Origin of the sequence: Billgrantia zhangzhouensis, assembly GCF_021404465.1 — a bacterium.
GTDB classification, from domain to species: domain Bacteria; phylum Pseudomonadota; class Gammaproteobacteria; order Pseudomonadales; family Halomonadaceae; genus Halomonas; species Halomonas zhangzhouensis.
Genome location: NZ_JABFTT010000007.1, coordinates 113,377 through 170,665, shown reverse-complemented (window position 1 = coordinate 170,665; position 57,289 = coordinate 113,377). Strand labels below are relative to the sequence as shown.

Annotated in this window: 51 protein-coding genes and 1 pseudogene (1 of these 52 cut by a window edge); 21 read left to right on the top strand and 31 right to left on the bottom strand. The window is 63.3% G+C overall.

Annotation, left to right across the window (positions count from 1 at the left end; all coding sequences use genetic code 11):
• On the bottom strand, positions 1–324 hold the start of the coding sequence (locus HOP51_RS10935) for a M48 family metallopeptidase (protein ID WP_234273938.1). 1,584 nt of this gene lie to the left of the window's left edge; the window shows 324 of its 1,908 coding nt (coding positions 1–324); the start codon lies at positions 322–324; its stop codon lies off the left edge, out of view.
• Positions 325–336: 12 nt separating this feature from the next.
• Positions 337–933, bottom strand: coding sequence for a LemA family protein (locus HOP51_RS10930; protein WP_234273937.1), 597 nt, complete (start codon positions 931–933; stop codon positions 337–339).
• A gap of 190 nt (positions 934–1,123) precedes the next feature.
• Between HOP51_RS10930 and HOP51_RS21005 the strand changes: the two genes are divergently transcribed.
• Genes HOP51_RS21005 through HOP51_RS10905 form a run of 4 tightly spaced genes read left to right on the top strand, consistent with a single transcriptional unit; the run spans position 1,124 to position 3,685 of the window.
• The gene (locus HOP51_RS21005; protein ID WP_338073043.1) at positions 1,124–2,620 is read left to right on the top strand and encodes a DUF1538 domain-containing protein; all 1,497 of its coding nucleotides are present in this window, start codon (positions 1,124–1,126) and stop codon (positions 2,618–2,620) included.
• Positions 2,617–2,967: a P-II family nitrogen regulator gene (locus HOP51_RS10915; protein WP_159553479.1), complete on the top strand. Its 351-nt coding sequence runs from the start codon at positions 2,617–2,619 to the stop codon at positions 2,965–2,967. The genes HOP51_RS21005 and HOP51_RS10915 overlap by 4 nt, the downstream gene beginning before the upstream one ends.
• 26 nt (positions 2,968–2,993) lie before the next feature.
• Positions 2,994–3,380 carry a CBS domain-containing protein gene (locus HOP51_RS10910; RefSeq protein WP_010627336.1) on the top strand — a complete coding sequence of 129 codons (387 nt, stop codon included), beginning with the start codon at positions 2,994–2,996 and terminating at the stop codon, positions 3,378–3,380.
• A gap of 17 nt (positions 3,381–3,397) precedes the next feature.
• Positions 3,398–3,685 carry a hypothetical protein gene (locus tag HOP51_RS10905; RefSeq protein WP_234273936.1) on the top strand — a complete coding sequence of 96 codons (288 nt, stop codon included), beginning with the start codon at positions 3,398–3,400 and terminating at the stop codon, positions 3,683–3,685.
• Positions 3,686–3,763: 78 nt separating this feature from the next.
• Here the strand turns inward: HOP51_RS10905 and pepN are convergent, their stop codons facing one another.
• The 4 genes from pepN to HOP51_RS10885 all read right to left on the bottom strand — a co-directional run bounded on the left by pepN (position 3,764) and on the right by HOP51_RS10885 (position 8,044).
• A complete protein-coding gene (pepN, locus tag HOP51_RS10900; protein ID WP_234273935.1) occupies positions 3,764–6,397 on the bottom strand; it encodes an aminopeptidase N in 2,634 nt (877 codons plus the stop codon).
• Positions 6,398–6,469: 72 nt separating this feature from the next.
• Complete coding sequence (locus HOP51_RS10895; RefSeq protein ID WP_234273934.1) at positions 6,470–6,865, bottom strand: YbaN family protein; 396 nt, start codon at positions 6,863–6,865, stop codon at positions 6,470–6,472.
• Positions 6,866–7,021: 156 nt separating this feature from the next.
• Entirely contained in the window at positions 7,022–7,507 is a 486-nt protein-coding gene (locus tag HOP51_RS10890) for a YajQ family cyclic di-GMP-binding protein (RefSeq protein WP_234273933.1), read from the bottom strand.
• Between the two features lie 63 nt (positions 7,508–7,570).
• Positions 7,571–8,044, bottom strand: coding sequence for a GNAT family N-acetyltransferase (locus tag HOP51_RS10885; protein WP_234273932.1), 474 nt, complete (start codon positions 8,042–8,044; stop codon positions 7,571–7,573).
• Between the two features lie 183 nt (positions 8,045–8,227).
• Between HOP51_RS10885 and HOP51_RS10880 the strand changes: the two genes are divergently transcribed.
• The 7 genes from HOP51_RS10880 to HOP51_RS10850 all read left to right on the top strand — a co-directional run bounded on the left by HOP51_RS10880 (position 8,228) and on the right by HOP51_RS10850 (position 19,801).
• Positions 8,228–9,736, top strand: coding sequence for a RimK family protein (locus HOP51_RS10880; RefSeq protein WP_234273931.1), 1,509 nt, complete (start codon positions 8,228–8,230; stop codon positions 9,734–9,736).
• A 359-nt stretch (positions 9,737–10,095) separates the two neighbouring features.
• Complete coding sequence (locus HOP51_RS10875; RefSeq protein ID WP_234273930.1) at positions 10,096–11,442, top strand: UDP-glucose dehydrogenase family protein; 1,347 nt, start codon at positions 10,096–10,098, stop codon at positions 11,440–11,442.
• Positions 11,443–11,451: 9 nt separating this feature from the next.
• Entirely contained in the window at positions 11,452–13,380 is a 1,929-nt protein-coding gene (locus tag HOP51_RS10870) for a glycosyltransferase (RefSeq protein WP_234273929.1), read from the top strand.
• Positions 13,381–13,400: 20 nt separating this feature from the next.
• The gene (locus HOP51_RS10865; RefSeq protein WP_234273928.1) at positions 13,401–14,960 is read left to right on the top strand and encodes a PilZ domain-containing protein; all 1,560 of its coding nucleotides are present in this window, start codon (positions 13,401–13,403) and stop codon (positions 14,958–14,960) included.
• On the top strand, positions 14,935–15,834 hold the full coding sequence (locus tag HOP51_RS10860) for a polysaccharide lyase (protein ID WP_234273927.1): 900 nt from the start codon (positions 14,935–14,937) through the stop codon (positions 15,832–15,834). The genes HOP51_RS10865 and HOP51_RS10860 overlap by 26 nt, the downstream gene beginning before the upstream one ends.
• Before the next feature lie 38 nt (positions 15,835–15,872).
• A complete protein-coding gene (locus HOP51_RS10855) occupies positions 15,873–17,117 on the top strand; it encodes an alginate lyase family protein (RefSeq protein ID WP_234273926.1) in 1,245 nt (414 codons plus the stop codon).
• A 44-nt stretch (positions 17,118–17,161) separates the two neighbouring features.
• On the top strand, positions 17,162–19,801 hold the full coding sequence (locus tag HOP51_RS10850) for a tetratricopeptide repeat protein (RefSeq protein WP_234273925.1): 2,640 nt from the start codon (positions 17,162–17,164) through the stop codon (positions 19,799–19,801).
• 112 nt (positions 19,802–19,913) lie between these two features.
• Here the strand turns inward: HOP51_RS10850 and HOP51_RS10845 are convergent, their stop codons facing one another.
• From HOP51_RS10845 to HOP51_RS10795, 11 genes are all read right to left on the bottom strand, one after another.
• Positions 19,914–21,209: an adenylosuccinate synthase gene (locus tag HOP51_RS10845; RefSeq protein ID WP_159553499.1), complete on the bottom strand. Its 1,296-nt coding sequence runs from the start codon at positions 21,207–21,209 to the stop codon at positions 19,914–19,916.
• A gap of 124 nt (positions 21,210–21,333) precedes the next feature.
• Positions 21,334–22,509, bottom strand: coding sequence for an ATP phosphoribosyltransferase regulatory subunit (locus HOP51_RS10840; protein ID WP_234273924.1), 1,176 nt, complete (start codon positions 22,507–22,509; stop codon positions 21,334–21,336).
• Positions 22,510–22,700: 191 nt separating this feature from the next.
• Complete coding sequence (gene hflC / locus HOP51_RS10835; RefSeq protein WP_234273923.1) at positions 22,701–23,591, bottom strand: protease modulator HflC; 891 nt, start codon at positions 23,589–23,591, stop codon at positions 22,701–22,703.
• Positions 23,592–24,815: an FtsH protease activity modulator HflK gene (gene hflK / locus HOP51_RS10830; protein WP_234273922.1), complete on the bottom strand. Its 1,224-nt coding sequence runs from the start codon at positions 24,813–24,815 to the stop codon at positions 23,592–23,594.
• A 148-nt stretch (positions 24,816–24,963) separates the two neighbouring features.
• Entirely contained in the window at positions 24,964–26,280 is a 1,317-nt protein-coding gene (gene hflX, locus HOP51_RS10825; protein WP_234273921.1) for a ribosome rescue GTPase HflX, read from the bottom strand.
• An 8-nt stretch (positions 26,281–26,288) separates the two neighbouring features.
• Positions 26,289–26,540 (bottom strand): RNA chaperone Hfq, encoded by a 252-nt coding sequence (gene hfq / locus HOP51_RS10820; RefSeq protein WP_103968388.1) that lies wholly within the window; start codon positions 26,538–26,540, stop codon positions 26,289–26,291.
• An 89-nt stretch (positions 26,541–26,629) separates the two neighbouring features.
• On the bottom strand, positions 26,630–27,568 hold the full coding sequence (miaA, locus tag HOP51_RS10815; protein WP_234273920.1) for a tRNA (adenosine(37)-N6)-dimethylallyltransferase MiaA: 939 nt from the start codon (positions 27,566–27,568) through the stop codon (positions 26,630–26,632).
• 14 nt (positions 27,569–27,582) lie between these two features.
• A complete protein-coding gene (gene mutL / locus HOP51_RS10810; RefSeq protein ID WP_234273919.1) occupies positions 27,583–29,514 on the bottom strand; it encodes a DNA mismatch repair endonuclease MutL in 1,932 nt (643 codons plus the stop codon).
• Entirely contained in the window at positions 29,511–30,932 is a 1,422-nt protein-coding gene (locus tag HOP51_RS10805) for an N-acetylmuramoyl-L-alanine amidase (protein WP_234274002.1), read from the bottom strand. The genes mutL and HOP51_RS10805 overlap by 4 nt, the downstream gene beginning before the upstream one ends.
• A 62-nt stretch (positions 30,933–30,994) precedes the next feature.
• Positions 30,995–31,495: a tRNA (adenosine(37)-N6)-threonylcarbamoyltransferase complex ATPase subunit type 1 TsaE gene (gene tsaE, locus HOP51_RS10800; protein ID WP_234273918.1), complete on the bottom strand. Its 501-nt coding sequence runs from the start codon at positions 31,493–31,495 to the stop codon at positions 30,995–30,997.
• Positions 31,495–33,039, bottom strand: coding sequence for an NAD(P)H-hydrate dehydratase (locus HOP51_RS10795; RefSeq protein WP_234273917.1), 1,545 nt, complete (start codon positions 33,037–33,039; stop codon positions 31,495–31,497). Before HOP51_RS10795 ends, tsaE begins: the two co-directional genes overlap by 1 nt.
• Before the next feature lie 99 nt (positions 33,040–33,138).
• Between HOP51_RS10795 and queG the strand changes: the two genes are divergently transcribed.
• The gene (gene queG, locus HOP51_RS10790) at positions 33,139–34,239 is read left to right on the top strand and encodes a tRNA epoxyqueuosine(34) reductase QueG (RefSeq protein ID WP_234273916.1); all 1,101 of its coding nucleotides are present in this window, start codon (positions 33,139–33,141) and stop codon (positions 34,237–34,239) included.
• Positions 34,240–34,395: 156 nt separating this feature from the next.
• Here queG and orn read toward each other — a convergent pair whose 3' ends face one another.
• Complete coding sequence (gene orn, locus HOP51_RS10785; protein ID WP_234273915.1) at positions 34,396–34,980, bottom strand: oligoribonuclease; 585 nt, start codon at positions 34,978–34,980, stop codon at positions 34,396–34,398.
• Positions 34,981–35,068: 88 nt separating this feature from the next.
• Between orn and rsgA the strand changes: the two genes are divergently transcribed.
• The 3 genes from rsgA to asd all read left to right on the top strand — a co-directional run bounded on the left by rsgA (position 35,069) and on the right by asd (position 38,055).
• Complete coding sequence (gene rsgA, locus HOP51_RS10780) at positions 35,069–36,103, top strand: small ribosomal subunit biogenesis GTPase RsgA (RefSeq protein ID WP_234273914.1); 1,035 nt, start codon at positions 35,069–35,071, stop codon at positions 36,101–36,103.
• A gap of 30 nt (positions 36,104–36,133) precedes the next feature.
• Entirely contained in the window at positions 36,134–36,964 is an 831-nt protein-coding gene (locus tag HOP51_RS10775) for a sulfurtransferase (protein WP_234273913.1), read from the top strand.
• Positions 36,965–37,188: 224 nt separating this feature from the next.
• Positions 37,189–38,055: an archaetidylserine decarboxylase gene (gene asd / locus HOP51_RS10770; protein ID WP_234274001.1), complete on the top strand. Its 867-nt coding sequence runs from the start codon at positions 37,189–37,191 to the stop codon at positions 38,053–38,055.
• A gap of 12 nt (positions 38,056–38,067) precedes the next feature.
• Here the strand turns inward: asd and epmA are convergent, their stop codons facing one another.
• Positions 38,068–39,054, bottom strand: a complete 987-nt coding sequence (epmA, locus tag HOP51_RS10765) for an EF-P lysine aminoacylase EpmA (RefSeq protein WP_234273912.1) — start codon at positions 39,052–39,054, stop codon at positions 38,068–38,070.
• 273 nt (positions 39,055–39,327) lie between these two features.
• A complete protein-coding gene (gene efp / locus HOP51_RS10760) occupies positions 39,328–39,894 on the bottom strand; it encodes an elongation factor P (protein ID WP_234273911.1) in 567 nt (188 codons plus the stop codon).
• Positions 39,895–39,996: 102 nt separating this feature from the next.
• Here efp and epmB point away from each other — a divergent pair, with 102 nt between their 5' ends.
• Positions 39,997–41,043 (top strand): EF-P beta-lysylation protein EpmB, encoded by a 1,047-nt coding sequence (gene epmB, locus HOP51_RS10755; protein ID WP_234273910.1) that lies wholly within the window; start codon positions 39,997–39,999, stop codon positions 41,041–41,043.
• 75 nt (positions 41,044–41,118) lie between these two features.
• Positions 41,119–41,634, top strand: a pseudogene (locus HOP51_RS21065) (LysR substrate-binding domain-containing protein); the annotation flags it as partial.
• A 234-nt stretch (positions 41,635–41,868) separates the two neighbouring features.
• On the opposite strand, the gene HOP51_RS10745 reads toward HOP51_RS21065, so the two are convergent.
• Genes HOP51_RS10745 through dapA form a run of 6 tightly spaced genes read right to left on the bottom strand, consistent with a single transcriptional unit; the run spans position 41,869 to position 47,486 of the window.
• Positions 41,869–42,540: an SDR family oxidoreductase gene (locus tag HOP51_RS10745; protein ID WP_234273908.1), complete on the bottom strand. Its 672-nt coding sequence runs from the start codon at positions 42,538–42,540 to the stop codon at positions 41,869–41,871.
• Positions 42,541–42,551: 11 nt separating this feature from the next.
• Positions 42,552–43,343 carry a DeoR/GlpR family DNA-binding transcription regulator gene (locus HOP51_RS10740; protein WP_234273907.1) on the bottom strand — a complete coding sequence of 264 codons (792 nt, stop codon included), beginning with the start codon at positions 43,341–43,343 and terminating at the stop codon, positions 42,552–42,554.
• Positions 43,344–43,374: 31 nt separating this feature from the next.
• Positions 43,375–44,268, bottom strand: coding sequence for an NAD(P)-dependent oxidoreductase (locus HOP51_RS10735; protein ID WP_234273906.1), 894 nt, complete (start codon positions 44,266–44,268; stop codon positions 43,375–43,377).
• Positions 44,268–45,302 carry a 4-hydroxythreonine-4-phosphate dehydrogenase PdxA gene (gene pdxA / locus HOP51_RS10730; protein WP_234273905.1) on the bottom strand — a complete coding sequence of 345 codons (1,035 nt, stop codon included), beginning with the start codon at positions 45,300–45,302 and terminating at the stop codon, positions 44,268–44,270. The genes HOP51_RS10735 and pdxA overlap by 1 nt, the downstream gene beginning before the upstream one ends.
• A gap of 46 nt (positions 45,303–45,348) precedes the next feature.
• On the bottom strand, positions 45,349–46,611 hold the full coding sequence (locus tag HOP51_RS10725) for a four-carbon acid sugar kinase family protein (RefSeq protein ID WP_267957700.1): 1,263 nt from the start codon (positions 46,609–46,611) through the stop codon (positions 45,349–45,351).
• Positions 46,611–47,486, bottom strand: a complete 876-nt coding sequence (gene dapA, locus HOP51_RS10720; RefSeq protein ID WP_234273903.1) for a 4-hydroxy-tetrahydrodipicolinate synthase — start codon at positions 47,484–47,486, stop codon at positions 46,611–46,613. Before dapA ends, HOP51_RS10725 begins: the two co-directional genes overlap by 1 nt.
• A 315-nt stretch (positions 47,487–47,801) precedes the next feature.
• Here dapA and HOP51_RS10715 point away from each other — a divergent pair, with 315 nt between their 5' ends.
• From HOP51_RS10715 to HOP51_RS10705, 3 genes are all read left to right on the top strand, one after another.
• Positions 47,802–48,803, top strand: a complete 1,002-nt coding sequence (locus tag HOP51_RS10715; RefSeq protein ID WP_234273902.1) for a TAXI family TRAP transporter solute-binding subunit — start codon at positions 47,802–47,804, stop codon at positions 48,801–48,803.
• Between the two features lie 70 nt (positions 48,804–48,873).
• Complete coding sequence (locus HOP51_RS10710) at positions 48,874–50,793, top strand: TRAP transporter permease (RefSeq protein ID WP_234273901.1); 1,920 nt, start codon at positions 48,874–48,876, stop codon at positions 50,791–50,793.
• A 154-nt stretch (positions 50,794–50,947) separates the two neighbouring features.
• Positions 50,948–51,721, top strand: a complete 774-nt coding sequence (locus HOP51_RS10705) for an HpcH/HpaI aldolase family protein (RefSeq protein WP_234273900.1) — start codon at positions 50,948–50,950, stop codon at positions 51,719–51,721.
• A gap of 129 nt (positions 51,722–51,850) precedes the next feature.
• Here HOP51_RS10705 and leuA read toward each other — a convergent pair whose 3' ends face one another.
• The 5 genes from leuA to HOP51_RS10685 all read right to left on the bottom strand — a co-directional run bounded on the left by leuA (position 51,851) and on the right by HOP51_RS10685 (position 56,167).
• Complete coding sequence (gene leuA, locus HOP51_RS10700) at positions 51,851–53,557, bottom strand: 2-isopropylmalate synthase (protein ID WP_234273899.1); 1,707 nt, start codon at positions 53,555–53,557, stop codon at positions 51,851–51,853.
• Positions 53,558–53,604: 47 nt separating this feature from the next.
• Positions 53,605–53,736, bottom strand: a complete 132-nt coding sequence (locus tag HOP51_RS20910) for a hypothetical protein (RefSeq protein ID WP_267957699.1) — start codon at positions 53,734–53,736, stop codon at positions 53,605–53,607.
• A gap of 145 nt (positions 53,737–53,881) precedes the next feature.
• Positions 53,882–54,223 carry a protealysin inhibitor emfourin gene (locus HOP51_RS10695; protein WP_234273898.1) on the bottom strand — a complete coding sequence of 114 codons (342 nt, stop codon included), beginning with the start codon at positions 54,221–54,223 and terminating at the stop codon, positions 53,882–53,884.
• Entirely contained in the window at positions 54,220–55,263 is a 1,044-nt protein-coding gene (locus HOP51_RS10690) for a M4 family metallopeptidase (RefSeq protein WP_234273897.1), read from the bottom strand. Before HOP51_RS10690 ends, HOP51_RS10695 begins: the two co-directional genes overlap by 4 nt.
• Positions 55,264–55,333: 70 nt before the next feature.
• A complete protein-coding gene (locus HOP51_RS10685) occupies positions 55,334–56,167 on the bottom strand; it encodes an ion transporter (RefSeq protein WP_234273896.1) in 834 nt (277 codons plus the stop codon).
• Between the two features lie 243 nt (positions 56,168–56,410).
• Here HOP51_RS10685 and HOP51_RS10680 point away from each other — a divergent pair, with 243 nt between their 5' ends.
• Positions 56,411–57,265 (top strand): SDR family oxidoreductase, encoded by an 855-nt coding sequence (locus HOP51_RS10680; RefSeq protein WP_234273895.1) that lies wholly within the window; start codon positions 56,411–56,413, stop codon positions 57,263–57,265.
• Positions 57,266–57,289: the final 24 nt, after the last annotated feature.

The window sequence follows — 57,289 nt, the reverse complement described above, 5'->3', positions numbered from 1 at the left end:
GTCGGGATCGCGTGTGGCGGCGTTGATCACTCGGCCGCCCAACGCCTCGGCCACCGCTGAACCGCCGGAGCGCAGTTGTAGGTGTCGCGCCAGGCTTCCCGCCCCGACCACTAACAGCACGCCAAAGGCGACACCGCAGATCAGCAACGGATCGAGCGCACGGGCCAACGGATCGCCCCCCGGCTGGCCGCCGTCGATCAGCACCATGGCAAGCGCGATCACCGCAACGGCGGCGGCGATCATACCGAGTACTGCCACGATCAGCAGCACGACCAACCAGGCGGTGAGTCGCCTTGCGCGCTCCTGGGCACCGAAGAAGTCCATCGCCGCGTACCGTTAGAAGTTGATGCGCGGCGCCGCCTGGATCTCGGCACTGTCGTCGAATTCCAGCAACGCCGCATCCTCGCGATGGCCCAGCGGCCCTGCCAGCAGCACCGGCGGAAAGCTCTGCTTGTAGGTGTTGTATTGCATGACCGCATCGTTGAAGGCCTGGCGAGCGAAGGCAACACGGTTCTCAGTGCTGGTGAGTGTCTCGGAGAGTTGGCGCATGTTGTCCGAGGCCTTCAGATCGGGGTAGGCCTCCATCACTACATTGAGCCGCCCCAAGGCAGCCCCGAGAGCCCCCTCGGCACCTGCCAGCTCGGCCATGGCGCCAGGCTCGCCCGGCCGGGCAGCCGCCGCCTGCAAACCGGCCAGGGCGGCATTACGCGCCTCGGTCACGGCGGTGAGCGTATCGCGTTCGTGAGCCATGTAGGCCTTGGCGGTCTCGACCAGGTTGGGGATCAGGTCGTAGCGGCGCTTGAGCTGCACCTCGATCTGGGCAAAGGCGTTCTGGTAGCGATTCCGGAGTGCCACCAGGCGGTTGTAGATACTGGCCCCGTAGATCACCAACAGCGCTACCACCACCAGTACGACGATCAGTGTCACGTTCATTCGCTTTCTCCCTTTCGCTGCCATCGGCCCACGCTTGATGTGAGTCAATGCCGGAGCCTGCATTAGCGCCTGCTCAACGTCATAGGCCGATGGTATAGTGTGACGCTCGCCCGGGCCAGCCAACCCGATAGTCATGCTTGTGCTCGCTGCGGTACGCCTTGCCCAACCGATCATTGCCAGGGAGTCGGTCTTGGTAGCACAACTCAGGGATTTCCTACACGCACTGGCCCATGCCCTACGCAACCTGCTACCCATCATCGTCGTGGTGGTGGCCTTTCAGGCACTGCTGCTGCGCGAGTGGCCGGAGGGCGGGTTGGGCATGGCAGCGGGACTGCTGGTCGTCGCCGTTGGCGTCGCCCTGTTCCTGCAAGGGCTCGAGTTGAGCATCTTTCCGGTGGGCAAGCGGCTCGCCAACCAGTTTGCCCGCCGCGGCTCGATGCCACTGCTGATGCTGTTCGGATTCGCCATCGGCTTCTCCGCCGTGGTCGCCGAACCGGCACTGATCGCCGTGGCCGAACAGGCCGCCATGATCAGCGAAGGGCGCATCGACGCCTTCACCCTGCGCCTGATCGTGGCAAGCTCGGTAGGGCTGGTGATGGCACTGGGCGTGTTCCGCGTGATTCTCGGCCACCCCCTGCACTGGTACATGATCGTCGGCTATGTGACGGTGGTGCTGGTGACTTTCTTCGCCCCCGAGGAAATCGTGGGGCTGGCCTACGATTCCGGCGGCGTAACCACCAATATCGTGACCGTGCCACTGATCGCCGCGCTGGGTATCGGCCTTGCCGCTTCGATCCGCGGACGCAATCCGCTCACCGACGGCTTCGGCCTGGTAGCACTGGCGGTGATGGTGCCGATGATCAGCGTGCAGCTCTACGGCATCCTGGTCTATGCCGAGCCGGGCCCCCTGGCCGGCGGTGCCCAGTTGATGCTCGCCGAGAGCGACGCCATGCCTCCCGCCGGCTGGATGACGATGATCCTCGATCTCCTCGGCATGCTGCGCGACGTGCTGCCGATCATTCTGGTGATTCTCTTCTTTCAATACGCCGTGCTGCGCCACCCTCTGGCCAGCCCGCTCAAGGTTGGCGTGGGCTTCGCCCTGGTGATCGTGGGCCTGTATGCCTTCGTGGTTGGCCTCAAGCTCGGCCTGTTTCCGATCGGTCAGAGCATGGCCGCCCAGTTGATCGGCTTCGATACCTGGTTGTGGGTCTACCTGTTCGCCTTCTGCATCGGCTTTGCCACCACCATGGCCGAACCGGCACTGATCGCCGTGGGTCAGCAGGCCGAGGAAGCCGCCGCCGGCAAGATCCAGGGCAACGTCATTCGCCTGCTGGTCGCCCTGGGGGTGGCCATCGGCATCACCATCGGCGTGCACCGTATCATCGTCGGCGATTCCATCCACTATTACATCATCGGCGGCTACCTGCTGGTGCTACTGCTCACCGCCCTGGCGCCGCGCTACATCGTAGCGCTGGCTTTCGATCTCGGTGGCGTCACCACGTCCGAGGTGACGGTGCCACTGGTCACCGCGCTGGGGATCGGCCTGGCCAGCCAGATCGAGGGGCGCAACGTCCTGATCGACGGCTTCGGGCTGATCGCCTTCGCCTCGATCTTTCCTATCGTGACTGTAATGAGCTATGCCATTCTGATGGAAAGAATGGCACAGCCGGGAGGCAAGACGAGATGAAGTTTTCGCTGTTGGTCGCCATCGTGCCGGAAGATCTCGAGCAGGAATGCATCGACGCCGCGACCGAGGCCGGGGCAGTCGGCATGACTCTGATGACCGGCCGTGGCATTGGTGGCGAACGCAAGAAGACTTTTTTCGGGCTGACCTACGAGGGCAGCCAGAGCATCATGCTGCTGACGCTGGAGAAGAGTCTCTCGCTGAGAGTGCTCAAGGCAATACGCCAGGTGCTCAACCCGACCGGCGAGGACTCGCGGGGGCTGGTGATGACGTTGCCGGTGGAGCACCTAGGAGGCATCGACATGGCGCAGGTCAAGCGCTTCGAAGAGCGACTCAGACAAGATGTTTGAACGAGTGGATTGACGGAGAGAACCAGATGCTGGTCAAGGACATCATGAACCGCGACGTGGTAACGGTTTCGCCTTTTGCCACCCTGCGCGATGCGCTGAGCCTGATGAAGCGCCACAACCTCAAGAGCCTGGTGGTGGAGCAGCAGGATCCCCATGACGCCTGGGGGCTGATCACCTACACCAATATCCTCAAGACCATCGTCGCGGAAAACGGCGACATCGACCTGATCAACGTCTACGACGTCTGCGCCAAACCCGCCATCGGCGTAGGTGAGTCGCTCGACGTACGCCATGTGGCCAGCCTGATGACCGACAGCGTGGTCAAGCGGGTGCTGGTGCTCGACGACAACAAGCTGCTGGGCTTGGTCACCATGGATGATATCGTAGGCACCGTTCTCGACATGATCGAGTAAGCCGACCGGACCCGCTTATGCAAGATTTCTTTTCCTGGCTGGGCCAGACCCTGGGCGAGATCATTCGCTTCGTGGTCGACCTGCTGATTCTGTTCTTCTACAACCTGGGAGCTTCCGCCCGGGGCTTTTTCGATGGCCTGGCCAACGCGCTGGGCATCCCCCCCACGCTGGTCAGCCTGGCGGTGCTGCTGCTCGGCCTGTGGCTGCTCTATCTCGCCCTACGCGCCCTGCTGCGTCGACGCATCGTCGCCACCCTGATCTGGGCGGTGCTGGGGGTGATGGTGTTGAGCTGGCTCATCTATTAAGCCCAGCCAAAAAAAGCGCCGCTCCAAGGGCGGCACTTTTTATTATCAGGAAAGGCGAAATTTCCGATTGCCCTTTCCTCAGGCAAGGGCTTTTTCGATCACCTCATACACATTCGGCGAGAGTTTCTCGGCGCGGATGCGTTCGAGTTCGCCCTTCATCAGTTCCTGACGCGATTCATCGAAGCGCTGCCAGCGAGTGAGCGGCGTGACCAGGCGCGCGGCGATCTCGGGGTTGAGCCGGTTGAGTTCGATCACCACGTCGGCCAGCAGGCGGTAACCCTCGCCATCGGCGCGGTGGAAGTTGATCCGGTTCTGGTTGGCGAAGGTACCGATCAGGGCACGGACCTTGTTGGGATTCTTCAGCGAGAACGCCGGGTGGGCCATCAGGTGCTTGACCCGCTCCAGCGCATCCGGCTGAGGCCGGGTAACCTGAATGGCGAACCACTGGTCCATCACCAGCGTATCGTGAGCCCACTTCTCGCCGAAGGCACGCAGGGCCGGTGCCGCCAGGTCGTCGCGGCTGCTGTGGGTCAGCAGCGTGAGCGCATGGCGTACGTCGGTCATGTTGTGGTCGGCCTCGAACTGCCGGCGAGCGATGTCGATACCCTGCTCGTCCTCGATCGCCATCAGGTAGGAGAGCGCCACGTTCTTCAGGCTGCGACGAGCAATCTGCTCGGGCTCGGGGGCATAGGGTTCATCGCTCACGTTCTGCTCATAGACACGCAGGAAGTCATCGCGCAGCGTCGCCGCCAGCGACTGCTTGACGAAGTTGCGTGCCGCGTGGATCGCCTCGACGTCGACCAGCGGCTGCTGCTCGGCGATATAGGCCTCGGAAGGCAGCGTCAGCATCTCGGCCAACACCGCCTTGTCGTCGCTGCCGCGCTCGAGCAGGGCGCGGAACGCCTCGACCACGCGCGGGTCCATGACCTTCTCGACGCCATTGCGATGGGCGGCGATCAGGTCGTCCAGCGCCAGCATTGCCAGGCGTTGGCCGGCGTCCCAGCGATTGAAGCCATCCGAATCGTTGGCCAGCAGGAAGGCCAGCTCCTCGCGACTATAGGGGAAGCGCAGCTGAACCGGTGCCGAGAAGCCGCGCAGCAGCGAGGGTACCGGCGCTTCGGGCACGTCGGTGAAGACGAAGGTCTGCTCCGCCTCGCGCAGGTGGATCACGCCATCGCCGTCGAGCGACTCCCCCTCCAGCGTCAGGGCAAGGTCGCGCCCCGTCTTGGTACCCACCAACCCCATGCGAATGGGAATGTGCAGCGGGCTTTTCTCGGGCTGGCCGGGAGTAGCCGGTGTACGCTGGCGCAAGGTCAGGTGATACGCCGCGTTGGTGTAGTCGTACTCGCCGTAGGCATCGATCTCTGGCGTGCCGGCCTGGGAGTACCACAGCATGAACTGGGAGAGGTCCTGGCCTGAGGCTTCTGCCATGCAGTCGACGAAGTCCTCGATGGTCACCGCCTGGCCGTCGAAACGCTCGAAGTAGAGGTCGCTGCCACGGCGGAAGGCCTCCCAGCCCACCAGGTTGCTCAGCATGCGTACCACCTCGGCACCCTTCTCGTAGATGGTGAGGGTATAGAAGTTGCCGATCTCGATGTAGTGGTCGGGGCGCACCGGATGGGCGGTGGGGCCGGCATCCTCGGCGAACTGGGCGGTGCGGAAGAAGGCAACGTCCTCGATGCGCTTGACCGCCGCCGAATTGACGTCGGCGGAGAAGCACTGATCGCGAAAGACGGTGAACCCCTCCTTCAGCGACAGCTGGAACCAGTCGCGGCAGGTGACGCGGTTGCCCGACCAGTTGTGGAAATACTCGTGGGCGACGATGCCCTCGACCCGCTGGAACGTCGCATCGGTGGCGGTATGCGGATGGGTCAACACCGCCGCCGAGTTGAAGATGTTGAGCCCCTTGTTCTCCATGGCACCCATGTTGAAGTCGTTGACCGCCACGATCATGAACAGGTCGAGGTCATACTCGCGGCCGTAAGTCTCTTCATCCCACTGCATGGAACGCTTGAGCGAGGCCATGGCGTGGTCGGTCTTGCCCAGGTTCTCCTCCTCGACCCAGATCTGCAGCGTGACCTCGCGTCCGCTCATGGTGACGAAGCGATCCTCCACCTTCTGCAGATCGCCACCCACCAGGGCGAACAGGTAGCTGGGCTTGGGAAAGGGATCGTTCCAGGTGACGAAGTGGCGCCCCCCGGGCAGCTCGCCCCGCTCTACCGGGTTGCCATTGGAAAGTAGCACCGGCAGGCTCGCCCGATCGCCGATCACCGTGGTGGAAAAGGTCGCCATCACGTCCGGACGATCGGGGTAGTAGGTGATGCGGCGGAATCCTTCGGCCTCGCACTGGGTGCAGTACATGCCGTTGGAGAGATAGAGCCCTTCCAGCGCCGTGTTCTCCTGCGGCGCGATCTCCACCTCAGTGTCCAGGCGGAACCGACCGGGCAGGTTATGCACGGTCAGTCCGGTATCGCTCAAGGTGTATTCGTCGTCGGCCAGTGCCTGGCCATCGATGGCGATGCGCTTGAGTATCAGTTGCTCGCCATCGAGCTGCAGTGGCGCGCCGTCTTCGCTTTGCGGGTGGCGATCAATTTGCAGACTCGCCTTGACGCTGGTCGCGGCGGGGTCCAGTTCGAAGGTCAGCTCGACATGAGACACACGATAGGCGGGCGGCCGGTAGTCGTGGCGATGGGTCGGCTTGGGTTCAGACATCGGGATGGCTCCTGTCCATGGTCGATGCCCATTGTACGGTTGCCGGCTCCCCAACCTCAAAGGCGCTTGCCCTCAACGCCGTATCAGGCGCACCGCTGCGCTGCCGGGCTCTGGCCGCGTCACGATCCACAACCCCAGCAAGGCCAGACCAGACACCAACAGCAGCTTCAGCCATACCACGCTGAGCGTCACCACCAGCACCAGAATCGAGAAGGCCAGCATCACGCCGGCAATCCATTTGGCATGGCGGGGTATGGCGCGCTCCCCCTCCCAAGCCACCACGGTGGGGCCGAAACGTGGATGTTCACGTATCCATGAGGCAAAACGCGGCGAGCCACGGGAGGCCGCCCATACCGCCAGCAGCATGAAGCAGGTCGTCGGCATCAGCGGCACGAAGACGCCTACCACACCGAACGCGAAGCTGGTCCAGGCCAGGGCGATATAAAGGGCGCGACGAAGCGAATGCATGCATGAACTCCAGGTTCGGCATCTTTGCTGCTGCTTCCATTGAAGCCCATCTCCTCCGGGTAGGCCAATCGGCTAAGGCTATGGACCTCTTCATAAAAAAGCACTGTGTAAAAAGAAAGCCCGCCCGAAGGCGAGCTGACGCAATGCTCGAAAGGCTCAGTCACGGAAATTATCGAACTGAAGGGCCAGGTCGGGACCGCCTTCGCCGCGCAGCATGGCAATGACCTCCTGCAGATCGTCGCGCTTCTTGCCGGTAACACGCACCTTCTCGCCCTGGATCTGGGCCTGGACCTTGAGCTTGCTGTCCTTGATACGCTTGACGATGTCCTTGGCCTCCGGCTGCTCGAGCCCCTGCTTGAGCTTGACCTCCTGACGGGCCCTGACACCGGAGAGCTCGGGCTCCTGCACATCCATGCAGCGGGCATCAATGCCGCGAGCGATGAGCCGGTTGCGCAGCACGTCGAGCATCTGCTTGAGCTGGAAGTCGACCTCGGCTTCCAGCAGCACCGTATCGCCATTCAGTTCGAAGCTTGCCTTGACGCCCTTGAAATCGAAGCGCCCCTGAATCTCACGGTTGGCCTGATCGACGGCGTTGCTGGCTTCATGCTTGTCATATTCGGAAACGATATCGAAAGAAGGCATGGCGATGTCCCTGTTTGCCCAAACATGCCGGAAGTTTACCAGTCCCGATCGATCCCTGCGCGCCTAGGCCAGGGTTTCGGCGGGCAAGGCCTCGAGCGGCTTGTTCATTTGCCAGCCGGCGCAGCCATCCTCGTAGTAATCGTCGAGCCAGCGCTCAAGGCGAAAGCCCATGCGCCGGTAGAGCCCCAAGGCAGCACGGTTATCTACCCGGACCTCCAGGCCCAGCGCGGTGCAATCGTAGCGAATGGCGACCCGCTCCAAGGCTTCGAGCAGTTGGCGCCCCAACCCGCTGCCACGCGCTTGCGGATGCACGCAGAACGAATAGAGCCGGGCACGGCGGCTACCACGCCGGAACAACAGGGTGCCGTATCCCATCAGTCGCTCCTCGTCATCGGCGACGAGAGTCTCGGCATGAGCGCGATTCAACAGGTGCCATAGCTGTCGACGACTGAAGCGATCGCTGCTGAAGGCCACCTGCTCCAGGCGATAGAGTGCGCCCAGATCCTGCGGATGGGCCTGGCGCAGGGTGACGTTCATTGAATTCTCCGGGGCTGACTGCAGCGATGTGGCAACGGGGCGATGACCATACCAACGACGATTGGGTCGCCCGTCATGAAATCATTTCACCTGTCGAGGCGCTTGTCGACTGCGAGATGCAGCGGCATGCTGGCCGCATCCAACGGCACCAAGCCGCCTCTCACACTCGAACGGAACTCGCCCATGTGCCCTTTGCGCATCGTCATCGATCGGCAGGAAGACTGGCAGCCCTACTACCCTTCCGAAGACCTGATCAGCGCGAATGATTTCCTGGCCCTGGACCGGCGTCATCGCGCGGCCGCCGACCAGGATCGCAGCACCCACGTGATCAACCTGTGCGGCGAACTCGATTACCTGGGTACCGGCTATTATGTCTCGCTGCTCGCCCAGGCCCGCGGTCAGCGCGTGCTGCCGAGCGTCGAAACGCTCAACGAGCTATCGCGCAAGGTCCTGGTCGATCTGCAGTTGGATACGCTGGCACCGCTGCTTGGCGAACTGGCACGCCAGGGACGCCTGGCCGGCGACAGCGTGACGCTGCGCGTGTTGTTCGGCGAGTGTCGAGAACCCGAACTTGCCCGGTTGGCGCGCAAGCTCTTCGAACGCTTGCCGTGTCCCCTGCTGGAAGCACGCCTGGTGCGGCGCCACGATCTGTGGCGGCTGGCCCGACTCAAGCTAATCCACCTTCGTGACCTCAACGCCGAGGAACAGGATCTCTTCGCCTCTGCCCTCAATCGCCACTCGCGCAAGGTATGGCGCACGCCCAAGGCACGCCGTCGCTACCGCTTCGACCTGGCCATTCTGATCGACCCCAAGGAGGCCATGCCGCCGAGCAACAAGAGCGCGCTCAAGGCCTTCATCCGTGCCGGCCGCAAGCTGGGTATCGACGTCTCGCTGATCACTCGACGCGATGCGGGGCGGCTGGCCGAGTTCGATGGGCTCTTCATCCGCGAGACCACGGCGCTGGACCATCACACCTACCGTATGGCCCGCCTGGCCGAGCATGAGGGGGTGATGGTGATCGATACGCCACGCGACATCCTGCGTTGCACCAACAAGGTATACCTGCATGCACTGCTGCGCGCCCGCGGCGTACCGGCGCCGGAAGGCGTACTGCTCAAGCGCCGCGATCGTCGCCCGCTCGCCGAGCGCATCGCCGGCCTGAGCTTCCCTCTGGTATTGAAGATTCCCGACGGTTCCTTCTCCCGCGGCGTGGTCAAGGTCGAATCGCTGGAGCAGCTAGAGCGTGAGGCCCGGCGCCTGTTCGAGGACTCCGCTCTGCTGCTGCTGCAGGAGTGGCTGCCAACCGAGTACGACTGGCGTATCGGTGTTCTGGATGGGCAGGTGCTGTTCGCCAGCCGCTACTACATGGCTCGCGGGCATTGGCAAATCTATGACCATTCAGGCGCACGGGTGAAGAGCGGCGACTTCACTACCCACGATCCCGCCGAGGTGCCACCTGTCGTCATCCGGGCGGCACTCAAGGCCACTCGCCTGATCGGCCGCGGGCTCTATGGTGTGGATCTCAAACAGACCAAGGATCGCGTCGTCGTCATCGAGGTGAACGACAACCCCAATGTCGACGCCGGCATCGAGGACAGCGTGCTCGGGCGCCAGCTCTACGAGCGCATCATGGCGGTCTTTTTGACTCGCATGGAAGCGCGGGTCGCGGCCAGGACGGAGGGAGCCCGCTAAACCAACGACACCCATCCTCACTCACCAAAACAAATCAATTCGTTAATTTACTTCTTGGCTAACCATGTTGTCTCCATTAAGAGACAGTACAACCCTTTGATCTGAAAGGCTCAGAGAACTTCGGGTCCGATATGTCACTTATTGGCGACAGAATGATGCCGTAGCGAACTTCAGCAATCCCTCCAATCCTCTCTAACTCACTGACTGAAAAGTGTCTTTTTCAGTTGGCGTGGATGTTGCGTACCGTATGGCACGCTAACGAAGCCAACTGGCCCTACTCGCCATCAGCGTCGGTTACTACCGGCGCAGAGGCGTTGATTGGATGAACAGGGCCCAATCAGCAAGGAGCGACGACGACCATGAAGATCACCATCTTCGGATCTGGCTATGTGGGACTGGTAACCGGCGCTTGTCTGGCCGATGTCGGCCATCGGGTCATGTGCGTGGACGTCGATGAGGCGAAGGTGGCTCGCCTCAACGCTGGCGAAGTCCCCATCTACGAGCCTGGCCTGGAGCAATTAATCGCAAAGAACAAGGCCGCCGGCCGCATCGAGTTCACCACCAACGCTGCCAAGGCGGTCGACTTCGGCTTGCTCCAGTTCATCGCCGTGGGCACGCCATCCGATGAGGATGGCAGCGCAGACCTCAAGTATGTGCTCAAGGTTGCCGAGACCATCGGTCAGCACATGCACGATGACAAGATCGTCGTCGATAAATCCACCGTACCGGTGGGAACCGCCAGCAAGGTGGAACGTACCGTTGCCGCTGAACTGGAAAAGCGCGGCCTGAACCTAGAGTTCGATGTCTGTTCGAACCCCGAATTCCTCAAGGAGGGGGCCGCTATCGAGGACTTTTCGCGCGGTTCGCGCATCGTCGTCGGCACCGACTCGGAGCGCGTCAAGAAAGCCATGCTGGAATGCTACGGGCCCTACAACCGCCAGCGAGACAAGATGATGTTCATGGGCGTACGCAGCGCCGAGCTGACCAAGTACGCCGCCAACGCCATGCTGGCAACCAAGATCAGCTTCATCAATGAAGTCGCCAATCTGGCCGAGCGTCTCGGTGCCGATGTCGAGGAGGTGCGCCATGGCATTGGCTCCGACCCGCGTATCGGCTACAGCTTCATCTACCCCGGCTGCGGCTATGGCGGTTCCTGCTTCCCCAAGGATGTGAAGGCCCTGGCCCATACCGCCGAGGAGATCGGGCACCCCGCCGAGATGATCAAGGCAGTGGAGCGCGTCAATGCCCGGCAGAAGAACAAGCTGTTCGAGAAGCTCTGCCAGGCCTTCGACGGCCAGCTCGCGGGCAAGACCATCGCTATTTGGGGGCTTGCCTTCAAGCCCAACACCGACGACATGCGCGAAGCACCCAGCCGCACCTTGATCGAAGCGCTGTGGGAGGCCGGGGCGCGGGTTCAGGCCTACGACCCGGAGGCTTCGGACGAGTGCCGCCGCATCTACGGCGAGCGCGATGATCTGGTGCTGGCCGAGCAGCGTGACGACGCCTTGGAAGGCGCCCATGCGCTGGTCATCTGCACCGAGTGGAAGGCCTTCCGCACCATCGACTTCCCCGAACTCTACGAAAAGCTCGAGGAGCCGGTGCTGGTCGATGGCCGTAATTTGTTCCAACCCGATACCGTCAAGGCCGCCGGGCTCGCCTACTACGGCATCGGACGAGGTGACTCCGTGCGGCCCGTACTGGCCTGAGGAGTGATCATGTCCGCAACTCCCCGAGACCATACCACAGCCAGCCGGATCACCGAGCTGACGACGTTTCTGCTCGGCCTGTCGCTGCTGATCGTCATCATCAGCGAGCTGCCCGCAGATGTGTTTTCCCCCAAGTCGCAGAGTTTCTTCTTCGTCATCGGGGCAATTGCCATGTGGCGCTACTCGTGGTGGGCCGTGCAGGCGGCGCGCTCGACCTGGTACAACCGGGTGATCTTCCCACGCCTGCGAGCGGAGGCCGATGCGGCGGGCGAGCTGGAACGGCCACCGGAGCTCTTCGTGCTCTGCACCTCCTTTCGCATCGAAGCCAGGGTCAACTTCCAGGTCTATGACGCTCTGATCCGGGAAGCGCGCGACTATGGCGTGCCAACGACCATCTTCGCCTCCGTATCGGACCGTACCGACGTGGATGTCATCACTCATGTGATGGACGAGAACGACTGGCCGCGGAACGTCGAAGTCCGCTACATGTTCCAGAAGGGGGACGGCAAGCGCTCGGCCATGGCCGAGGTTCTGCGTGCGATCTCCCGGCGCTTGCCGGCGCCGGGAGCGCTGCTGATCTCGATGGATGGGGATATCCGGCTGGAGCCGGGCACCCTTTCACGCTCGCTCTCCTTCTTCCAGGCCCAGGACGATCTCGGTGCGCTGACCACTAACAATCGGGCCGAGGTGACCGGCAACGATGCCACCTGCGAGTGGTATGACCTGCGCTACGCACAGCGGCACCTGATGATGAGTTCAATGTCGGTATCGCGTCGCCTGCTGGTACTGACAGGGCGCTACAGTGTGTTCCGCGCCGATCTGGCAACACAGCCGGATTTCATAGAACTGATCGAGAACGACCATGTCGAGCACTGGCGCTTCGGCAACTTCAAGTTCCTCTCGGGCGACGACAAGTCCTCTTGGTACTGGTTGCTGAAGAATGGCTGGCGCATGCTCTACATCCCCGATGTCTTCGTGACCGGATTCGAGGAGTTGCCCAACCGGCGGCGCTTCTTCACCTCAACCACCGACCTGATGCGCCGCTGGTACGGCAACATGCTGCGTACCAGCAACCGCGCCATCGCCCTGGGACCACGGCCAATGGGTGTGTTCACTTGGTGGAGCCTGATCGATCAACGCCTCTCGATGTGGACGACCCTGGTCGGCCCCACGGTAGTCACGCTGGTGTCGCTATTCATTAGACCCTCCTTCTTCTTCGCCTACGTATTGTGGATTCTCTTCACCCGCGGTATCGCAACCTCGATTCTGGCCTGGCAACGTGGACGCTTCAGCCTGCTGTGGATCCCGCTGATCTACTACAACCAGGTCTGGGGCGCGATGCTGAAGACCTACGTCAGCTTCCGCTTCAACCGCCAGAAGTGGTCCCGCCAGGGCATCTCGGCGGGCGAACCGAACGACCCTGTCGCCGCGCGCCAGCAGCGCCGCATGGGCCATGTTCTGCATGGCTTCGCCTACGGCGTGCTGCTGTTCGTACTGATCCTCTCGACCGGTGTCATGTCCCCTCCGGACCGGGTATCGCTGCACATCGCCCGCGACCAGACCTGGGAGCGCAATCAGCAGCCCGAGCGGCTCGACCGCTGGCTCAGCGCAACTCTTGTCCACAACATTCGTGACGCGGTGCAACTCCCCCCGGGGCGCTTCCGACTGGGCGGCGAGCTGATCGAGACCCTGCAGCGGAACACCCTGGCTGAAAGCAAGCAAATCGAGGGCAACCCAGGAGCCACGATCCTCGCTATTTCTCCGTCCGTGGCGGAACTGATGCAAGGACCGAGTGGCGAGCCCATCCAGGATGCCGTCCAGTGCACCGTGGATGCCAACTGCCAGTTGGCTCTCGACGAACATAACCTGACCCTTGTCAACGTACGACTCAGGGTCGAGCCCGAAGCCCCCGCCGACGTGGCAACGGCTCACCCCTGAATGCAAGGAGCGACCAACGGATGGCTGATCATTATTCCCACGACGACCCCAAGCGGTATGAGCCTACCCTGGGAGAAGCACGCTCGAGGCGACGCCCTGCCTCTTCTGCCGAGCCTGACAACGCGGACCATGACAGCATGCGCCTGAGCCAGGGAGACCGACTCCAGCATGAGCGTCGCGACGAACGAGGCTACATACGCGTCACGCTCCCGTTTCGGGTCGATCTCGACGACAGCGACACTGAGCTGAACGGCAATGATGTCTCGCTGGGAGGCTTTTCCACCCAGAGTCAGCATAGATTCGAACCCGGCGATCGCATCTCGGCCTCACTGTTGATGATGGCGGGCGCCACCGAACTGATCGTTCCGCTGAAGGCCGAGTGCCTGCGCGCCACCCGCGCGGCGAGCGGCAATGGCTACGAAGTCAGCTTCGAGATCACCGAGATCGAGCCGCAGCATCGCGAGCTGCTGCGCCAGATCATCCGCAGCGCGCTGAGCGGCCGCTCGCCCAATGTCGAGGGGTTGATCGGTGGCGAAGATCCACAGACGCCGCGCAAGCGTCAGGCGACCAAGCCGCTGCCACCCGCGCGCCCGCCCAAGCCGATGGGACGCTATATCCTGCTATTCATCGCCATCGGCCTGCTGGCACTGGTAGGGGCGGCTACCGCTTACCGCAACTTCATGCTGATCGAGCCGAGCTTCGCCGCCGTGACGGCGCCGCGTATCGACATCCGGGCACCCGGCCCCGGGATTCTCGGCGAGCACGACCTAATGGCCGGTGATCGGGTCGAGCGCGATCAGTTGCTGACCAATGTAGTCAACAGCGAGCTGGAATCGGACCTGATCCTTGCCGAGGCAGCGATCGACTACAACAACCGCCTACTCGAGAACCTCCGCGAGCACCTCGAAAACGGCATGCAGGAGGTCAGCCTGGCCAATTCGGCACAACCCGCCAGCGGCGACACCATGACCTTCGAGTCGGTCTCGCCCGAGATTGCCCAGGCCCGAATCGAGCAGTTCGAGACTGTGCGCGACTACGAGAGTTCACGCATCGCCGCGCTCGATGCGCGCATGGCAAGCAACGACATATACAGTCCCTGCAACTGCCTGGTGGCCTGGGCTCTGAGCAGCGCCGATGGGGTTTACATCAACGAAAGCGAGCGGATCATGACCCTGATTCGCACTGACGAGGACGACGTGCTGGTCGAGGCATTGGTGCACATGAACGACATCAGCCGCATCGAGCCCAACCAGCAAGCCTATGTGACATTGGCCAACGCCAACCAACCGATCCGCGCCCGGGTGCGCAACGTTGCGCTCGACGTCGAGCGCCAGCCGCGTGCCGGCTTCCCCAGTTGGGTGCGCCAGCAGCAGAACGTGGCCAGCGTACTGCTGGTACCCGAGGAGCCGCTGCCCGCAGAGAGCGTCGGCCAACCCGTGGACGTACGCTTTACCGAAGCCCCACTACTGGGTGCCGCCTCGGAGCGGATTTGGCAGGGCGTACGCTCGGTCATTCAATTCGGCGACGACATTTATCGCGCCGCCACGGAGGACAATGATGAAGTTACCGATGAAGGCTAATGCTGCTGCCCGCATACCGTACGGCAATTGCCGATTGCTGCTATTGAGTGGCCTGATGCTGTTGCCGGTATCTGCCGCCCATGCCGACGAGGCCGAGAATGCTCTCGTCGGCATTCCCCAAGAGGAAGCCTGTTCGCAGCGTTACGTGCAGGCCGAAACGCCCCGCCCGCAGCACGCTGCGAACGGCCATGCCGCCATTCGGCAGAACTTCCATACCAGTCGCCACTGGGGCACCGAGGAGAACGTGGAGCGCCTGGACGCAGCACAGACCGGCATCGGCGAACCCGGACTGCGCGTGCATTACCCCGCCGGCACCTCTTCGCCGGGAGACGAGCCCCGTGGCGGTGCCGGATTCTATAGCGATCCACCGTCGCTGCGCGGCGCCGAACGGGCCTGCCTCAGCTACATGGTGCGCTTTCCGGCGGACTTCGACTTCGTGCGCGGCGGCAAGCTGCCGGGACTTTACGGCGGCGAAGCACCATCGGGCGGCGAGGACGTCGACGGCAAGAACGGTTTCTCCATGCGCCTGATGTGGCGCGAAGAGGGGGAGGGTGAGCTCTATCCCTACGTCGTCGGCTTCGAGGGCGACTCGGTGGGCCGCGGCTTCTGGCATTTCCCGGTCGGCCGCTGGGTTACCGTCGAACAGGAGATCGTGCTCAACGATCCCGACCTCGACGACGGCATCGCCCGTCTCTGGGTCGATGGTCGGCCGGTGCTTGAACAGCAAAACGTCGTATTCCGCACCACACCGGAAATCACCATCGACGGCCTGATGTTTTCCACCTTCTTCGGCGGTACCGGCGAAGGATGGCGCACGCCACGCGATCAGTACGTGGACTTCGCTGCCTTCCGTTTCTATACGCCGCAGCCTTGATCAATTTGCATTCGAGCGCCAATGGAGCGACGCCGATCATGTCCCTTGCCGCAGTAAAAGGATTTATCGCACGACGGCCCGTGATGCTCGCCTGCGTTTTACTGGCAGGCAGCGTTACCGCGACGGCCAACGATACTCTCTCGCGAGAGGAGCGCATGGAACTCGACCTCTCGGAGTATCGGGTCACCGATACGGACGCCAGCTACTTCGATGTGGAAGCGCGTATGGAGTTGCTGCGCAAGACAGACAATCCCATTCTGCTGCAACTGAAGGACGAACTTTCACTGGGCCCCAGCTGCCGCCAGAAGCTCAACTTCACTCCCATCACCACGCGAGGCGGGATTCCCGGTTTCTACCCCAACCCGGAGGAGTGGGAACTGGCCACAGAGCCTCTGTTCGCCTTCGAAGATAGTGCGTCGGTGCTGGCCGGGGCCTTCGTCGCCAGCGGCGACACCTTCTATGCCAACTGCCTGGTACGCTTTCTGCACGGTTGGGCCGAAGCCAAGGCACTGACCACTTTCGTCTTCGACTCCCAGGAGCCCCAAGCCTGGTTCGCCTCCGAATCGATGCTGTTCGCCGCAGCCATGGCCTACTCCATCGTGCGCCCCCACGTGGATGGCCTCGAGGAGGAACGTGCCGAAGTCGAGCAGTGGCTGCATGGCCTCGCCCTGCAACATTCGGCATTCCCCGGCGAGCCGGAAGAGAGCTGCTGCAATAACCACTTCTACCGGCGTGCACTCTACGCCACCATGATCGGCGTACTGGTAGAGGACGACGACCTGTTTCGCTTCGGCGTCAGCGCCGTTTATTCGGCACTACACGACATGACCGAGAACGGCGCCCTACCGCTGGAGGTCGGACGCGGCCGACGTGCCACGCACTACCAGAACTATGCGCTGAATTACCTGATTACCAACATGCAGATCATTCATCGCCAAGGCTACGACATCTTCAATCTGGAATACGAAGGCAACGACATTCATGAGGGCATCGACTTTCTCTTCCAGATTCTCGACAACCCGGCGGCGCTGGGCGACTACGCGCCGCAGGAACAATTTACTGGCTTCCTGCGGGATCCCCAGTATTTCACCTGGATGGATATCTACCTCACCCACTTCGACCATCCGCAGACGGCCGATTTCGTCGCCCGGGTGCGCCCCACCTACAACCGCAGCGCCGGAGGTTTCATTACGCTCTACTTCATGGATCCCGAGGCCCAGCAGCACGTCTATCTCGACGAGGAGCGCCGGAGTACCGAGGCCTTCCGCGGCCTAGGCAATTGAAGACGAAAGGACTTCCTGGAACCACACAGAAAAGAGGGGACAACATGGAACGCTTGACGAACAGGACTCGACGCCTCCCCTCGCTGCGACTGACCGCAGCGATTACCTTGTCGGCATGGTTGGCCGGCTGTGCAGTGACCTCGGACGAACCGCCAGGCGGCGAGCATGCACGGGCCGTTCCCGAGCAGTATGCCGCCTGGTTCGCCAGCGGGCTCGAGGCCGACATCGACTCGTCGGACTGGAACCGCGTCAACCGCGCACAGGAGTTCATCGATGAGGGGCGCTACAACGAAGCCATCGACTACCTGCAGCCTCTGGTCAATCGCGATGTGCCGCCCGCCTACTACGAAATGGCTAAGCTCTACGATCAGGGCCTGGGCATCGAGGAGAACCCCGCCGAAGCGGCGCGCCTCTATGGCCTGGCCATCGAGCGGCCATCCTCGGTACGCGGCCACGCCTCGCTCAATCTCGCCCGGCTCTATCTTGAGGGTCGTGGCGTGGAACGCAACGATGTGCTGGCCTACCATCTGCTCTGGCAGGCCAAGGAGGCCGACCTCGAGCGCACCGCCGAAGTGCTGCTCGCCGATCTGCTGGCCGAAGGCAGTGAAGGGGTCGAGGCAGATCCGGAACTGGCCCGTGAACTCTACGAGCAGGCGGCCTCCCAAGGCCAGCAGCAGGCCCTGCAAGCCCTGGCCGAAGCGCACGCACCCGGCGGCTGGCTCGAGGAGGACCCAGCGCAAGCCATGGATTATGCCCAGCGTCACGCCGAGGTGCTCCAGCAGCAAGCCAGTGCAGGCGACGTCAACGCCATGCTTCAGTTGGCCTCGCTCTATTCGGCTGACGGTCTGCTGGGCGATCAACCCAGCCAGCGCATCCATTGGTTGCAGCAGGCAGCCCAGGCCGGCGACCTGGATGCGCTGGCCAGGGCAGGACGCGACATGATCGAGGTTGGCGAATACCGGCAGGGTATCGAGCTGCTGGCGGATGCCGCCCGCCAAGGGCATGTCGATGCCATGACCTACCTTGGCCAGGCACTGCTCGAGCCCGAGTCCGGCCAGCCGCAGCCAGTACAAGCCGAGCGCTGGCTGCGCGAAGCGATCAATGCCGGCTCGATCGATGCCCAGGTGGTCCTCGGCCGCGCCCTGGTCGAAGGCCAGGGTGGTCTCAACGATCTGCCTCGCGGCATGGGCCTGCTCGAGCAAGCCGCCGAGCATGACCACCCCCTGGCGCTGGCGCAGTTGGGCTCGCTCTATCTGGACGACGAGCGAATCGCCGGTCAGCCCTATATTGCCGTCGACTATCTCGAGCGAGGCCATGAGCTCGGCCACCCTTGGGCAACACAGCAGTTGGGGGCAGCCTACCTCAAGGGACGCGGTGTGCCGCAAGACCCCGTCCGGGGCGAGGAGCTATTGCGTCAGGCCGCCGGGCATGGGCAATCGGGCGCGATGCGGTTGCTCGGCGAAGCCTACCTGGACGAGGGGAACCCCAACTTCCAGCCCAGCCGCGGCGAGGAGCTGCTACGCCAGGCTGCACAGGCCGGCGACACCACGGCCATGACCCAACTCGGCGAGGCCTACCTGGAAGGGCCACTGCAGGAAGATCCCACGCAGGGCGTCGCCCTGCTGACCCAGGCCGCCCAGCAGGGCGACGCCTATGCCATGGTGGTACTGGGCCGGGCCTATCGCAATGGCAGCGGCGTGGAACGCGACCTGAACGAGGCCAACCGCTGGCTGACGCTAGCCCAGCAGGCGGGGCACGAATCCGCAGACGATGCGCTCACCTACGTACAGCGCGATCTGGGTGCCCAGGGCAATATCGAGGCACTCGTCGCCGCTGCCGAGGATGGGCATCCCGGCGCCATGGCCGATCTTGGCCGCGCCTTCCTCGACGGCGAAGGCGTTCAGCGCGACCAGCAGCAAGCCGAATACTGGCTGGACCGGGCCCACCAGGCGGGTCATGCCGGCGCTGCGGCAAGCCTTGGCCGGATGTATGTGGAGCGGGGCGACAGCGAGCGCGGTATCGACTATTTGGAAGCCGCAGTGGCACGCGGACACGCTGGCGCCCGCAGCGACCTGGGCGAAGCCTACCTGACCGGTAACCACGTGGAGCTTGATACCGAGCGTGGCATCGAGTTGCTGACGGCAGCGGCGGAATCAGGGGCAACCCATGCGGCCTTTGTGCTGGGCGAGGCTTACCAGCACGGCAACGGCGTGGAACAGGACGCCGAACAGGCCGAACGCTGGTACCGTCAGGCCAGCGACGCCGGCGCCGACTATGCGCGTGCCGCCCTGGGGCTCGCCCTGATACGCGGCGAAGGCGCCATCGACCAGGATGTCGAGCAGGGTCATGAGCTGCTGCTCGACGCCGCCGAGCAGGGACATCCAGGCGCCCAGGCCTCGCTCGGACGTGAATACCTGCGTGGCGAAAACATCGAGGCCGACCCGGAGCGCGGGGCGGATTACCTCTACCAGGCGGCTAGCCAGGGGCATGGCAGCGCACGCCTCGCCCTGGCCGAAGCCTACCTTTCATCCCGCGGCCTGGAGCAGGCCAACCAGCAGCAGGCCCTGCTGTGGCTGGATGATGTCTTCGAGAGCGAGGGTCAACTCGCCATCGAAACCCTGCGTCAACTGCTCACCGATGAAGAGGCCATTGCCGCCGCCAGTGAGGTAGAAGTAGATGAATGACGGTCAGATCGCAGGTCGGCTCGATGACGTTCCGTACACCGGCTCGTTACGTTCCGACGCAACGAGGCCGGCACCCTGTGCCGGCCTCGTGGTCGATTCGCGCTTCGTACCGTCAGCCTTCGAACGGATTGCGTAGCACGATGGTCTCGTTGCGGTCCGGGCCGGTCGAGACGATGTCGATCGAAGTGCCCACCTTCTCCTCGAGGAAGCTGATGTAGGAGCGTGCATTGGCTGGCAGGTCCTCGATGCGCTTGGCACCCAGGGTCGACTCGCTCCAACCCGGCAGATCCTCGTAGACCGGCTCCACCGCTTCGTAACCCTCCGAATCGACCGGGTTCTCCATTACCTCGCCATCCTTGCTGCGATAGCCCACGCAGACGCGGATGTTCTCCAGCCCATCGAGAACGTCGAGCTTGGTCAAGCACAACCCGGACACCGAGTTGATCTGCACCGCATGGCGTAGGGCCACGGCATCGAACCAGCCACAGCGGCGTGGTCGACCAGTGGTCGCGCCGAACTCGTGGCCGCGCTCGGCCAGGTGACGGCCGTGCTCGTCGAACAGCTCGGTGGGGAACGGGCCGGAGCCGACACGGGTGGTGTAAGCCTTGGTGATACCCAGCACGTAGTCCAGGTAGAGCGGCCCGACACCAGAACCGGTAGCGGTGCCGCCAGCGGTGGTGTTGGAGCTGGTGACGAACGGATAGGTACCGTGATCGATATCGAGCAGAGAGCCCTGGGCCCCCTCGAACAGAATGTTCTCGCCGGCGCGGCGCAGTTCGTGCACCAGGGTAACGGTATCGCAGACCATCGGCCGCAGCTCCTCGGCCATGGCCATGGCGCTGTCCAGCACTTCCTGGAAGTCGACCGCCTTCTCGCCGTGGTAGTTGACCAGCACGAAGTTGTGGTAGTCGAGCACCTCGCCGAGCTTGGAGGCAAAGCGCTCGCGATGCAGCATGTCGCCCAAGCGCAGGCCACGGCGCGCCACCTTGTCCTCGTAGGCCGGGCCGATGCCGCGGCCGGTGGTGCCGATCTTGGCCACGCCGCGGGCCTTCTCGCGGGCCAGGTCGAGGCGCACGTGGTACGGCAGGATCAGCGGACAGGCCGGCGAGAGACGCAGTCGCTCGCGCACCGGCACGCCCTTCTCCTCGAGTTCGCGGATCTCCTTGATCAGCGCCTCGGGAGACAGCACCACACCATTGCCGATGATACAGGTCTTGCCCTGACGCAGGATGCCGGAGGGAATCAGGTGCAGCACGGTCTTCTCGCCGTCGATGACCAGCGTATGCCCGGCGTTGTGTCCACCCTGGAAACGTACCACCGCCGCAGCGGATTCGGTCAGCAGGTCGACCACCTTGCCCTTGCCTTCGTCACCCCACTGTGTGCCCAGTACGACTACGTTCTTGCCCATTGTGTCTCATCTCTCGTGTCAGCGCCGCGTATGTGCGCGTCGATCATCCGGCCCGCTGGCCGCGCTCGTCTTCCGGCCCGCTTGCCGGTATCGTCTAATCAGGCTTCGGCCAGTTCGCCAACGCCTAGAGTGCCTCCGCTTGCCAGCGGCCATCGACCATTACCAGTTGCTGGCTGCAGCGATGCGCCTCGGGAGGCGTCTGCTGGCCCGGCAGCGCCTGCACCACCCGGTGCCCGCTGTCGCGCAGCGATGCAATCGCTTCGGCTACGCCCTCGCCGGAAGCCGGCGCCCAGATGCCGTCGCAGGCCGGCTCGCTCTGCACCAGCGTGGCAAGCAGCTTCAGGTCCATCGAAAAGCCAGTGGCGGGACGCGCACGGCCGAAGGCTCGCCCCGTATCGTCATAGCGTCCGCCCTTGGCCAGGGCCTGGCCGTAGCCCGGCACGAAGGCCGCAAACATCATTCCAGTGTGGTACTGATAACCACGTAGCTCGGCCAGATCGAAATAGAGCGCCACTTCGGGGTGCTCCCTGGCCACGCCCCGGTGCAGCGCACCGAGCTGCGCCAAGGCCTCGCCTACCGCAGCGGGAGCACCGGCGAGCGCTTCGCGCGCGCTGTCCAACACCTCGGGGCCACCGTTCAGGCGGCCCAGCGCACGGAACATTTCCGCCAGGGCGGGATCGGCCACATTGGCCTCGACCTGCTGGGCCAAGGCCCCCGGCGACTTGAGCTCCAGCGCTTCGAACAGCGCCCGCTCCTGATCGCGATCCAACTCGGCTGCCTGTACCAGGCTACGATAGATGCCGATATGGCCCAACGCCAAATGCAGTTCACTGGCCCCGGCAGCCTCGAGACTCAACAGTGCCAGGCGCAGGATCTCGAGGTCCGCTTCCAGGCCGGCATGGCCGAACAGTTCGACACCGACCTGGACCGGGCTTCGCCCTCCCTGGTGCTGGTCGGCCTTGGCCCGCAGCACGTTGGTGCAATAGCACAGCCTGGCCGGCCCCTGGTGGTGCATGGAGTGGGCGTCCATGCGCGCCACCTGGGGCGTCACATCAGCGCTCACTCCCATCAGGCGGCCGGTCAGTTGATCGGTCAGCTTGAAGGTCTGCAGATCCAGGTCAGTGCCGGTGCCGGTCAATAGGGAGTCGAGGAACTCCACCGGCGGTGGCATTACCTGGTCGTAACCCCAGCGATAGTAGAGGTCGAGCAGCGTTCGCCGCAGCTCCTCCATACGGCTTGCCTGGGGCGGCAGCACTTCATCCATGCCGTCGGGCAACAGCCAGCGGTCAGCAATGGTCATGTCGTCAATCCTGCAAGGCGTTGGGGCGGGCAAAAAAAGGATTCGATGGCAAAAAAGGCCCACAAAAAAACCGGGCCACGCCCGGTTGACGGATTCTATCACGTTTGGCGACGGGTTGAACCCCGCGATGCCGGGACAAGCCCAGCGACATGCCTGGAAAGCGACAGCCGCTGGGCCCGGTCCGGTGCCTCTTACTCGTCGCTACCGTTCTGCACTGCCGGGCTGCGCAGATAGCGGAAGAAATCGCTGGACGGGTCAAGCACCAGCATGTCCCGCTCACCGTCGAAGCTCTCACGATAGGCGTTGATACTGCGCCAGAAGGTGAAGAACTCCGGGTTCTGGCCGTATGCCTCCGAGAAGATCGCTGCCGCTTCGGCATCACCCTCACCGCGCAGGGTCTCGGCCCGCTCGGTAGCCTGAGCCAGCAGCACCTGGCGGCGGCGGTCGGCATTGGCGCGGATGCGCTCGGCCTCCTCCTGGCCCTGGGCACGCCATTCACGTGCTTCACGCTCACGCTCGGAGCGCATACGGTCGAAGACCGCAGCAGAGACGTCCTCGGGCAGATCGATACGCTTGACGCGGATGTCGAGGATCGACACCCCCAGCTCCTCGCGCATCAACGAGTCGAGTTCCTGGGTCGGGCGAATCATCAGGTCGTCGCGGCGCTCGGCGATAATCTGCTGCAGGTCCAGGCGGCCAAACTCGTTACGCAGGCTCTCATCGACCCGCGGCTGGATCAGGCGGATCGCCATCATCTCGTCGCCGGCGGTGGCCTCGTAGTAGCGGGTGGGATTGATCACCTGCCACTTGACGTAGGAGTCCACGATGACCGCCTTCTGCTCGAGCGTCAGATAGCGGCTGGTATCGGTATCCAGCGTCAGCACCCGGGTATCGAACTTACGAACCGTCTGAGTGATCGGCACCTTAAAGTGCAGGCCGGGCTGAATGTTCTCTTCGATGACCTCACCAAAGCGCAGCTTGACGGCACGCTCGGTCTCGTCGACCACGTAGAGGCTGTTGCTGGCAAGCCAGGCCGCGGCAGCGAGGCCACCCACGATGATCAAGGAACGGTTGTTCACCATTTAGCGGCCCTCCCTGCGGATACTACCGGTATTGCCACCCTGCGCCGAACTCGTCGTGCGCAGGCGCTCGAGCACACGCGGGTCGAGTTCGCCGCTTTCGCCGCGAGCCGCCTCGCCGTTGCCTTCACCATCGCCACCCCTTCCGGGGCGCTGGTCGAGCGGCAGATACATCAGCGGTGCGTCCTCACGCACGTCGACCAGTACCTTCGGCGTACGCGCAAAGACATCGGCCATGGCATCGATGTAGAGACGTTCGCGCATGATCTCCGGTGCGTTGCGGTACTGGGCCAGCAGCGCGTTGAAGCGGTTGACCTGACCCTGGGCTTCGGCCACCACCGATTCGCGATAGCCCTGGCCTTGCTCGACCAGACGCTGCGCCTGACCCTGAGCGGCCGGGATAATGGCATTGGCGTAGGCCATGCCCTCGTTGATGGTCCGCTGGCGATCCTCGCGGGCGCGGATTACGTCGTCGAAGGCATCGATAACGGGTGCAGGGGCCGTGGTCGACTCGATGTTGATGGTTTGCAGGCGAATGCCGGTGCCGTAGCTATCCAGATAGGTCTGCAGGCGGCTCGCCACCGAGCTACCGAGAATCTCACGCCCGGAGGTCAGGATCTCGATCATGTCGGTACCGCCAACCACGTGGCGCAGCGCGGAATCCAGCGCGTTCTCGATGGAGAGCTGGGGATTGCGCACGTTGAGCACGAAGTCACGCGGATCGTTGACCTGATACTGGGCCGAGATCTCGACCTCGACGATGTTCTCGTCGCGGGTCAGCATCGACTGGGTCTGGGTCAGCGAACGCACGCGAGTCACATTGACCATGCGCACATCGTCGATCAGCGGCGGATTCCAGTGCAAGCCTGGCCCCACCACCGTCTGGAACTCACCAAAACGCAGCACCACGCCACGCTCGGCCTGGTCAACCAGATAGAAGCCCATTGCCCCCCAGATACCCAGGGCGATGACCAGCAGCAGCCCTGGCAAGGCGAACGTATTGCGCGGGCGACCGCCACCCTTGCCGCCACGACCGCCACCGCCTTTGCCACCACGACCGCCAAGCATGCTGTTGAGCTTGTCCTGGAACTTCTTCAGGGCCTCGTCAAGGTCGGGTGGCCCCTGGTTGCCCCCACGGTTGCCACCGCCGCCGCCGTTGCCACCGCGTCGGCCCCCACCGCTCCAGGGGTCATGCTGGTTGCCACCACCCGGCTCATTCCAAGCCATACGTCGTCTCCACTCTGCGTTGCCTCCCGACCGCTCGCCTGTGCCTGTGCGACCGGGAAGTTCGGTTGCTGTCCTGTAGAACGCCCTTCGGCGCCCGGTCCCGTTAGTTGTTGGAGAATCAATCCGTCGAGCCGAACGACCGCAGCCGTCACGCCTCCCATACCGGTCGTTCGTGCAACTCGGACGGAAGGTAATTCTCCGCCCGCTCTCCCAATCGGGCCATCAACTGCAGGAAATCGCGGCGTGGCAGGCGCACCTCGAGATGCACCTGACCACCCTCTTCGTAACGTTCTTCGCGTACGGCGCCAAGCTCATGCAAGCCCGCCCTCAGGCGGCCCTGTCGCGGAGAAAGGAGCATGCCAAAGGCGATCACATCCTCCGCCAGGCATTCCGAGAGAGCTTGCTCGAGCAGTTCGAGTCCGAGTCCCTCACGGGCCGACAGCCAAACCACCTCGGGCCGGCCCTGCCCGTCGCGCTCGATACGCGGCGCACTGTCGAGCAGGTCGATCTTGTTCATTACCTTGAGCATGGGCACGTCAAGCGCACCGATCTCGTCGAGCACCCCTTCGACCTGAGCTACGTTGAGCTCACGGTCGGAATCGGCGGCATCGATCACATGCACCAGCAGCGAGGCCTCGGCCGCTTCCTGAAGAGTGGCCTGGAAGGCTTCCACCAGCTTGTGGGGCAGATGACGGATGAATCCCACGGTATCCGCCAGCACCACCGAACCGACATCGCCGATCTCCAACCGGCGCAGGGTCGGATCGAGCGTAGCGAACAACTGGTCGGCCGCATAGACCCTGGCAGAGGTCAGGGCATTGAACAGCGTCGACTTGCCGGCGTTGGTATAGCCGACCAACGAGATGCTGGGAATCTCCGCCCTGGCCCGAGCACGCCGGTTCTGGCTGCGCTGGCTACGCACCTTGTCGAGCCGCTTGTGGATCGCCTTGATGCGTGCACGCAGCAGTCGGCGGTCGGTTTCCAACTGTGTCTCACCGGGGCCGCGCAGGCCGATACCGCCCTTCTGACGCTCCAGGTGAGTCCAGCCACGCACCAGGCGGGTAGACATGTACTCCAACTGGGCCAGTTCGACCTGCAGCTTGCCCTCGTGGGTACGCGCACGCTGGGCGAAGATATCGAGTATCAGCCCCGTGCGATCGAGTACCCGACACTTGAGTTCTCGTTCCAGGTTACGTTCCTGAGAAGGACTCAAGCCATGGTTGAAGATGACGAGTTCAGCGCCATGCACCTGCAGTGCCTCGCGCAGCTCCTCTACCTTGCCGCTACCGATGAAGGTGCGTGAATCGGGCCGATGCCGGCTGCCGCTGAGCAGCATGGCCGGCTCGGCGCCGGCGGAACGGACCAGTTCCAAGAACTCGCCGGGATCTTCGCGCTCACGCTCGTCCTGGAAGTCGACATGAACCAGTACTGCCGTTTCGCCGGCATCGGGTCGTTCAAAAAACAATCAATACCTCACGCGTTGCTGTCCGGCTGGGCCGCGGGATCCTGCGGCGGCAGCCGCACGTTGCGCGAAGGCACCACAGTGGAGATGGCGTGCTTGTAGACCATCTGACTGACGGTGTTACGCAGCAGAATCACGAACTGATCGAACGACTCGATCTGTCCCTGCAGCTTGATGCCGTTGACCAGGAAGATAGAAACCGGAATGCGCTCCTTGCGCAGGATGTTCAGGTACGGGTCTTGAAGGGACTGCCCTTTGGACATGTTACCTCTCCCTAAAACGTTCTCTTGAGGGGTGGAAGTTGTGTTCTTTCTCGGCTGGTCGCCCGGCCACTCGAAGCCAATATCTTACGCTAAGAGCCCGATTCACGCACGAAATTCAGGACTTCGCTCAGTGCATTTCGCCCTTGGCTATCGACCCAGTGTAGCTCCGGCCAGCTTCGCAGCCAGGTCAGTTGGCGCTTGGCCAACTGTCGGGTCGCCACCACGGTGCGCTGCCGCAACTGCTCCAGACCGCCCTGCCCGTCGAGAAACTCCCAAGCCTGGCGGTAGCCCACGCTCTTCATTGACGGCAAGCCCGGATGTAAGTCGCCGCGCGCTCTCAATGCCTCGACTTCCCCGATGAAACCGGCATCCAGCATGACCTCGAAGCGAGCCGCGATTCGCTCGTGCAGGATACGACGATCAAAGGGCGTGAATCCTATCGACAGCACATTCCATGGGAAGGTTTCAGGACGCTGCCGACGCCACAGTTCGGTAAGCGTCGTGCCGCTGGCCCGATAGACCTCCAATGCTCGCATCAACCGTTGCGGATCGTTGGGATGAATGCGCCGGGCAGACTCGGGGTCGACCCGGGCGAGCTCGGCGTGCAGCCCCGCCAAGCCAAGGCGTTCCGCCTCACGGGCCAGCTCGGCACGTATCGATGGATCGGCCGCCGGCAGATTGGCCACGCCATTGAGCAGGCGCTTGGCGTACATCATGGTGCCGCCAACCAGTAGTGGGATGCGCCCGGCTGCGGTAATTCGTCGCATCTCGCGGTGAGCGTCCTCGCGAAAATCCGCCGCCGAGTAGGGCTCGGCGGGATCGCGGATGTCGATCAACCGGTGCGGCGCGCGAGCCAGCTCTTCGGCGGAGGGCTTGGCACTGCCGATGTCCATGCCACGATAGACCATGGCCGAGTCCATGCTGATCAGCTCGCAGTCGAGCCGCTCATGCAGCGTGATGGCCAGATCGGTCTTGCCGGCGGCGGTAGGTCCCATCAGCAGGATGGCGAGGGGGCGTCTTTCGGGCATGGTAGGAACGTACCTCACTGCCCCCGCAGGAACAGCCGATCGAGCTGCTTGAGCGACATTTCAGTCCAGGTCGGCCTGCCATGGTTGCACTGGCCGCTCCGCTCGGTGCGCTCCATGTCGCGCAGCAACGCATCCATCTCGGCCACGGTCAGGCGCCGGTTGGCACGCACGCTGCCGTGACAGGCCATGGTCGCCAGCAGCTCGTTGATATGAGCTTCCAGGCGGTCGGAGCGGCCATAGCGCTCCAGGTCGCCGAGCATATCACGGATCAGCGGCTCGACGTCGGCATCGACCAGTAGCGTCGGTACCTGCCGCACCAGCAGGGTCTCGGGACCCGCCACGTCGAGTTCCACCCCCAACCGGGCGAAGGCCTCCCGCTCGGCTTCGGCGGTCGCTACCTCGGCGTGACTGGCCGCCATCGACACCGGCACCAGCAACGGCTGCGCCTCGAGCGCGCCGCCATGCACCTGGGCCTTCATGCGCTCGTAGACGATGCGCTCATGAGCGGCGTGCATATCGACGATGATCATGCCCTGCGCGGTCTGGGAAATAATGTAGATGCCGTGCAACTGGGCGATGGCGAAGCCCAGCGGCGGGATACCGCTGCCTTCCTCCGCGGCGGGCAGCGCCGGCGACTCCACCCTGGCCGGGAACGCCGATGATGGAGGTGGCGCCACGGTGTCAGTTGCCTCGTCGCCAGCCGCCTGCGGTGTCAGCAGACGTTCTTCATGCTCGGGATGCAGCGCACGATAGCCACTCATGAAGGCGCGCACGCGATCGGCCGTGACCCGCTCGGACGAGTCGCCGGACGGATGCAGGGCGATGGGCTGCTGCTGCCAGCGCGCCTCGGGCTCCCGCACTTCGCTGCTGTCGGAATTCTCCTCCTCGGCCATGTCACCGGCTTGCGCTTCGCGCTCGGCCGGACGCGCCTCGGCCAGCGCACGATGCAGGCTGGAAAAGAGGAAATCGTGCACCAGGCGGCCGTCGCGAAAGCGCACCTCGTGCTTGGTGGGATGAACGTTGACGTCCACCACCATGGGATCGACCTCGAGGTAGAGCACGAACACCGGATGCCGGCCGTGGAACAGCACGTCGCGGTAGGCCTGACGGATGGCATGCGCCACCAGCCGGTCGCGAACCACGCGACCGTTGACGAAAAAGTACTGCTGGTCGGCCTGGGCCCGGGAGTGGGTGGGCAAGCCTACCCAGCCCCATAGGCGCAAACCGCCGACGGCGAGATCGAGATGCAGGGCATTGTCGAGGAAACCCTTGCCCAGCAGCGCCGCAATGCGCCGCTCGCGGCGAGCCGGATCGTCGCCCGCCGGCAGCTGTTGCACGGTCTTCTGGTTGTGGCGCAGCACCCAGGCGATATCGAAGCGTGACAGCGCCAGGCGGCGAAAGGTCTCCTCCACATGGCCATACTCGGTCTTCTCGGTACGCAGGAACTTGCGCCGTGCCGGCGTATTGAAGAACAGGTCGCGCACCGTGACCGAGGTGCCGCGAGGATGCGGCGCCGGGCTGACGCGAGGCTCCATCTGGCGACCTTCGGCCACCACCCGCCAGCCGCTGCGCGGATCGTCGTCGACGTTGGCGATGAGTTCTAGGCGCGACACCGAGCTGATCGAGGCCAAGGCCTCGCCGCGGAAACCGAGACTCGCCACGCCCTCCAGATCCTCCAGCGAAGCGATCTTGCTGGTGGCATGGCGCGACAGCGCCAGCGGCAGATCGTCCTCAGCGATGCCGCTACCGTCGTCGCGCACGCGGATCAGCCGGGCACCACCCGCCTCGAGTTCCACCTCGATGCGGGAACTGCCCGCATCGATGGCATTCTCGACCAGTTCCTTGACCACCGAGGCCGGCCGCTCCACCACCTCGCCGGCTGCGATCTGGTTGGCCAGACGGGGATCGAGGACGCGGATGCGGCGGGCTTCTTCGACGACTGTCATGAGCGGGGAATCCGTAGTACCTGTCCGACGCGTATCACGTCGCCATTGAGTTCATTGGCCTGCTTGAGCTGCGCCACCGGCACGCCATGCCTGGCGGCGATCTGCGACAGGGTGTCGCCCGGCTGGATACGGTACTCGTTGCCGGAGGGCGTACGCTGGTTGTCGCGCTGCCAGGCCAGCAGGCTGGCCGGCGGCGGGTTGGTGTGGAAGTGGGCGCGTATCCCCGAGAAGATCGATTCCGCCAACCGCTGCTGATGACCCGAGTCGCGCAGGCGACGCTCCTCGTCGGGGTTGGAGATGAACCCCGTCTCGATCAGCAGCGAGGGAATGTCGGGCGACTTCAAGACCATGAAGCCGGCCTGCTCCACCCGCGACTTGTGCAGGCGGTTGACCCGCCCCAACTGGTCGAGCACCTGCCCTCCGATGGCCAGGGAATCGTTGAGGGTGGCGGTCATGGTCAGGTCGAGCAATACGCCACGCAGCACCTCGTCCTTGTCATTGAGCGAGAGGTTGCCGTCCACGCCGCCGATCAGGTCGGCCTGATTCTCGCTGGCCGCTAGCCACTGGGCGGTCTCCGACGTGGCACCACGCTGAGACAGCGCATAAACGGAGCTGCCGTTGGGGCGCGGGCTGGTGAAGGCATCGGCATGGATGGAGACAAAGAAGTCGGCCTTCTGCTCCCGAGCAATACGGGTACGCTGGCGCAACCCGATATAATAATCGCCATCACGGATCATCACCGCGCGGAAGCCTTCGGTATTGTCGACCAGGCGCTGCAGGCGACGACTGATCTCCATCACCACATCCTTCTCCCGGGTACCACCGGGGCCGATGGCGCCGGGATCTTCGCCACCATGGCCGGGGTCAATGGCAATGATGATGTCGCGGCGCGGATGCGGTGCCGCCGGCTGCTGCGCTACCACCTCGGGATCGATGTGCGGTGCATCCGCCTCGGCGGCTCCGCTGCTGCGGTGCCGATTGGCGGCGATCTCCTGCTCGCGGATCATCGCTTCGATCGGATCGATGGGGTTCTGCACCGCGCTCTCGCCGGGATACTCCATGTCGACCACCAGGCGGTGGCCATACTGGTCGTTGGGCGGCAGGGTGAAATGGCGCGGCTCAACCTCGCGCGAGAGTTCCAGCACCACCCGTAACCCGCTGCCATCACGCACGCCACTGCGCACGGCGGTGATGGCGCTGCCATCCAGATTGAGACTCGCCAGGTCGGTATTTAGGCGACTCTGGTCGAGATCGATCACCAGGCGCCTCGGGCCGTCCAGGGTGAAGACGTTGGCCTCGGCGTGGGTGGAGAGGTCAAACACCAGGCGCGCATGGTCCGGCGCCGCCCACAGGCGAATGTTATCGACCTCGGCCGCCTGGGCAGGCAGGGTAAAACAGAGCGACAACAGCAATACCATGCAGTTGCGCCAACGGTCAGCCAGCCCACCGCAACGGTACCTGGACAGGAAGCGGGATATCATCACGGCGTTTCACGCTCTTCATTACTGATCATGTCGGCCATATCGGCATCCCGAGCCAGCGTATTCAGTACCAATCGGCCATGCTCGGTATGTGTCTCGAGCAGCGCCTCGCGGCCGCTCTCGCACAGCGACAGGACGACGGCCACATCAGGTGGTGGCAGCCAGCCTTCGCCCCGGCTCGGCCATTCGACGATACACAGGGCGTCGGCGGCGAAGAGGTCCCGGCCACCGATGAACTCCAGTTCCTCCGGGTCGCCCAGGCGGTAGAGGTCGAAATGGTAGACCTGCCGCTCACCGAGCTCGTAGGGCTCGACCAGCGTATAGGTCGGGCTCTTGACCGCGCCGGCATGTCCCAGGGCGCGCAGGATGCCACGGGTCAAGGTGGTCTTGCCCGCTCCCAGCTCTCCTTCGAGATAAATGCGCCCTCGCCCCTCGAGAGCCTTGCCCAGGCGCTGCCCGAAGACGACCTGGCGTTCTTCGTCGACGAGTCGTATGCGCATCAATGGCCCCCTGCCAGCGGATGAAGTCCCGGCTCGAAACCGGGGTTGACAATGACTCGGGCATAGGATGCCAGATCGGCAGCCAGCAGGCCACGCTCGCCCGCGTCGCGCACCGCCATGTCCGCCGCCATGGCGTGCACCATGACACCCAGCCGGGCCGCCGTCTCGAGAGGCAACCCTTGGGCCAGCAGCGCCCCGAGAATGCCCGACAGCACATCGCCCATACCGCCGGACGCCATGCCCGGGTTGCCGTAGGGACACACCGCCATATCCGCCGGCCCCGCCACCAGGCTGCCGGCGCCCTTCAGCACGACCACGCCGCCGCGGCTTTGCTGCAGTTCGCGTGCCGCCGCGGGCCGGTCGGCCTCCACCTCCGCCGTGCTGCAGCCCAGCAGCCGTCCCGCCTCACCGGGATGCGGCGTGAGGACCCAGTCGTCGCGCCGCAGCCCCGGGAAGCGCGTCGCCAGCAGATTGAGACCATCGGCGTCCACCACCAGCGGCTTCGGCTCGGCCAGTGCCGCCTGCAGCATGCCCTGCCCCCAGGCGCCCAGCCCCAGTCCGGGGCCGACCACCAGCACATCGGCCCTGCTGGGAAGCTCGCCAAGCTCGGCGGCCCCGCGCAAGCCGTGCACCATCACCTCGGGCCGGTAGGTGAGGCAGGCCGTGACATGTTCCGGCGCCGTGGCCAAGCTGATCTTGCCGGCGCCCAGGCGCGCCGCTGTCTCGCTGGCGAGCAACGCCGCACCGCCGAAGCCCGGCGCCCCACCCAGTACCAGCACGTGCCCCATGCCACCCTTGTGGGCATCACGCGAGCGGGGCGGCAACCACACCTCGAGCAAGATCTTGTCCAGCAGCTCGGCAACCGGCGCCAGATCGGCATGGCGCCGCGCATCGACGCCCAGGGGACGAAAGTGGACCTCGCCGGTACATGCGGGAGCGCGCCCGGTGTGCAGGCCGACCTTGTCGCCGATGAAGGTCACCGTACGTGTCGCACGTACCGCCACGCCGAGCTCCGCCCCGGTATCGGCGGCCAGTCCCGACGGGATGTCGATGGCCAGCACCGGCAGGCCGCTGGCATTGACGGCCTCGATGGCCTCGCGGAACTCACCACGCACCTCGCCGGTGAGGCCGGTACCAAGCATGGCGTCGACGATCACCTCACCGGAAAACTCGATCCCCTTGCGCCATGGCTCGAGGCCCACGCCTGCAGCGGTGGCCATTTCAGCAGCGCGCGCCGCATCGCCCTTGAGCGTCCTCGGCGGCTTCAGTGCAATGCGCTGCACCTCGACGCCCGTCACCGCCGCCAGCGCGGCCAACACATGGCCATCGCCGCCGTTGTTGCCACCGCCACACAGCACGCTAATGCGCTTCACCCCGGGCCAGCCCGCCCTGAGGCTCTGCCAGGCCGCCGTGGCCGCCCGCTGCATCAGCGCGAAGCCTTCGATCCCGGCGGCGATGGTGCGCCGATCGAGTTCACGGACCTGATCGGCACGGTACAGTGGACGCAGCGCCACCTGTTCTTGATCGGAACGATTGCCAGACATCCGGTGTCTCCCTGCCGGCATTGCTTTATCATGGGAGTTTAAGCGTCACGTCGCCGACGCCAATCCCCCGCTGTGTTTTTGCCCGGTTTTTTCTCGATCATGACTCTCCCCGTGACCCTGGACGACAACGCGCTGGTCGAGCTCGCCGCCACCATCAAGACCTGGGGCCGTGAGCTTGGCTTCCAGCAGGTGGGCATCGCCGACGTCGACCTGGCCGAGGACGAGCTGCATCTGCAGCGCTGGCTCGATGCCGGCTACCACGGTGAAATGACCTTCATGGCCAAGCACGGTACCAAGCGCACTCGCCCGGAGGAGCTGGTACCCGGCACCCTGCGTGTGATCAGCGTGCGCCTGGACTACCTGCCTGCCGAAGTCGAGAACGCCAAGGTACTTGGCCAGCCGCAGACAGCCTATGTTTCGCGCTATGCAGTAGGTCGCGACTACCACAAGCTGATGCGCAAGCGCCTGGCCACCCTGGCCAAATGGATCGAGGAACGCATCGGTCCATTCGGCTACCGCGCCTTCGTCGACTCGGCGCCGGTGATGGAGCGCGCCCTGGCGCGCAAGGCCGGGCTCGGCTGGGTGGGCAAGAACGCCATGCTGCTCAACCCTCGGGCAGGCTCGCTGTTCTTTCTCGGAGAACTCTACGTCGACCTGCCGCTGCCCGTCGATCCTTCCTTCGACAGCGAGCACTGCGGCAGTTGCAGCGCCTGTCGCACGGCCTGCCCCACCGGGGCCATCGTCGAAGACAGGGTGGTCGACTCCCGCGCCTGTATCTCCTACCTCACCATCGAGCTGTTCGGCAGCATACCCGAGCGCTTTCGCGAGGCCATGGGCAACCGTGTATTCGGCTGCGACGACTGCCAACTGGTCTGCCCTTTCACCCGCTTTGCCCGTGCCACGGCGGAGGATGACTTCGCCCCGCGCCATGATCTGGATCGAGCCAGCCTGGTGTCGCTGTTCGCCTGGGGCGAGGAGGAGTTTCTCGACAAGACCGCCGGCAGCCCGATCCACCGCATCGGCTATGAGCGCTGGCTGCGCAACCTGGCGGTGGGGCTGGGCAACGCGCCCTGGAGCGAGGGCGTGGAGGCAGCTCTACGCGCCCGCCTCGCCTACCCCTCCGACCTGGTACGCGAGCACGTGCGCTGGGCGCTCGAACGGCAGCGAGTGAAGCGTAGCAGGGTCATCGCCAGCGTCTGATTGGTGGCTGGACCGCGGCTTTTCCGGGGACAGCTCTGCGAGGAGGCGCTGTAAACCCATCCCTGGGCGCTACCTTTTCCATCCCTGGAAAAGGACCTCCTCTTCGAGCTGCCCCCGGCGCCGCTCACCTCGAAGTGTCACAAGCCAGGTATTGCCCTACTCCTCCTCGTCGCGTTCGCTGCCGGCCAGCCGCAGAAAGGTAGCGCGGTAGTGCGCCAGCTCCGCCAGCGATTCGCGAATGTCGTCCAGCGCCTGGTGGGTATTGCGCTTGCTGAAGCCGGCCAGCGCCCCCGGGTTCCAGCGCTTGGCCAGCTCCTTGACGGTGGAGACGTCCAGGTTGCGATAGTGGAAGAACGCCAGCAGCTCGCGCATCTCGCGTTCGAGGAAACGCCGGTCCTGGTGCACGCTGTTGCCGCACATGGGCGAGGTGCCGGGCACCACGTATCGCTTCAGGAACTCGAGGGTCTGCCGCTCGGCCTCGGCGGTGTCGATACGGCTCTGCTTGACCCGTTCGACCAGACCCGATTCGCCGTGGGTCTTCTGGTTCCACTCGTCCATGGCGGCGAGCAGGCTATCGGGCTGGTGCACGACGATCACCGGCCCTTCGGCGACGAGGTTGAGGTCATTGTCGGTGATCAGGGTGGCCACCTCGATGATACGCTCGCGCTCGGGCTCGAGCCCGGTCATCTCGAGGTCGATCCACACCAGCAGATCTTCGCGCGGCGCAGGAGTGTTGGGCATGGGTCAGGCTCCAGGGTTGAAGGACGCGGCAGGACAGGCCGAGCCACGCTGGGTACAATGCCAGCATTGTAACGATCTTCGGGCGCCCATGAGCAAACGCAAGCTGAGTCGCCAGCAACGCTGGCGAATCGAGAAGATACAGGCCGAGCGGTCTCGGCGCGCCGAGCAGCGCGACGCCAAGGATTCTCACAAGCTCGCCGCGGGCGAATATGGGCCCGAACGACCGGGCCGGGTCATCGCGCATTATGGCCGCACGCTGGACGTACAGGGCGACGACAGCGCGACCAGCGTTCGCTGCCACCTGCGCGCCAATCTCGAGGGGTTGGTCACCGGCGACCGGGTCACCTGGCGCGCGGCTCAGGATGCCGAGGGCAACGTGGTCGAGGGCGTGGTGGTGGCCCGCAGCGAGCGCCAGAACGTGCTGGAACGCCCCGACGCCCGTGGCCAGCTCAAGCCGGTGGCGGCCAACATCGACCAGCTCCTGATCGTCTTTGCCGTGGAGCCGGCACCGCACACCAACCTGATCGACCGCTACCTGATCGCCGCCGAGGCCACCGGCATTGCCCCGGTACTGGTGCTCAACAAGATCGACCTGCTGCCCGAAAGCGGCGGCGAGTTGCGGGCGCTACTGGCACGCTACGAGGCACTCGGCTACCCGGTGGTGGTCACCACCACGGCCCGCGAAGCGGGGCTCGACGACTTGCTCGCTCGCCTGGCCGGGCGTACCTCGGTGTTCGTCGGCCAGAGCGGCGTGGGCAAGTCGTCACTGATCGATCGCCTGCTGCCCGACGAGTCGCTGCGCATCGGCGAACTGTCGAAGGACTCGCGCAAGGGCACCCATACCACCACCACGGCGCGGCTGTACGCCCTGCCCGCCGCCGATGGCGCCGAGCTGATCGACTCGCCAGGTATTCGGGAATTCGGCCTGATTCACCTGGATGAACAGCAGATCGCCGACGGCTTCATCGAGTTTCGCGACTTTCTGGGTCGCTGCCGCTTCCGCGACTGCCGCCATCGCCAGGAGCCGGGCTGCGCCCTGCTCGAAGCCGTGGAACGCGGCGATATCCACCCCGAGCGTTTTGCCAGCTACCGCCACATCGTCGATAGTCTCAGCGAGACCTGATTCGGCCCGAACGAGAACGAGGAGAGCACCATGAGTTCCGAAGAGAATCTGCTACCGCTGATCGTCGAGCCAGAACAGCTCGCCGCGCATCTGGAAGATCCGCAGCTTTTGGTCGTCGATGTGCCGCTCAAGACCGAAAGCTACCAGGAGGGGCACGTACCCGGCGCAGTCTTTCTCGACCATCGTCGCCTGTTGCGCGGCGAGGGCCAGGTGCCCAACGAGGTACCGAGCCCGGAAGCGCTGTCGCAGCTGTTCTCGTCGCTCGGACTCACCCGCGATACCCACGTGGTGGCCTATGACGACGAGGGCGGCGGCTGGGCCGGGCGTTTGCTGTGGACCCTGGAACTGATCGGCCATACCCGCTACTCCTATCTCAACGGCGGCATCCACGCTTGGCGCCAGGCCGGCCAGCCCGTTTCCCATGAGCCGACCTCGCCGACGCCCAGCGAGTACGAGGCCGAGATCCTGCATCCGCAAGTTGCCATCGACCGGCTGGAGCTACAGGAACGCCTGGGTGAGAAGGGCTTTGCCATTTGGGATGCCCGTTCGCCAGCCGAATATCGCGGCGAGAAAGGCGAGAACAAGCAGCTCGGCCACATCCCCGGTGCGGTCAACATGGAGTGGACCGAGGCCATGGACAAGGAGCGTGCGCTGCGCATTCGCGACTACGCCGAACTGGTCACCGAACTCGAGGCACTGGAGCTCACGCCGGATATGGAAGTGGTCACTCACTGCCAGAGCCACCATCGCAGCGGCTTCACCTGGCTAGTGGGCAAGGCACTGGGCTTCGACAATATCCGCGCCTACCCCGGCTCCTGGAAGGAGTGGGGCAATCGCGACGATACGCCGATAGAGAAGTAAGCCAACTACACGACAGCCAACCGGGCAGGCAACGACACGACCTTAGCGGGGCCGCTGGCATGAGCGAGCCGAGTAGCGCAAATCGACAGGGATGTCGATTTAGGGCAGGCAAGAGGGACCTTGATCCTGCTCGGCGCGTCACTCGGCTCGCGAGTGCCAGGGTTTCGGCACCGATTGTCGCGAGTCGCCTTGCCCGGGTGACTCAACCAGACCGCTACGGAACCATTACCTTGTCTCTCGCCAAGTTCTTCGCGCTGATCCAGTATCCGATCCCCCACCACCTGCTCTCGCGGCTGGTGGGCTATCTTGCCGAAACCCGCATCGCCTGGCTCAAGAATGCGCTGGTCCGCGCCTTCATCAAGGTGTTCAAGGTCGACATGGGCGAGGCCGCCGAGCCGGATCCCACCGCCTACGCTACCTTCAACGACTTCTTCACCCGCGAGCTGAAGCCGGACGCCCGCCCCCTGGGCAACGGCCTGCTGTGCCCCGCCGACGGCAACCTGTCCCAATTCGGCCCCGTCGAGGCCAACAAGCTGCTGCAGGCCAAGGGCCATCGCTTCTCGATGATCGACCTGCTGGGCGGCGACGCCGAGGCCGCACGGCGATACAGCGGCGGCAGCTACGCCAACGTCTATCTCTCGCCCAAGGATTACCATCGCGTGCACATGCCGCTGGCCGGTACCCTGACCGAGATGGTCTACGTGCCGGGGCGGCTGTTCTCGGTCAACTCGGCCACCACCGACCACGTGCCCAACCTGTTCGCTCGCAACGAGCGCTTGGTGTGCCACTTCGATACCGAATACGGTCCCATGGCGGTGGTGCTCGTCGGGGCGATGATCGTGGCAGCCATCGAGACGGTATGGGCCGGTCAGATCACACCGCTCTCAGGCCAGGTGCAGCGAGTTCGCTTCGACCAGCCGATCCACCTGGAGCGCGGCGAGGAGATGGGCCGCTTCAAGCTCGGCTCCACGGTGGTGCTGGCCTTCGGCGGCAAGATCGATTTCGATGCCAGCCTGACGCCCAAGACCAAGGTCAGCATGGGACAGTCGTTGGGTGGGGTGCCGCAGCAGGAGACGCCCGACTTCGTCTAGGCGAAGCCCGTTCTAGCAATTGGGCGTGGCGAAGGCCATCACCTCCGCCACGCTCGCTCTCCCTAAAGCAAGCTGAATCAGCCGATCCATGCCCAGCGCCACGCCGCAGCCAGCGGGCATGCCTGCTGCCAGGGCCGCGAGCAGACGCGCATCGACATCGACCTCCGGCTTACCCAGGGCACGCCGGGCAGCGTTGTCTTCGGCGAAGCGTGCACGCTGCTCGTCGGCATCGATGAGTTCGTCGTAGCCGTTGGCGAGTTCCAGCCCCGCGAGATAGACCTCGAAACGCGAGGCGACCCACTCGCCGTCCTCCGGGTCGCGATGGCGACGCGCCAGTGCCGCCTGGCTGGCCGGATAGTCCACCACCACGTCGACCCCCTCGTGCCCGAGCGTAGGTTCGATGATCAGGCTCATCAGCAGGTCGAGGCAGCCGTCGCGCCCGGCATCGCGCATGTCGAGCCCGCCACGCTCGCCAGCCAGTTGTCGTAATGCATCGAGATCGACACTGAAGGGGTCGAGCCCCAGCCCCTCGCGGAACAGCTCGCGGTAGCGCCGCCGCCGCAGCGGTCCCGCCTCATTCCCCACTTCTGGACCCAGTACGGTTCGAATCAGCGCCACGGTTTCCTCGATCAATTGGTCGAGTGTGAAACCCGGGCGGTACCACTCCAGCATGGTGAACTCGATGTTGTGGCGGCTGCCCACCTCGCCGTCGCGGAAGCTGCGCGCCAGCTGAAAGATCGGCCCGCTGCCGGCGGCCAGCAGCCGCTTCATGTGGAACTCCGGAGACGTCTGCAGCCACAGCCGCTCGCGCCCTGCCGGCGTGCTCGCCTCAAGCGACAGAGAAGCCAAGTGCACGTCGGTGCTGCCGCCGTGGCCCAACACCGGGGTTTCCACCTCCAGCACGCCGCGCTCGGCAAAGAACGTCCGCACCGCGCCCAGCAGCCGCGCCCGCTTGCACAGCGTCTCGATGCTTGCCGTGGGGCGCCAGTCAATTGCCATGACACAGTCTCCAGAACGATGAAGGCCACGCCGAATCAGCGTGGCCTACGTTGAACCGCGGCTTGCCGGCGACCGCTAACCGTACCGACCGTCCTAGCGCCCTCTCCGCGCGATGCTCAGGGCTAGGCCCGTTCCCGACGGGCCTTCGCACTTTCCACATCCTTGTGGGTCGCTAGGCGAATCCCGAGTAAGGCAGCGGAGTTTAGCAGCGCTAAATGAGTAAGCCGTCTCGGGATTCAACGACGTATGAGCAAGCGCAGGAAGGGCTGCAGCTCAAGCACGCGACACATACTCACCAGAGCGAGTATCGACCTTGAGGATTTCCCCCTGGTTGATGAACAGCGGCACCCTCACCACAGCGCCGGAAGAGAGCGTGGCCGGCTTGGAACCGCCCTGGGCGGTGTCGCCCTTGAGGCCCGGGTCGGTCTCGACCACTTCCAGCTCAATGAAGTTGGGCGGTGTCACGCTGATGGCGTTGTCGTTCCACAGGGTCACGGTGTAGACCACCTGCTCCTTGAGCCACTTGATGGTGTCGCCCAGCGCCTTCTTCTCCACGGCGTACTGCTCGAAGGAGCCGTCGGTCTTCATGAAGTGCCACATGTCACCGTCGGTATAGAGGTACTCCATTTCGAGATCTACCACGTCGGCGCCTTCCAGGGATTCGCCCGATTTGAAGGTGCGCTCCCACACGCGGCCGGTGATCAGGTTGCGCAGCTTCACGCGGTTGAACGCCTGGCCCTTGCCGGGCTTGACGAATTCGTTCTCGACGATCGCACAGGGGTCGCCGTCCAGCATCACCTTCAGACCGCCCTTGAATTCGTTGGTAGAATAGCTAGCCATGTTGCCTCTCGAATGATCGGGCGCGCCGCAGCAGGCTCCGGCGCGCAAGAAACCGAATCGACGAGGATTCGAGCCCTCGCCCCTTTGTGACTGGTGTGCCGCATGATAACCCGAAGCTCCGCCCTTTTGCAGAGACCGGAATCGCCAAGCGCTGACGTGAAGCCTTTGTCGCGACCGAGCGCCTGGCAGACCCAGCTGTCGCAGGCGATCCGCGACCCGCGTGAGCTGTGCCGGCGCCTTGGCCTGGATGATTCGTGGCTGCCCGGCGCCGAGGCGGGTCATGCCCTGTTCGAGGTGCGGGTGCCCGAGGCCTTCCTGGCCCGCATGCGCTATGGCGATCCGCATGACCCTCTGCTGCGCCAGGTGCTACCGCTGATCGCCGAGGGCGAGAATGTACCCGGCTACGTGACCGATCCGCTGGAAGAGGCCGAGTACACGCCAGGGCCGGGGCTGATCCACAAGTACGCGGGTCGCGTGCTGTTGATCGCGAGCCCCGCCTGCGCGGTGAACTGCCGTTACTGCTTCCGTCGTCACTTTCCCTATAGCGACAACAGTCCCTCGCGGGCTCAGTGGGAGCGCTCCCTCGACACGTTGAGGCAGGACACCTCGATCCACGAGGCGATCCTCTCCGGTGGCGACCCGCTGGCCGCCAGCGACCGCCAGCTCGCCTGGCTCGTCGAACACCTCGAGGCGATCCCTCACCTCAAGCGTCTGCGCCTCCACACCCGCCTGCCGGTGGTCATTCCCGAACGGGTTGACGACGCCCTGTCCGGCTGGCTCGGAGCCACACGGTTGCAGAAGGTAATGGTGCTGCATATCAACCATGCTCAGGAGATCGACCAGGCGGTGGTCAAGGCCTGTGAACGGCTAAGGAGCGCAGGGGTGGCTCTGCTCAACCAGAGCGTGCTGCTGCGCGGCGTCAACGATTCGGTGGCGGCGCTGGCCCAGCTCTCCGAGCGGCTGTTCGAGGCCGGCGTGCTGCCCTACTACCTGCACGTGCTCGACCCGGTGGCGGGTGCGGCCCACTTCGACGTACCCGACGAAGAGGCCCGCGAGCTGATCGCGGGCCTCAGAGAAGTGCTGCCGGGCTTCTTGCTGCCGCGCCTGGTACGCGAGATACCCGGCGAGACCAGCAAGACGCCGTTGTAGCATCGGCAGCCACTGGCTATACCGGAGGAGCTCGGATGAAGAGTCAGCTGGGACGATATCGAACTGTTACTCGCCGTGGTGGACACCGGGAGCTTCTCAGCGGCGGCGACAATGCTGGGCACCAGCACGGCACGCCTCTTCCGGTCGGTATCGCGCCTGGAACGAGCGCTGGAGACCACCCTGGTTCACCGCACGACACGACGCCTCGATATCACCGAAGAAGGGCACCTCTTCATCGCCCAGGCCCGTGCGGCACTGCATACACTGGAGTCCGCTGAAGAGACCCTGAGCGCTCGGCTCCATAGCCCGGCGGGGAGGCTGCGAGTCGATGCCGCCACACCGTTTCTGATCCACCAGATCGTCCCGCACCTGCAGGAGTTTCACGCCGCTTACCCCAACATTCGGCTGGAACTGACCTCCCACGAAACCAATATCGATCTGATCGAGCAGCGCACCGATGTGGCCTTTCGCATCGGCGAGCTGGAGGATTCCTCGCTACATGCACGCTTTCTCGGCCGCAGTCGTCGCCGCCTGGTCGCCAGTCCTGCCTACTTGCAGCGCCATGGCACCCTCGCCGGCGCAGAGGACCTAACCCGCCATATCATGCTCGGCTTCACCCACCTCTCTCACCTCAATCACTGGCCGCTGGATGGCCAGGATGTCGCGATTATCCCGAACCCTCTCCTCCACCAGCAGCGAGGCCCTGCTCAACATGGCGGAAGCGGGTCTGGGCATCGCCTGCTTGGCGGACTTCCAGACCCAGACCTCCCGCCGCGCAAGAAGAGATCTGACACGACAGCATGGTGCTCGCGAACAAGGACAACCTCACAACGAAGCGCCGGCGCAAACGGTCAGCGTCTGCCCGGTGATCGAGCGGGCCTCGTCGCCGAGCAGAAAGGCCACGCTGGCGGCGATCTCCTCAGGCTCGATGAACCGCCCCATGGGAGGCAGCTTGGGTGCCACACCGGCCCTGGCGGGATCCTCCAACATCGGCGTTCTCGTCGCCCCGGGCGCGACGAGGTTGACCGTCACTCCCGAGGCCATAAGCTCCAGCGCCCAGGAACGGATCAGGCCTTGCTGGGCGGCCTTGGAGGCCGCATAGACACTCTTGCCGACGGCACCCTGCTGGGTGCGGCTACCTATCAGCACGATCCGTTTCAGCGGCGCTTGGGCGTCACGCAATGCCTTGAGCAACCGGGAAGGAGCTGCCACATGCAAGGCCCACATCCGCGCGGCCAAGGCGTCGTCGTAGTTCTCGATCAGGCCGCTGTACATGACCCCGGCGGCATGCACGAAGGCGTCGACAGCGCTCCCTTCGGTTAGCCAGACCGACGCCGTATCGAGCGCGCCGAGATCGGCTTTCAGCCAGCGAAACCTTGCCGATTGACAAGGCGGCTCTCGTCGCGAGACGCCCATGACCTCGTGCCCTTGTGCGAGCAAGTGCCGGGCTGTGGCCAGCCCAATTCCGGAACTGCATCCACTCAAGAGGATCCGCATCGAGCCGTCTCCTAGACCAGCGCCAGCCGCGAGTCGGTAGGCACCACTTCCAACGTGACCCCGCGGCGCTGACGAAAGGCCTGCAGCATGCCATCGGGGGCTTGATCATCGGTGATTAGCGTCCAGTGGCTCAGCAGGGGCGTCCAGTGCTGCTGGCGCGCACGGCCCAGTTTGGTCGCGTCCGCCATCACGATCACCTCCGAGGCACGCCGGATCATCATCTCCTTGAGATAGGCTTGCTCGGCGCTGGCTTCGCACAGGCCGAGATCGGCGACGACCCCATCGGCACTCAGGAACAGCTTGTCGGCGGACAGGCGCTCCAAGGCAGCCTGAGCTGCCACACCGTAGGTGGTCATCCCGGCGGGGCGCAGGTCACCGCCCAGCAGGGTGACCTTGCTGTGGTTCAGTGCCGCCAGCGCCGGCAACGCCGCCAGGTTATTGGTGAAGATATGCAGGTCGCGGCGTTGGCCCAGCAGCTTGGCCAGCTCCGCGGTGGTCGAGCCACCGTCCAGCAGCAGGGTGTCGCCGTTCTCCACGTGCTCCAGGGCCGCCCGGGCCAGTCGCGCCTTGACCGCTTCCTGCTCATGCTGGCGCTGGGCCAGGGACAGTTCGGGTTCCCGCTTGCCGATGATCGCCGCCGCCCCGCCGTATGTCCGTACGATCAGCCCTTCGTCCGCCAAGGCCGACAGATCGCGCCTGATCGTCGCCTCGGAGACATTAAAACGCTCGCGCAAGGCCTCGACATCGGAGATCCCGCTCAATACCGCCTCAAGCATGGCCTGACGGCGTCTGGCGACTTTCATTGAGACTCCTTAAAACGGTGCCGAATACCCGTTATCGGGATGAGAAAGAGACGCCGTGACGCTTGCCAACGATATCGGAAAGTTCGGGCACAAAGCGTTCACCGGCGCCTTCATCAAGCGCGCTTGCGTACAGTTCCTTGATGGCATGGGCAACCCCCGCCTGAACGTCAAGATCATCCGCCAGGTTGGCCACATAGCGAATATCCTTGCCAGCATTAGCCAGCGAAAAACGGTGCGCATCACGATCGCGCTCCAGCACGTACTGGAAAAACGTCTGGTAGAAACCACTATCCATGCGGCTGCCACGAATGACGCTATCAAATACCGCCGGGGTCACGCCCGCCTTGGCACCAATGGTAAGCGCTTCAGAATAAATCGCACCGTAGCCCATGGCCAAAAACTGATTGAGCAGTTTCATGGTATGGCCAGCGCCGACCGGGCCTACATGCAGAATTTTTCCCGCCCAGCATTCCAACACCGGACGCACGGTTTCAAGCGTGGCTGCATCGGCCCCCACAATCGCCTGAAGCTCTCCAGATTCCGCTTGGGTAGGCGTACCGCCCAGGGCAGCGTCCATGAAGGTAACACCCTTGGTAGCGAGCGTTTCATTCAAGCGCCGGGTCAGGGTCGGGTCGGACGTTGAGCAGTCGACAATGACAAGCCCATCGTGAGCACCCAAAGCCAACCCCTGCTCGCCTTCGACGATCGTCTCGACCTGCGGCGCACCGGGTACGCAGATAAATACGATGTCGGAGTTCTCCGCCAGCGCCTTCGGCGAATCCACCGCCTGGGCACCCTGCTCCAGAAGCGGCGCGATGCTCTCCTGGCGCGGATCAAAGACGGACATCGGGTAGCCACCTTGCATGATATTACGGGCAATATTGGCACCCATTAGTCCCAAGCCGATAAAACCGATACGTTTCATTATACGTTCTCCTTGCGAGTGCTTGATGTAGAGGGCTCTTCACGACGATTGGCGAGATCAACGGCCTGTTTGAGCGCTTCAAGCAAGCTGCGCTCATCAGCAATTCCCTTGCCGGCGATATCAAACGCCGTGCCATGATCCACCGAGGTGCGAATAACCGGTAGCCCCACGGTCACGTTAACCCCGGCCTCCAGCCCCATCACCTTGACCGGGCCGTGGCCCTGGTCGTGGTACATCGCCACCACCACGTCAAAGTCGCCTCGGCCCGCGCGAAAGAACAGCGTATCGGCGGGAAGCGGACCTTGGATGTCCCATCCACGCGTGGTGAGCTCTTCAATCGCGGGAACGATCTTCTCTTCTTCCTCACCATAGCCGAACAGGCCGTTTTCACCGGCATGAGGGTTAATGCCACAAACGCCGATGCGTGGGTTGTCGATACCCGCGCGTGTAAGCGTTTCATGGGCACGTTCGATGGTACGTTTGACAAGCCCCGGCTCGATACGACGAATGGCGTCCAAAAGCCCGACATGGGTGGTGACATGAATCACGCGAAGATTGGGCGCCACCAACATCATCGAGACTTCCTCGATACCGGTCAGATGGGCCAGCATTTCCGTATGCCCCGGAAAGATATGCCCACCGGCGTGTAGCGCCTCCTTGTTCAGTGGCGCCGTGCAAATGGCATCGAGCTCACCCTTGTGGGTCAACTCAACGGTGTGCGCGATGAACTGATAAGCTGCATCACCGGCGACCGGGGATACCTGGCCAAACACAAGATCGTCGGGAATCAATCCAAGATCGATGCAGTCCAGCGTTCCCGGCCTGAATTTTGCCGCGCAGACATCGTTGATCACGTTCAGGATCAACCGGCTATTTACGATCTGACCCGCCTTTTTCAACCAGCCCGCGTCGCCGATGACCAGCGGCCGACAGGTGTTGTATACGCTGTCATGGGCAAGCGCCTTCATGATGACTTCAGGGCCGATGCCGGCGGCATCGCCCATGGTGATGCCAACAACAGGAAGGTAGCTCATTGGTGTCGTTACTCCGAAGTAAGTAGGTTGAAGAGCCAAGCGAAGCTCAACAACGACATGAACTGGATGTGCGCTTACTGACCAAGGTGCGCCAGGTCTCATGCAGTGTTGCCTCGTTACCAAAGGCGCCGGCCTTGGTCACTACCGGCATGCCTTGGCCACTAACCGAGAGCGCCACCCCCGGCTCAAGCTCGCCCATGAGGCGCAACTGCTCGACACCGGCCGCGCTGAGTAGCGCCTTGGCCGTTTCTCCTCCCGTCGCTACCAGCGCGCCAAGCCGGCCCAGATGGCCACCCAGGTGGCTGGCCAAGCGCTGCGATAGTGCATAGCCATCAATGGAGAAGTCCGGGGTTTGCTGGGCCAAGGTCACGAGTACGTCATGCCCCGCCTCGAGCGCCTGCTGCGCCCTTGTCAACGCTGCAGGCACTTCACAGGAGGCCAGCAATTCGGCGATATTTATTTGAAAATGCTCAATCTCTTTACAACGTTGCTGTAAAAGGTAATCAATCTGGCGGTGTGAAATAGGCGACATGCTACCCACCACCATTAATACCGGCCCCTCTACCGCGATGGGCGGCAGCAGCGCCGTAGCTACTTCACGGTGAAGATAGGGGCAAAGCGCTTTGGCAAGCCCTGCCGAGCCTGCCCAGAAGATGACATCGAGGCGATACGTTGCCTGGGCGAGGCGCTCAAGATCCGCATCGGTCTCGGCGTCGCACACCACCGCTCCCACTTGGTTGCGTTGATGCTCTAAAAGGACACGACCAAGCGCTTCCGGTGATGACTGGCGCAGCATGGCCAAGGACAAGTGGGCAACGCTAACGCCCGCCTCGCTAAGCATATCGTTCAGCGAAGCCCTGCCACGGCACCCCTCGTTGCCCCACACCGGCGTCTGTTCGACGGGGGTTTGGTCGATGTACTGTCGCGCATCTCGGGTAAAGCGCTTCATCGCCGGCATGGCCGGCGCCACTATCGCCATTCCCGCATCCAAAATCAGCGCAGCGACTTCCTCCGCCCAGTTGCCGCGCAGTGTCGAGTCGATTTTTTTATAAAGCCGAAGATGAGGGCTACGCACTGCGCGCCAGGTCTCCATATTCAACGCCGCGGCCTCGGTAGGCGCCAAATGACGAGAGTCGGTATCAAAAACCACCACCTGCGCGTCTGCGTTGCTTTGCAGGGTAAGCTCGATGGCGGTGGTCAAACCGCTTTTGGCGTAGCTCACCGCGCAGTCGGCCGCCCCGGATAGGTCATCAGCCAGGATAACGAGCCGCGCCGTGTTGGCTAAAGGTTTCGTTGACGCCCCCGTCATTAGCGATAGACCTGCATCAATTCATCGAGCTGCTGACGCTGCTGCTCACTGAGCGGTAGCGCAGGGGCACGGGTGGGACCAGCGGGCATGCCCATCAGCTCGGCTGCCGCTTTCAATACCACCGGCATGGTGGCCATACCGAAGGCAGTCCGCAGCACACGAAGTTTTTCCTGGGCTTCACGAGCCGTTTCCATATCGCCTGCTTGGAAGGCGTTATAGATGGTCATCACCGTGTCGGGCACGGCATTGGTGGTGGCCGCCACAGCACCATCGGCACCGGCCAACAGCCCCCAAAGAATGAGCGAGTCAGTACCGGTGAAGACAGCAAAGTCATCGCGCTTCAAGCCAATGAGTTGCGTCAACCGGTCAAAATCCCCACCGCTATCCTTGATGCCTTGCACCATGGGCAGGTGGGAGAGTTCGGCGACGCTATCCACGGTGATCGTGCCACCGGTTTTGGCCGGGATGTTGTAAAGCATAAAGGGCAGCGACGCCCGCTCGGCAATCGCCGTGTAGTGAACCACCAGTTCACGCTGGGAAACCGCGTTGAAGTAAGGCGTGATGATCGAACAGGCGTCAACGCCGACCTGCTCCATCCTGGCATTCATGTCGATCACGTCCCGGGTGGTAAATGCCCCGGTACCTGCAATGACCGGCACGCGGCCTCGGGCCTGATCAACGACGATCTGCGCGACCTTCAGCTTCTCGTCATCGCTTAACGCAAAGAACTCGCCATTGGTACCCAGGGCAAAAAGCCCATGAACACCTTTGTCGATCAGGGTATCCACCAACATACGCAGCGCGGCTTCATCCACCGCCTGACGGTCGTTCATTGGAGTAATCAAGGCGGGGATAATGCCTCTAAATAGCGTCATGGCGTCAACTCCTTAGCATTTTTCGACCAAATCGATCACAAAAAAATGACTGATTCAAAAAAATATCGCAAGCGAATCGTGAAAAATGGCCGAAGCAGACACCAAGAAATAACCACAACACATTGTTATTATTGGTAATAATGCACAAAAGTCTTTAGCGTGTGCGACAAAAGTATAAATGCACAAACTGATCGTTTCGATCATTTTATACCCGCACAGAGGGCCAGAGCAGAAGAAACGCTAGGTTGGCGACAGTCTTCTACGCATTACCCCTTAGCACACCATGCGCTGCACAATAAAAAGCCGGAGATCTATATGACAGTACGTAAATCACTCGGAGCACTTCTCGCCTCATCCCTACTCCTGCCGCTAGCCGCCTGGGCTCAGGACACGACGATCCGCTTCATCTCACAGGATCCTGGCACCGGTTGGTATGCTTACGGCTCAGCGATGGGCGAGATCATTGATCGATCCGAAGGTGAATACAACCTGACCGCCGACGTTCTGCCGCGTGGTGGTGGCATGATGAACCCGCTTGCCGTGGGTCAGGGGTCAGCCGATCTGGGCTTTGCCACCGCTAGCGCCGCTCTTTGGGCTCGTGACGGCATAGGAGAAGAGTTCGAAGGCCGAGCTGCGGAAAACCTACGAGCCCTTGTCGGCGGCCTACAGGCCACCTATACCACCATCACCGCGCGCCGTGCCTATGTGGAGCGCACGGGCCTGACCACATTCGATGACATGGTCAACGCCGACAACCCACCGCGCTTCGTACTTAAGCCTACGGGCTCCCAGGTGCCGATTCTCGCTGATCATATGTTCGAGGCCCTCGGTACCAGCCTCGACGAAATGCGCGACCGTGGCGCGATCAATCAGATCAGCACCGCCCAGATCGCCCAGATGATGCGCGACGGCACCGCAGACGTGTATATCGAAAATGCGCCGCTTGGTCAGGCGACCATGCAGGAATTAGCGCTGACCACCGATCTGGTCTTTGCGCCCATGTCCGACACCGTGCTCGACCACATGACCGCAGTGGGCGTTCCACGCATCACCCTGCCCGACGGCAGCTATCCGGGCATGGACGGCGACTATACTTCCTCGAACACGCCGACCATTCTGATCGCCACTACCGACATGGATGATGAGATCGCCTACCAGATCACCGCGGCGCTAGTCGAGGCGCGCGATCAATTGGCCGAGTCATTTCCGCCGCTGGCCGGTTGGGACCCTGAATCCGGCGCACAACCCGATCAGTCAGTACTTGAGCTGCATCCTGGTGCGGCCCGCTACTATCGTGAGCGCGGCTGGATCGAGTAAGCGCAGGCCCAGTACTCGTCGACCTTAGCCTTCGTGGCGCCGCCGCAGATTCTCGCGGCGGCGCGTAGTCATGAATACGGCCATCAATTCCGGGGTACGTGTCTTGAAACCGTCCGATCTGCTTACCTTCCCGATGCTGTTGCGTGTTATCCAGATAGGGCTGTCCTTTACCTATGTGATCTATCTGCTCCGGCACTTCTTCAACCCGGCATCACCACTCGCTGCGGTGACGTTCCACGTTTACATGGCCGTGGCGCTGGTCTTTGCCTTCAACCCCCTTAACTGGCGTGCGGGCCCGGCTCGATGGCTGGGACGCTTGATCGACCTTGGCGCTATTGCGCTATCGGCTTCCTTCGTCTGGATCTACCACAACGAAATACGTCGACTTGAACGCCACCTCGAGATGATCGACCCCGTTTTACCACTCGACATGTTCTTGCATATAGCCGGCCTGGTTCTGATATTTGAGGCCGTGCGCCGTGCCGTGGGCTGGTCGCTCCTAACGGTGGTGCTGGCCTTCCTCGCCTATGCCTATTTCGGGGACTACTTCCCCGGTTGGATAGCATTCCCTGGCTTTACGCTGCCGACGATGACCGAACTGATCAGCATGAAAACCGACGGCATTTTCGGCGTCACGGCGACGGCAGCGATCAACTTCGTGTTCTATTTCGTCCTGTTCGGTACGGTCTTTACCTTTACCGGCGGCGGCGCGCTTTTCATCGACCTCGCCATGCGCATGACCGCCCGCTTGAAAGGCGGTGCGGCCAAGATGTCGCTGGTAGGCTCGGCGCTCTTCGGCATGGTGTCGGGTTCGGCCATCGCCAACACCACATCGACAGGCGTTCTAACTATCCCGATCATGAGGAGCTCAGGCTATTCCAAGGATCAAGCCGCCGCGACCGAGGCGATTGCTTCGACCGGCGGGCAGCTCATGCCTCCCATCATGGGCGTTGCGGCCTTTGTCATGGCGGACCTGCTGGGTACTCCCTACGGCACCATCGCAGCGGCCGCCCTGATACCGTCGGCGGCGTTCTACTTTGCCCTTTACGTCATCGTCGATCTGCGCGCCCGTCGTTTCGGCATCGGCAATGTCCCGGCTGAGCTGCTCGAGATCGCGCCCGTCATGCCCCGAGCACATCTGCTGGCCTCGCCCGTCGCCATGATTACTTGCCTGATCATCGGCTACTCCGCTCCCTATGCGGCCCTGGTGGGCACGGTAACGGCACTGGTCGTGCCATTTTTGCGCAAATCGACCCGCTATAGCCTGAGCCAGCTTTTCGACGCGATACTGGACACGGCCAAGCAAATGGCGTGGATTTCCGTCCCTCTTGCGGCCGTCGGTATCGTGATGGTCGTGGCAACGCAGTCAAACCTTGCACTAAAATTCGTAAGCCTGCTATCAGATGCGGGCACCGGACAGCTTTATCTTTCGCTGCTGATGGTCATCCTGGGCTGCATCATCATGGGCATGGGCCTGCCGACAGTGGCCGCCTATATCATCGGCTCTCTGGTATTCGTGCCCGCACTGATGGATTTGGGTGTGGATCGTTTGGCAGCCAACCTTTTCGTCCTTTACTACTGTGTTCTGTCGATGGTCACCCCACCGGTTGCCCTGTGTTCCTATGCGGCCGCCGGTATTGCCAATTCCGACGCAAACAAAACCGGTCTCCTGGCTTTTGCCTATTCGCTGGTTATCTTCCTCGTGCCCTTTGGTTTTATCAACGATCCGCACGTTCTTTGGCAGGGCACGGCGTTCCAGATCGCGGTCGGTGCGGCAGGCATGCTTCTGGCGACATTCTCATGGGCGGTTTTTCTGATGGGCTGGATGAACGGCAAGCTTTCATGGTTGGAACGTAGCGTATTCCTGGCTATCAGCCTGCTGCTGATCCTCTCGCCAACGCTCACGCTGATATGGAACACCGGCGTAGCTGCAGCCGTGGCGCTTCTACTCTGGTGCTTCACCCTACGCCCGCGTCTTGTACCGGCATGAGAGGAATGTCGTCGGCACGCTTGGCACTGCGAATGAGGGCGTGGCTAAGTCGCCTCTTTGCCTGACATGACAGCGATCCAACTGATAGTGTTACTGATCATAAGGGAGGGCGGCCAGGATAAGCCTGGGTGAACTCCGAAACGGAAGCCAATATATGAATCGTGACTTTGCCAAGCGCCTGCGTAACCGCGACAGGATCGTGGGATATTGGACGCAGATACCCGTGCCTGCCGTACAGGAGCGTGTTGCGCGCCACGGATGGGATTACGTTTGTTTCGATGCACAGCACGGATTTCACGATCCACATTCGTTATTGAACGGGCTGATGGCCGTGGATGCTGGCGCGGCACTGGGTGGCAATACCTGTGCCGGACTGGTGAGGGTGGCATCGAATGACGCTCATCTGATCGGCATGGCGCTGGATGCCGGGGCACAGGGTGTGATCGTCCCGATGGTCGAGACAGTGGAAGATGCCCGTCGCGCGGTAGCTTCCTGCCGCTATGCTCCGGCGGGCAATCGCAGCTATGGGCCAATGCGCGCAGGCCTCCGTTCAGGCCCGCGCAGTGCCGACATGAACAATGAGATTGCTTGCATCATCATGATCGAAACCGTCGCCGCCCTGGCCTGCATCGATGAGATTGCTGCCTTGGACGGTGTCGATGGCGTCTATGTCGGTCCCGCCGACCTGATGCTGGCGCTGGGCGGCAAAACCGCCGCTGATCCTGCGAAAAAGGAGGTATTTGAGAACGCACTGGCCCGCATTCATCGCTCCTGTGCCAAGGCCGGTATAGCAGCAGGCATCCACACAATGGCCGGTGAGATCGCAAACTCGCGGTTAAACGAGGGCTTCACCTTCGCCACGGTGTCGTCGGATTTGAACCACCTGGATGCATCAGCCGCTGCGCACCTGAAAGCAACACAAAGCTAATTCGCATCGTGATGGGCACCGACTCCGGTGCCACCACCCCGCGCGTCCCAAGTATTTCTGAGCACCGCGAACTCGAGTTGATAGTCGAAGCCGAGGCGGTGCCCGCGCGCTTGAGAGCATTGCCTGACTTTATGCCAGGCTAGCGGCCGTCACATTGGCTGCCACCGGTTGGGTGGAGACGTGGCGGTTGATGGCGCTCACCACCGCTTTCATTGAGGCGCTGGTGATGCTCTCGTCGGTACCGACGCCGAACACCGCCTTGCCGTCGATGCGCACCTCCACGTAGGCGATCGCCTCGGCATCGGCGCCCTGGCCGCGGGAGTGTTCGTGGTAGTCGATGATCTCCACGTCATGACCGGCCGCCGCCAGGGCCTTGATGAAGGCCGCCAGCGGGCCGTTGCCCTCGCCGCCGATGGCACGCCGCTCGCCGCGCTCCTCGATGGTCGCCTCGAGCTTCACCCGGGGGCTGTCGGGCTCGGAAGAGAGGCGATGATTGACCATGGCATAGGGTGAGGTACGCGTCAGGTACTCGTCGGCGAAGGCCTGGTAGATCATCTGCGAGGTGATCTCCTTGCCCGTACGGTCGGCCACCTCCTGCACCACTTGGCTGAACTCGATCGAGAGCCGGCGCGGCAACTCGATACCATGCTCCTGCTCGAGCAGGTAGGAGACCCCGCCCTTGCCCGACTGGCTGTTGACGCGAATCACCGCCTCGTAGCTGCGACCGACATCCATCGGGTCGATGGGCAGGTAGGGTACCTCCCACATGGCGTCCGGATTGGCGCGACGCTCGGCCATGCCCTTCTTGATCGCATCCTGATGGGAGCCGGAGAAGGCGGTGAAGACCAGATCGCCGACGTAGGGATGACGCGGGTGTACCGGCAGTTGGTTGCAGTACTCCACCTCACGCATGATCGGCGTGATGTTGGAGAAGTCGAGCCTCGGATGGACACCCTGGGTGTAGAGGTTCATGGCGAGGGTGACGATGTCGACGTTGCCGGTACGCTCGCCGTTACCGAACAGGGTGCCCTCGACACGGTCGGCGCCGGCCATCACGGTGAGCTCGGCTGCCGCCACGCCAGTGCCGCGGTCGTTGTGGGGATGCACGCTGACGATCAGACGATCGCGATGCTTCACGTTGCGACAGAACCATTCGACCTGGTCGGCGTAGTTGTTGGGCGTGGCCGCCTCCACCGTGGCCGGCAGGTTGACGATCATCGGCTTCTCGGTCGTGGCGCCATAGGCCTCCATTACCGCCTCGACCACCTCCTTGGCGAAATCCATCTCGGTGGTAGTGAAGAGTTCCGGTGAGTACTGGAAGGTCCAGTTGGTTTCCGGCGCCGCCTCCATCAGCTCGCGAATCTGCCGGGTGGCGTCCACGGCAATGCCGATGCACTCCTCCTTGCTGACATTGAACACCACGCGGCGGAACACCGGATCGGTGGCGTTGTAGACGTGCACGATGGCATTCTTGGCCCCCTTCAGCGACTCGAAGGTGCGCTCGATCAGGTGCGGCCGAGCCTGGGTCAGCACCTGGATGGTGACGTCGTCCGGCACCTTGTTCTGCTCGATCAACGCGCGCACGAAGTCGAAGTCGGTCTGCGACGCCGAGGGAAAGCCGACCTCGATCTCCTTGAAACCGATCTTCACCAGCAAGTCGAAGAAGCGCTGCTTGCGCTCCTGATCCATGGGGTCGATCAGCGCCTGGTTGCCGTCGCGCAGGTCCACGCTGCACCACTGCGGCGGCGACTCGATGCGGCGATTCGGCCACTGGCGGTCGGGCAGATCGACGGCAACGAAGGGGCGGTACTTGGCGGTGGGGTTGTCGAGCATCATGGTGGCGGTCTCCCTGGACTGGCGGCTCTGGTTCGGACAGGTGGCGTTCAGAAACGACGACGCCCCGGCTGCGTGAAGCATACCGGGGCGTCATGGCAATGGACGAAACGATCTTCGTGACCGATGACGGTCACGGTGAAACGGCGTACGTAGCGGGAAGCAATTCGGTTGGTTGACATTTCGGTACCTCGACTGACCTGGACAAAAACGCGATGCGCGACGCATCGCCCGACGCTCAAAGGCCGGCTAGTAGTCGTAGGTTCAGGCTGAGGTAGCAAAATGTCGTGTTCATGCCCTCTAGAAAATCAGCATGGCCGACGCTTGTCAAGGCCCACTGCCGTTTTCCGCTTGGATATCGGCCCGTCGCCACCACTCCAGCAGCCCCGGAGGCACCACTTCCTCGGCCACCGTCACGTTCCATATCGAAGCACCGCTGGCATCCTCCACGCGCAGGCAGAAGCGTCGCCGATCGGCACCCGGTGCTCCGCCCTGACCAGCGTTGGCTTCCGCATAGGATAACAAGCGCCACAGCTCGTCACGCTGTGCCTCGCTGCAGCGGGCACAATCAATGCAGCGTGGCCGCGCCAATCCGGGAAAGTGAGCCAATCCCCCTTCACGTTGCAGCCGAACCACGTTGTCCCGAGTCAGGTGAGGCGGCTGGCTCATGGCAGCACCCCCACGTCTCGCCAACCTTCGCGCACCGCCTCGGCTTCCGTGCTCGCCGCCCCGAAGCGCCGCTCGGCGTTGTCCAACGTCAGGCTGGCAAAGGTGACGAAGTCACTGTCCTGACGGAGCCGGGTGTCGATCAGCGTGTCGTACCAGATCCGGCCGGCCCGCTCCCAGGCATGGCCCCCCAGTGCCATGGCCACAAGATGAAAGGCCCGATTGGGAATGCCCGAATTGATGTGCACCCCGCCATGGTCCGCGTCGGTGACCACGAAAGCGTCCATGTGGCCGGGCTGTGGGTCGCGCCCCAGCAGCGGGTCGTCGTAGGCGCTCCCCGGCTTCGCCATGGAGCGCAGGGCACTGCCGGCGATCCGGTCGGTGAACAGCCCCTCGCCGATCAGCCAGTCCGCCTCGTCGGCGCTCTGTCCCAGCTCACGCTGCTTGACCAGGCTGCCGAACACGTCGCACAGCGACTCGTTCAGCGCCCCCGATTGCCCCGCGTAGGTCAGCGCGGCTTCGTGCTGGATGACCCCATGGCTCAATTCATGGGCAACGATATCCAGCGCGACGGTGAAGCGATTGAAGAGTTCGCCGTCACCATCGCCGAACACCATCTGGCGACCGTCCCAGAAGGCGTTCTCGTAATCCTGGCCATAGTGCACCGTGGCCAGCAGCGCCATGCCGTCATCGTCGATGGAGTGGCGCTCGTAGGCCTCCCAGAACAGCCGATAGGTTGCTCCCAGGCCTCGATAGGCCTCGTCGACGGCCAGGTCGCCGCTGTCGCCCTCCCCTTCGCGCCTCACCAGCGTGCCCGGCAGGGTCTGCCGCTGCTCGGCAGAATACACGTAGCGAGCCGGCTCACCGCGCCGGGCGCTACCCTGCGGCAGGGCAACGGCTCCCGCACGGGCGCGAAACCGACCGTCGACCAGCAGGGTATGCCGAGCGCATTCGCTCAGGCGGGAAGAGCCACTGCTGGCGATGCGCTCTAGCAGGTAGGGTGGTAGAAAATGCCTAGCACAGGCAGCGGGCAAGTCGGCCATCCGTTTCCTCTCCTTCGTGCCATGCGGCTCGCTCATCGAGCCCGGACACTATGAGCATAGCGGAAACACCCTACCGTTCTCGCCGCTCCAGCATCGCCTCCATGCGTGACAGCTGGTCGCGCAGCTGACGCACGTCATCGCGCAGGCCGTGCAGCTCGGCAGCCTCCCCCTCGCCACTCTCCAACTGGGCCTGGATGCTCTCCTTCTGCATCACGTCGAGCACGATGCCGATCATCATGTTGAGGAAGATGAAGGCGTTGAGAAAAATGAAGGTGAGAAAGAAGATCCAGGCGTAGGGATAGTGCTCCATGGTGGGGTAGAGCACTGCCGTGGCCCAGCTCTCGAAGGTGGCGACCTGGAACAGCGTCAGCATGGCCAGCGAGATGTTGCCCCACAGCCGCTCGTCGACGTCACTGAACAGGAAGCTGCCGATCGCCGCGTAGATGTAGAAGATGATGAACATCAGCAGCGCCACGTATCCCATCCGCGGGATCGACTTGAACAGTGCCGCGATCAGCATGCGCAGCTCGGGGATCATCGACACCAGGCGCAGCACGCGGAAGATGCGCAGCAGCCGCGCCAACAGCACCATTTCCGAGTCTTCCATGGGGATCAGGCTGGCGGTAACGATCAGGAAGTCGAAGACGTTCCAGCCCTTCTTGAAGAAGTCGAGCAGGCGCTTCTCCGCCGCCATGCGGATCAGGATCTCCACCAGGAAGAAAACCGTCACGCCCACGTCGAGCAGCAGCAGCCACTCCTGAAAGGGGCTGACTTCTTCCTCGTAGGTCTTGGCACCGATCAGCAGCGCCGAGAGCACGATGATGGCGATCACCGTGAGTTCGAAGATCTTGTTGGCACGCAGCCGCTCGAAGCGGTCGCGCCAGGTACCAAAGGAAGGGCTCATGGACATTCTCGAAAGCACGCTGTGACTATAACCCAAGCCGCTGACGGCAGCCGTATGTTCCACCTGCGGACGGCGGCGTGATGTTAGCACGAGCAAGAAGCGATGGGACGTCCCCTATCGCGGGAAACGCCAACACCAGACGTTACGACAGCGAAACCTTTATTCACGCTCCCTGCCTTGTCCAGTCGGTCGCGGCCTGCCTACCTTCAATGCATCACGTGCAAAGGAAAAGGAGTCCGGCACATGAGCGAAGAGAAGCAGCCTCCACAGGAACAATCCCACCAGCCCGGCGCCGAGTACAAGATGGACCCGCAGCCGGAGTACATTCGCCAGAGCTACCGCGGCGCCGACAAGCTCACGGACAAGGTAGCGATCATCACCGGCGGCGACAGCGGCATCGGCCGTGCCGTGGCAGTGCACTACGCCCGCGAGGGCGCCGACTGCGTCATCGTGCATCTGGAAGAGGACACCGATGCCCGCGACACCCAGCGTCTCGTCGAGGCCGAGGGGCGGCGCTGCCTGGTACTCAAGGGCGACGTGGGCGAGCCGTCGTTCTGCGACGAGATCGTCGACAGGACACTCAAGGAGTTCGGCAAGCTCAACATCGTGGTGCACAACGCCGCCGAGCAGTATGACTGGGACGACATCACCGACATTCCACCCGAGCAGTTGCAGCGCACTTTCCAGACCAATGTCTTCAGCCATTTCTATCTGACCAAGGCAGCCCTGCCCCACATGCACGAGGGCGACAGCATCATCTGCACCTCGTCGATCAATGCCTTCAAGGGTAATCCGACGCTGATCGACTATACCGCCACCAAGGGCGCGATCCAGGGCCTGGTACGCTCGCTGGCGGTACCGCTGGCCGAGAAGGGCATTCGCGTCAATTCAGTGGCCCCGGGGCCGGTGTGGACGCCGCTGATCCCGGCCAGCTTCGACGCCGAGAAGGTCGCCTCCTTCGGCGGTCAAGTGCCGATGAATCGCGCCGGGCAGCCTGCCGAGATGGGGCCAGCCTACGTCTACCTGGCCTGCGAGGAGTCTTCCTACATGAGTGGCCAGACGCTGCATCTCAATGGTGGCGTGGTACTCAATACCTGACGCAGTAGCCAATCCCTGACAGCT

Excerpts from the sequence above, each read along its gene's own strand:
- HOP51_RS10930 (WP_234273937.1), bottom strand. The coding sequence starts at position 933 with ATGAACGTGACACTGATCGTCGTACTGGTGGTGGTAGCGCTGTTGGTG.
- HOP51_RS10915 (WP_159553479.1), top strand. The coding sequence starts at position 2,617 with ATGAAGTTTTCGCTGTTGGTCGCCATCGTGCCGGAAGATCTCGAGCAG.
- HOP51_RS10910 (WP_010627336.1), top strand. The coding sequence starts at position 2,994 with ATGCTGGTCAAGGACATCATGAACCGCGACGTGGTAACGGTTTCGCCT.
- HOP51_RS10905 (WP_234273936.1), top strand. The coding sequence starts at position 3,398 with ATGCAAGATTTCTTTTCCTGGCTGGGCCAGACCCTGGGCGAGATCATT.
- pepN (WP_234273935.1), bottom strand. The coding sequence starts at position 6,397 with ATGTCTGAACCCAAGCCGACCCATCGCCACGACTACCGGCCGCCCGCC.
- HOP51_RS10895 (WP_234273934.1), bottom strand. The coding sequence starts at position 6,865 with ATGCATTCGCTTCGTCGCGCCCTTTATATCGCCCTGGCCTGGACCAGC.
- HOP51_RS10890 (WP_234273933.1), bottom strand. The coding sequence starts at position 7,507 with ATGCCTTCTTTCGATATCGTTTCCGAATATGACAAGCATGAAGCCAGC.
- HOP51_RS10885 (WP_234273932.1), bottom strand. The coding sequence starts at position 8,044 with ATGAACGTCACCCTGCGCCAGGCCCATCCGCAGGATCTGGGCGCACTC.
- HOP51_RS10880 (WP_234273931.1), top strand. The coding sequence starts at position 8,228 with ATGTGCCCTTTGCGCATCGTCATCGATCGGCAGGAAGACTGGCAGCCC.
- HOP51_RS10875 (WP_234273930.1), top strand. The coding sequence starts at position 10,096 with ATGAAGATCACCATCTTCGGATCTGGCTATGTGGGACTGGTAACCGGC.
- HOP51_RS10870 (WP_234273929.1), top strand. The coding sequence starts at position 11,452 with ATGTCCGCAACTCCCCGAGACCATACCACAGCCAGCCGGATCACCGAG.
- HOP51_RS10865 (WP_234273928.1), top strand. The coding sequence starts at position 13,401 with ATGGCTGATCATTATTCCCACGACGACCCCAAGCGGTATGAGCCTACC.
- HOP51_RS10860 (WP_234273927.1), top strand. The coding sequence starts at position 14,935 with ATGATGAAGTTACCGATGAAGGCTAATGCTGCTGCCCGCATACCGTAC.
- HOP51_RS10855 (WP_234273926.1), top strand. The coding sequence starts at position 15,873 with ATGTCCCTTGCCGCAGTAAAAGGATTTATCGCACGACGGCCCGTGATG.
- HOP51_RS10850 (WP_234273925.1), top strand. The coding sequence starts at position 17,162 with ATGGAACGCTTGACGAACAGGACTCGACGCCTCCCCTCGCTGCGACTG.
- HOP51_RS10845 (WP_159553499.1), bottom strand. The coding sequence starts at position 21,209 with ATGGGCAAGAACGTAGTCGTACTGGGCACACAGTGGGGTGACGAAGGC.
- HOP51_RS10840 (WP_234273924.1), bottom strand. The coding sequence starts at position 22,509 with ATGACCATTGCTGACCGCTGGCTGTTGCCCGACGGCATGGATGAAGTG.
- hflC (WP_234273923.1), bottom strand. The coding sequence starts at position 23,591 with ATGGTGAACAACCGTTCCTTGATCATCGTGGGTGGCCTCGCTGCCGCG.
- hflK (WP_234273922.1), bottom strand. The coding sequence starts at position 24,815 with ATGGCTTGGAATGAGCCGGGTGGTGGCAACCAGCATGACCCCTGGAGC.
- hfq (WP_103968388.1), bottom strand. The coding sequence starts at position 26,540 with ATGTCCAAAGGGCAGTCCCTTCAAGACCCGTACCTGAACATCCTGCGC.
- miaA (WP_234273920.1), bottom strand. The coding sequence starts at position 27,568 with ATGCCCGAAAGACGCCCCCTCGCCATCCTGCTGATGGGACCTACCGCC.
- mutL (WP_234273919.1), bottom strand. The coding sequence starts at position 29,514 with ATGACAGTCGTCGAAGAAGCCCGCCGCATCCGCGTCCTCGATCCCCGT.
- HOP51_RS10805 (WP_234274002.1), bottom strand. The coding sequence starts at position 30,932 with ATGGTATTGCTGTTGTCGCTCTGTTTTACCCTGCCTGCCCAGGCGGCC.
- tsaE (WP_234273918.1), bottom strand. The coding sequence starts at position 31,495 with ATGCGCATACGACTCGTCGACGAAGAACGCCAGGTCGTCTTCGGGCAG.
- HOP51_RS10795 (WP_234273917.1), bottom strand. The coding sequence starts at position 33,039 with ATGTCTGGCAATCGTTCCGATCAAGAACAGGTGGCGCTGCGTCCACTG.
- queG (WP_234273916.1), top strand. The coding sequence starts at position 33,139 with ATGACTCTCCCCGTGACCCTGGACGACAACGCGCTGGTCGAGCTCGCC.
- orn (WP_234273915.1), bottom strand. The coding sequence starts at position 34,980 with ATGCCCAACACTCCTGCGCCGCGCGAAGATCTGCTGGTGTGGATCGAC.
- rsgA (WP_234273914.1), top strand. The coding sequence starts at position 35,069 with ATGAGCAAACGCAAGCTGAGTCGCCAGCAACGCTGGCGAATCGAGAAG.
- HOP51_RS10775 (WP_234273913.1), top strand. The coding sequence starts at position 36,134 with ATGAGTTCCGAAGAGAATCTGCTACCGCTGATCGTCGAGCCAGAACAG.
- epmA (WP_234273912.1), bottom strand. The coding sequence starts at position 39,054 with ATGGCAATTGACTGGCGCCCCACGGCAAGCATCGAGACGCTGTGCAAG.
- efp (WP_234273911.1), bottom strand. The coding sequence starts at position 39,894 with ATGGCTAGCTATTCTACCAACGAATTCAAGGGCGGTCTGAAGGTGATG.
- epmB (WP_234273910.1), top strand. The coding sequence starts at position 39,997 with ATGATAACCCGAAGCTCCGCCCTTTTGCAGAGACCGGAATCGCCAAGC.
- HOP51_RS10745 (WP_234273908.1), bottom strand. The coding sequence starts at position 42,540 with ATGCGGATCCTCTTGAGTGGATGCAGTTCCGGAATTGGGCTGGCCACA.
- HOP51_RS10740 (WP_234273907.1), bottom strand. The coding sequence starts at position 43,343 with ATGAAAGTCGCCAGACGCCGTCAGGCCATGCTTGAGGCGGTATTGAGC.
- HOP51_RS10735 (WP_234273906.1), bottom strand. The coding sequence starts at position 44,268 with ATGAAACGTATCGGTTTTATCGGCTTGGGACTAATGGGTGCCAATATT.
- pdxA (WP_234273905.1), bottom strand. The coding sequence starts at position 45,302 with ATGAGCTACCTTCCTGTTGTTGGCATCACCATGGGCGATGCCGCCGGC.
- HOP51_RS10725 (WP_267957700.1), bottom strand. The coding sequence starts at position 46,611 with ATGACGGGGGCGTCAACGAAACCTTTAGCCAACACGGCGCGGCTCGTT.
- dapA (WP_234273903.1), bottom strand. The coding sequence starts at position 47,486 with ATGACGCTATTTAGAGGCATTATCCCCGCCTTGATTACTCCAATGAAC.
- HOP51_RS10715 (WP_234273902.1), top strand. The coding sequence starts at position 47,802 with ATGACAGTACGTAAATCACTCGGAGCACTTCTCGCCTCATCCCTACTC.
- HOP51_RS10710 (WP_234273901.1), top strand. The coding sequence starts at position 48,874 with ATGAATACGGCCATCAATTCCGGGGTACGTGTCTTGAAACCGTCCGAT.
- HOP51_RS10705 (WP_234273900.1), top strand. The coding sequence starts at position 50,948 with ATGAATCGTGACTTTGCCAAGCGCCTGCGTAACCGCGACAGGATCGTG.
- leuA (WP_234273899.1), bottom strand. The coding sequence starts at position 53,557 with ATGATGCTCGACAACCCCACCGCCAAGTACCGCCCCTTCGTTGCCGTC.
- HOP51_RS20910 (WP_267957699.1), bottom strand. The coding sequence starts at position 53,736 with ATGTCAACCAACCGAATTGCTTCCCGCTACGTACGCCGTTTCACCGTG.
- HOP51_RS10695 (WP_234273898.1), bottom strand. The coding sequence starts at position 54,223 with ATGAGCCAGCCGCCTCACCTGACTCGGGACAACGTGGTTCGGCTGCAA.
- HOP51_RS10690 (WP_234273897.1), bottom strand. The coding sequence starts at position 55,263 with ATGGCCGACTTGCCCGCTGCCTGTGCTAGGCATTTTCTACCACCCTAC.
- HOP51_RS10685 (WP_234273896.1), bottom strand. The coding sequence starts at position 56,167 with ATGAGCCCTTCCTTTGGTACCTGGCGCGACCGCTTCGAGCGGCTGCGT.
- HOP51_RS10680 (WP_234273895.1), top strand. The coding sequence starts at position 56,411 with ATGAGCGAAGAGAAGCAGCCTCCACAGGAACAATCCCACCAGCCCGGC.